The 56,574-nt window shown below is 67.2% G+C and carries 49 protein-coding genes (1 of these 49 running past the window's edge); 27 read left to right on the forward strand and 22 right to left on the reverse strand.

The window, feature by feature from the left end; all coding sequences use genetic code 11:
* The 6 genes in view from V6M45_RS10110 to V6M45_RS10135 are tightly spaced (at most 2 nt apart) and all read right to left on the reverse strand, a layout consistent with a single transcriptional unit that may run on beyond the window.
* A protein-coding gene (locus tag V6M45_RS10110; protein ID WP_332656052.1) for an AMP-binding protein crosses the window boundary here: on the reverse strand, positions 1–345 show its 5' end (the start). Its footprint begins 1,260 nt before the window's first position; the window shows 345 of its 1,605 coding nt (coding positions 1–345); its start codon is at positions 343–345; its stop codon lies beyond the left edge, outside the window.
* On the reverse strand, positions 345–1,508 hold the full coding sequence (locus V6M45_RS10115; protein ID WP_332656055.1) for an acyl-CoA dehydrogenase family protein: 1,164 nt from the start codon (positions 1,506–1,508) through the stop codon (positions 345–347). Before V6M45_RS10115 ends, V6M45_RS10110 begins: the two co-directional genes overlap by 1 nt.
* Positions 1,509–1,510: 2 nt before the next feature.
* Positions 1,511–2,323 carry an enoyl-CoA hydratase family protein gene (locus V6M45_RS10120; protein WP_332656057.1) on the reverse strand — a complete coding sequence of 271 codons (813 nt, stop codon included), beginning with the start codon at positions 2,321–2,323 and terminating at the stop codon, positions 1,511–1,513.
* On the reverse strand, positions 2,320–2,817 hold the full coding sequence (locus tag V6M45_RS10125) for a MarR family winged helix-turn-helix transcriptional regulator (protein WP_332656060.1): 498 nt from the start codon (positions 2,815–2,817) through the stop codon (positions 2,320–2,322). Before V6M45_RS10125 ends, V6M45_RS10120 begins: the two co-directional genes overlap by 4 nt.
* On the reverse strand, positions 2,814–3,575 hold the full coding sequence (locus tag V6M45_RS10130; protein WP_332656062.1) for an SDR family NAD(P)-dependent oxidoreductase: 762 nt from the start codon (positions 3,573–3,575) through the stop codon (positions 2,814–2,816). Before V6M45_RS10130 ends, V6M45_RS10125 begins: the two co-directional genes overlap by 4 nt.
* Positions 3,572–5,872, reverse strand: coding sequence for a bifunctional salicylyl-CoA 5-hydroxylase/oxidoreductase (locus tag V6M45_RS10135; protein WP_332656064.1), 2,301 nt, complete (start codon positions 5,870–5,872; stop codon positions 3,572–3,574). Before V6M45_RS10135 ends, V6M45_RS10130 begins: the two co-directional genes overlap by 4 nt.
* 81 nt (positions 5,873–5,953) lie before the next feature.
* On the opposite strand from V6M45_RS10135, the gene V6M45_RS10140 reads away from it, so the two are divergent.
* The 5 genes from V6M45_RS10140 to V6M45_RS10160 all read left to right on the forward strand — a co-directional run bounded on the left by V6M45_RS10140 (position 5,954) and on the right by V6M45_RS10160 (position 10,517).
* Positions 5,954–6,295, forward strand: coding sequence for an ArsR/SmtB family transcription factor (locus V6M45_RS10140; protein ID WP_332656066.1), 342 nt, complete (start codon positions 5,954–5,956; stop codon positions 6,293–6,295).
* 11 nt (positions 6,296–6,306) lie between these two features.
* Positions 6,307–6,762 carry an ArsI/CadI family heavy metal resistance metalloenzyme gene (locus V6M45_RS10145; RefSeq protein ID WP_332656068.1) on the forward strand — a complete coding sequence of 152 codons (456 nt, stop codon included), beginning with the start codon at positions 6,307–6,309 and terminating at the stop codon, positions 6,760–6,762.
* 3 nt (positions 6,763–6,765) lie between these two features.
* A complete protein-coding gene (gene arsB, locus V6M45_RS10150) occupies positions 6,766–7,827 on the forward strand; it encodes an ACR3 family arsenite efflux transporter (protein ID WP_332656069.1) in 1,062 nt (353 codons plus the stop codon).
* 92 nt (positions 7,828–7,919) lie between these two features.
* On the forward strand, positions 7,920–10,157 hold the full coding sequence (gene katG / locus V6M45_RS10155; protein ID WP_332656071.1) for a catalase/peroxidase HPI: 2,238 nt from the start codon (positions 7,920–7,922) through the stop codon (positions 10,155–10,157).
* Between the two features lie 72 nt (positions 10,158–10,229).
* Positions 10,230–10,517, forward strand: coding sequence for a hypothetical protein (locus V6M45_RS10160; protein WP_332656073.1), 288 nt, complete (start codon positions 10,230–10,232; stop codon positions 10,515–10,517).
* Here the strand turns inward: V6M45_RS10160 and V6M45_RS10165 are convergent.
* Together V6M45_RS10165 and V6M45_RS10170 are read right to left on the reverse strand one after the other, a co-directional pair.
* Positions 10,514–10,756 carry a YgaP family membrane protein gene (locus V6M45_RS10165; protein ID WP_332656075.1) on the reverse strand — a complete coding sequence of 81 codons (243 nt, stop codon included), beginning with the start codon at positions 10,754–10,756 and terminating at the stop codon, positions 10,514–10,516. The genes V6M45_RS10160 and V6M45_RS10165 overlap by 4 nt on opposite strands.
* The gene (locus tag V6M45_RS10170) at positions 10,753–12,066 is read right to left on the reverse strand and encodes an NAD(P)/FAD-dependent oxidoreductase (RefSeq protein ID WP_332656077.1); all 1,314 of its coding nucleotides are present in this window, start codon (positions 12,064–12,066) and stop codon (positions 10,753–10,755) included. The genes V6M45_RS10165 and V6M45_RS10170 overlap by 4 nt, the downstream gene beginning before the upstream one ends.
* A 170-nt stretch (positions 12,067–12,236) precedes the next feature.
* Between V6M45_RS10170 and V6M45_RS10175 the strand changes: the two genes are divergently transcribed.
* From V6M45_RS10175 to V6M45_RS10215, 9 genes are all read left to right on the forward strand, one after another.
* Positions 12,237–13,289: an efflux RND transporter periplasmic adaptor subunit gene (locus tag V6M45_RS10175; RefSeq protein WP_332656079.1), complete on the forward strand. Its 1,053-nt coding sequence runs from the start codon at positions 12,237–12,239 to the stop codon at positions 13,287–13,289.
* Positions 13,286–16,516, forward strand: a complete 3,231-nt coding sequence (locus V6M45_RS10180) for an efflux RND transporter permease subunit (RefSeq protein ID WP_332656081.1) — start codon at positions 13,286–13,288, stop codon at positions 16,514–16,516. The genes V6M45_RS10175 and V6M45_RS10180 overlap by 4 nt, the downstream gene beginning before the upstream one ends.
* A complete protein-coding gene (locus tag V6M45_RS10185; RefSeq protein ID WP_332656083.1) occupies positions 16,513–16,857 on the forward strand; it encodes an ArsR/SmtB family transcription factor in 345 nt (114 codons plus the stop codon). The genes V6M45_RS10180 and V6M45_RS10185 overlap by 4 nt, the downstream gene beginning before the upstream one ends.
* Positions 16,854–17,237 (forward strand): DUF302 domain-containing protein, encoded by a 384-nt coding sequence (locus V6M45_RS10190; protein WP_332656084.1) that lies wholly within the window; start codon positions 16,854–16,856, stop codon positions 17,235–17,237. The genes V6M45_RS10185 and V6M45_RS10190 overlap by 4 nt, the downstream gene beginning before the upstream one ends.
* A gap of 617 nt (positions 17,238–17,854) precedes the next feature.
* Entirely contained in the window at positions 17,855–18,406 is a 552-nt protein-coding gene (locus V6M45_RS10195) for a helix-turn-helix transcriptional regulator (RefSeq protein ID WP_332656086.1), read from the forward strand.
* Between the two features lie 194 nt (positions 18,407–18,600).
* Positions 18,601–19,155, forward strand: a complete 555-nt coding sequence (locus tag V6M45_RS10200) for a hypothetical protein (RefSeq protein ID WP_332656087.1) — start codon at positions 18,601–18,603, stop codon at positions 19,153–19,155.
* An 84-nt stretch (positions 19,156–19,239) separates the two neighbouring features.
* Positions 19,240–19,974: a fimbrial biogenesis chaperone gene (locus tag V6M45_RS10205; protein WP_332656088.1), complete on the forward strand. Its 735-nt coding sequence runs from the start codon at positions 19,240–19,242 to the stop codon at positions 19,972–19,974.
* 163 nt (positions 19,975–20,137) lie between these two features.
* A complete protein-coding gene (locus tag V6M45_RS10210; RefSeq protein WP_332656089.1) occupies positions 20,138–22,645 on the forward strand; it encodes a hypothetical protein in 2,508 nt (835 codons plus the stop codon).
* Positions 22,629–23,525 carry a hypothetical protein gene (locus tag V6M45_RS10215; RefSeq protein ID WP_332656090.1) on the forward strand — a complete coding sequence of 299 codons (897 nt, stop codon included), beginning with the start codon at positions 22,629–22,631 and terminating at the stop codon, positions 23,523–23,525. Before V6M45_RS10210 ends, V6M45_RS10215 begins: the two co-directional genes overlap by 17 nt.
* A 191-nt stretch (positions 23,526–23,716) precedes the next feature.
* Here the strand turns inward: V6M45_RS10215 and V6M45_RS10220 are convergent, their stop codons facing one another.
* Genes V6M45_RS10220 through V6M45_RS10235 form a run of 4 tightly spaced genes read right to left on the reverse strand, consistent with a single transcriptional unit; the run spans position 23,717 to position 25,520 of the window.
* On the reverse strand, positions 23,717–24,181 hold the full coding sequence (locus V6M45_RS10220) for a hypothetical protein (protein ID WP_332656092.1): 465 nt from the start codon (positions 24,179–24,181) through the stop codon (positions 23,717–23,719).
* An 8-nt stretch (positions 24,182–24,189) separates the two neighbouring features.
* Positions 24,190–24,759: a response regulator gene (locus V6M45_RS10225; protein ID WP_332656093.1), complete on the reverse strand. Its 570-nt coding sequence runs from the start codon at positions 24,757–24,759 to the stop codon at positions 24,190–24,192.
* A gap of 37 nt (positions 24,760–24,796) precedes the next feature.
* Entirely contained in the window at positions 24,797–25,132 is a 336-nt protein-coding gene (locus V6M45_RS10230) for a hypothetical protein (RefSeq protein ID WP_332656094.1), read from the reverse strand.
* Position 25,133: 1 nt separating this feature from the next.
* Entirely contained in the window at positions 25,134–25,520 is a 387-nt protein-coding gene (locus V6M45_RS10235) for a response regulator (RefSeq protein WP_332656095.1), read from the reverse strand.
* A gap of 307 nt (positions 25,521–25,827) precedes the next feature.
* On the opposite strand from V6M45_RS10235, the gene V6M45_RS10240 reads away from it, so the two are divergent.
* The 3 genes from V6M45_RS10240 to V6M45_RS10250 all read left to right on the forward strand — a co-directional run bounded on the left by V6M45_RS10240 (position 25,828) and on the right by V6M45_RS10250 (position 31,323).
* Positions 25,828–28,815 (forward strand): chemotaxis protein CheW, encoded by a 2,988-nt coding sequence (locus V6M45_RS10240; RefSeq protein ID WP_332656097.1) that lies wholly within the window; start codon positions 25,828–25,830, stop codon positions 28,813–28,815.
* Positions 28,812–29,294 (forward strand): chemotaxis protein CheW, encoded by a 483-nt coding sequence (locus V6M45_RS10245; RefSeq protein ID WP_332656098.1) that lies wholly within the window; start codon positions 28,812–28,814, stop codon positions 29,292–29,294. Before V6M45_RS10240 ends, V6M45_RS10245 begins: the two co-directional genes overlap by 4 nt.
* A 61-nt stretch (positions 29,295–29,355) precedes the next feature.
* Positions 29,356–31,323, forward strand: a complete 1,968-nt coding sequence (locus tag V6M45_RS10250) for a methyl-accepting chemotaxis protein (protein ID WP_332656100.1) — start codon at positions 29,356–29,358, stop codon at positions 31,321–31,323.
* Between the two features lie 79 nt (positions 31,324–31,402).
* Here the strand turns inward: V6M45_RS10250 and V6M45_RS10255 are convergent, their stop codons facing one another.
* A complete protein-coding gene (locus tag V6M45_RS10255) occupies positions 31,403–32,236 on the reverse strand; it encodes a CheR family methyltransferase (RefSeq protein ID WP_332656101.1) in 834 nt (277 codons plus the stop codon).
* Complete coding sequence (locus V6M45_RS10260) at positions 32,233–33,276, reverse strand: protein-glutamate methylesterase/protein-glutamine glutaminase (protein ID WP_332656103.1); 1,044 nt, start codon at positions 33,274–33,276, stop codon at positions 32,233–32,235. Before V6M45_RS10260 ends, V6M45_RS10255 begins: the two co-directional genes overlap by 4 nt.
* A 358-nt stretch (positions 33,277–33,634) precedes the next feature.
* Between V6M45_RS10260 and V6M45_RS10265 the strand changes: the two genes are divergently transcribed.
* Both V6M45_RS10265 and V6M45_RS10270 read left to right on the forward strand, forming a co-directional pair.
* On the forward strand, positions 33,635–34,480 hold the full coding sequence (locus V6M45_RS10265) for a BLUF domain-containing protein (RefSeq protein ID WP_332656105.1): 846 nt from the start codon (positions 33,635–33,637) through the stop codon (positions 34,478–34,480).
* A gap of 246 nt (positions 34,481–34,726) precedes the next feature.
* The gene (locus V6M45_RS10270) at positions 34,727–36,712 is read left to right on the forward strand and encodes an ATP-binding protein (protein WP_332656107.1); all 1,986 of its coding nucleotides are present in this window, start codon (positions 34,727–34,729) and stop codon (positions 36,710–36,712) included.
* 84 nt (positions 36,713–36,796) lie between these two features.
* On the opposite strand, the gene V6M45_RS10275 is transcribed toward V6M45_RS10270, so the two are convergent.
* The gene (locus V6M45_RS10275; RefSeq protein ID WP_332656133.1) at positions 36,797–37,666 is read right to left on the reverse strand and encodes an MBL fold metallo-hydrolase; all 870 of its coding nucleotides are present in this window, start codon (positions 37,664–37,666) and stop codon (positions 36,797–36,799) included.
* A gap of 63 nt (positions 37,667–37,729) precedes the next feature.
* Complete coding sequence (locus V6M45_RS10280; RefSeq protein WP_332656108.1) at positions 37,730–38,041, reverse strand: MarR family winged helix-turn-helix transcriptional regulator; 312 nt, start codon at positions 38,039–38,041, stop codon at positions 37,730–37,732.
* 309 nt (positions 38,042–38,350) lie between these two features.
* On the opposite strand from V6M45_RS10280, the gene V6M45_RS10285 reads away from it, so the two are divergent.
* From V6M45_RS10285 to V6M45_RS10300, 4 genes are all read left to right on the forward strand, one after another.
* A complete protein-coding gene (locus V6M45_RS10285; protein WP_332656109.1) occupies positions 38,351–39,136 on the forward strand; it encodes a LytR/AlgR family response regulator transcription factor in 786 nt (261 codons plus the stop codon).
* Between the two features lie 377 nt (positions 39,137–39,513).
* Complete coding sequence (locus tag V6M45_RS10290) at positions 39,514–42,858, forward strand: TonB-dependent receptor domain-containing protein (protein WP_332656110.1); 3,345 nt, start codon at positions 39,514–39,516, stop codon at positions 42,856–42,858.
* 81 nt (positions 42,859–42,939) lie between these two features.
* Positions 42,940–43,224 (forward strand): hypothetical protein, encoded by a 285-nt coding sequence (locus tag V6M45_RS10295; RefSeq protein WP_332656111.1) that lies wholly within the window; start codon positions 42,940–42,942, stop codon positions 43,222–43,224.
* A gap of 3 nt (positions 43,225–43,227) precedes the next feature.
* Complete coding sequence (locus V6M45_RS10300) at positions 43,228–44,370, forward strand: sensor histidine kinase (RefSeq protein ID WP_332656113.1); 1,143 nt, start codon at positions 43,228–43,230, stop codon at positions 44,368–44,370.
* Positions 44,371–44,394: 24 nt separating this feature from the next.
* On the opposite strand, the gene V6M45_RS10305 is transcribed toward V6M45_RS10300, so the two are convergent.
* From V6M45_RS10305 to V6M45_RS10315, 3 genes are all read right to left on the reverse strand, one after another.
* Positions 44,395–44,994, reverse strand: coding sequence for a winged helix-turn-helix domain-containing protein (locus V6M45_RS10305; RefSeq protein WP_332656114.1), 600 nt, complete (start codon positions 44,992–44,994; stop codon positions 44,395–44,397).
* A 389-nt stretch (positions 44,995–45,383) separates the two neighbouring features.
* Entirely contained in the window at positions 45,384–45,686 is a 303-nt protein-coding gene (locus tag V6M45_RS10310; protein WP_332656116.1) for a nickel-binding protein, read from the reverse strand.
* 154 nt (positions 45,687–45,840) lie between these two features.
* A complete protein-coding gene (locus tag V6M45_RS10315) occupies positions 45,841–48,312 on the reverse strand; it encodes a TonB-dependent receptor plug domain-containing protein (protein ID WP_332656117.1) in 2,472 nt (823 codons plus the stop codon).
* Between the two features lie 382 nt (positions 48,313–48,694).
* On the opposite strand from V6M45_RS10315, the gene V6M45_RS10320 reads away from it, so the two are divergent.
* Positions 48,695–49,795 (forward strand): alginate export family protein, encoded by a 1,101-nt coding sequence (locus V6M45_RS10320; RefSeq protein ID WP_332656118.1) that lies wholly within the window; start codon positions 48,695–48,697, stop codon positions 49,793–49,795.
* A gap of 47 nt (positions 49,796–49,842) precedes the next feature.
* Here V6M45_RS10320 and V6M45_RS10325 read toward each other — a convergent pair whose 3' ends face one another.
* Positions 49,843–50,589: an outer membrane beta-barrel protein gene (locus V6M45_RS10325; RefSeq protein WP_332656120.1), complete on the reverse strand. Its 747-nt coding sequence runs from the start codon at positions 50,587–50,589 to the stop codon at positions 49,843–49,845.
* 153 nt (positions 50,590–50,742) lie between these two features.
* On the opposite strand from V6M45_RS10325, the gene V6M45_RS10330 reads away from it, so the two are divergent.
* From V6M45_RS10330 to V6M45_RS10340, 3 genes are all read left to right on the forward strand, one after another.
* On the forward strand, positions 50,743–51,270 hold the full coding sequence (locus V6M45_RS10330) for an RNA polymerase sigma factor (protein ID WP_332656122.1): 528 nt from the start codon (positions 50,743–50,745) through the stop codon (positions 51,268–51,270).
* Positions 51,263–52,123, forward strand: a complete 861-nt coding sequence (locus V6M45_RS10335; protein ID WP_332656124.1) for a hypothetical protein — start codon at positions 51,263–51,265, stop codon at positions 52,121–52,123. The genes V6M45_RS10330 and V6M45_RS10335 overlap by 8 nt, the downstream gene beginning before the upstream one ends.
* Before the next feature lie 219 nt (positions 52,124–52,342).
* Positions 52,343–55,438 (forward strand): TonB-dependent receptor plug domain-containing protein, encoded by a 3,096-nt coding sequence (locus V6M45_RS10340; RefSeq protein ID WP_332656126.1) that lies wholly within the window; start codon positions 52,343–52,345, stop codon positions 55,436–55,438.
* A 210-nt stretch (positions 55,439–55,648) separates the two neighbouring features.
* Here V6M45_RS10340 and V6M45_RS10345 read toward each other — a convergent pair whose 3' ends face one another.
* Together V6M45_RS10345 and V6M45_RS10350 are read right to left on the reverse strand one after the other, a co-directional pair.
* Positions 55,649–56,197 (reverse strand): NADPH-dependent FMN reductase, encoded by a 549-nt coding sequence (locus V6M45_RS10345; protein WP_332656134.1) that lies wholly within the window; start codon positions 56,195–56,197, stop codon positions 55,649–55,651.
* A 52-nt stretch (positions 56,198–56,249) separates the two neighbouring features.
* The coding region (locus tag V6M45_RS10350) for a dicarboxylate/amino acid:cation symporter (RefSeq protein ID WP_332656128.1) at positions 56,250–56,574 on the reverse strand (325 nt) is incomplete at its 5' end.

Below are 56,574 nucleotides of genomic sequence, written 5' to 3' on the forward strand. Positions count from 1 at the left end.
GCCGCCGGCCTTGAGGATGGCGAACCACGCCAGCACGGTCCACGAACTGTTCGGGCCGTGCAGCAGGACCCGGTTTCCCGGGACGAGGCCCATGTCGTCGACCAGCACCCGGGCCATGCGGCTGGAGATGGCGTCGACCCGGCTCCATGAGAACTCATGGTCGTGGTCGATCAGGGCGCGGCCGTCGGGGCCGGCGGCGGCCAGGGCGCGGCGTAGCAGCTCGGCGGCGGCGTTGAGGCGCTCGGGGTAGGCCAGCTCGGGCCGGTCGAAGATGAAGTGCGGCTGCTGCTCCGGCGGCGGCAGGTGGTCGAGGACGAAGCGGTCGATGTGCGCGCTGGTCCCCATCAGACGCCTCCCGCGAAGCCGGCCAGCGCCTGACGGGCGATGACGATCTTCTGCACCTCGGAGGCGCCCTCGTAGATACGCAGGGCGCGGATCTCGCGGTAGAGCCGCTCGACGGGATTGCCGGAGACGACGCCGAGGCCGCCGAAAATCTGCACGGCCGCGTCGATCACCGCCTGGGCCTCGTCGGTCGCGTAGAGCTTGGCCATGGCGGCCTCGCGGGTGACGCGCGGCGCGCCCTGATCCTTGAGCCAGGCGGCGCGGTAGATCAGCAGGGCCGAGGCGTCGATCTTCAGCGCCATGTCGGCCAGCGAGGCCTGCACCAGCTGCAGGTCGCTCATCGGGGCGCCGAACAGGTTGCGCGAGGTGGCGCGGGTGGCGGCCTCGTCGAAGGCCCGGCGGGAGAAGCCGAGGGCGGCGGCGGCGACGGTGGAGCGGAACACGTCCAGCGTGGCCATGGCGATGCGGAAGCCTTCGCCGGGCCGGCCGAGAATGCGGTCGCCGTCGATACGACACCCGGTGAAACGGATCGTGGCCAGCGGGTGCGGGGCCATCAGGGGGATGCGCTCGACGATCTCGAAGCCGGGCGTATCGGCGTCGACGACGAAGGCCCCGAGGCCTTTCGCTCCGCCCTCGCCGGTGCGGGCGAAGACGACATAGCGGTCGGCGAGGCCGCCGTTGGAGATGAAGGTCTTGGTCCCGTCGAGAACCCAGTGATCGCCGTCGCGCCGGGCGGTGGTCGACAGGGCGGCGACGTCGGAGCCGGCGTCCGGTTCGGACAGGGCGAAGGCGGCGATGGTCTGGGCCGAGGCGACGCCGGGGAGCCAGCGGGCCTTCTGGGCGTCCGTGCCGAACAGGCTGATCGGGCCGGAGCCGAGCCCTTGCATGGCGAAGACGAAGTCGGCGAGGCCGGAACGGCGGGCCAGAGCCTCGCGCGTCAGGCACAGGGTGCGGACGTCGAGCTTGCCGTTCGCGTCAGGGATGGCGTTGTTGAGCCAGCCGCCGTCGGCCAGCGCCTGCAGGATGGCGCGGCAGTCGCCGTCCAGGTCATGGTCGCCGTGCAGGTTCACCGCCTCCGTCCGGTCGGCCCACGCCTCCAGATCGGCGGCGAAGGCGCGGTGGCGGTTTTCGAAGAAGGGCCAGTCGAGGAAGGTGCGGTCGGCCATGTTCAGTTCCCCTCGAACACCGGCTCGCGTTTCGCCGCGAAGGCCTCGTAGGCGCGGCGGAAATCCTTCGTCTGCATACAGATGGCCTGGGCCTGGGCCTCGGACTCGATGGCGGCGTCCAGGCTCATGTCCCATTCGACGTTGAGCTGGTTCTTGGTGATCCCGTGGGCGAAGGTCGGGCCCCGGGCCAGCGACAGCGCCAACTCACGGGCGGCGTCCATCAGGGCGTCGGGCTCGACGACGCGGTTGTGGAAGCCCCAGCGCTCGCCCTCGTCGGCGGTCATGACGCGGCCGGTGAACAGCAGCTCGGACGCCCGGCCCTGACCGATCTGGCGGGGCAGGATGGCGCAGGCGCCCATGTCGCAGCCGGCGAGGCCGACGCGGGTGAACAGGAAGGCGGTCTTCGTGCGCGGCGTGGCGAGGCGCAGGTCCGAGGCCATGGCCATGATGGCGCCGGCCCCGACGCAGACCCCGTCCAGCGCCGCGATGACCGGCTGGGGGCAGCCGCGCATGGCCTTGACCAGATCGCCGGTCATCCGGGTGAAGGCCAGCAACTCCGGCATGGCCATCTCGGTCAGCGGACCGATGATCTCGTGCACGTCCCCGCCCGAGGAGAAGTTGCCGCCGGCGCCGGTGACGATGACGACCTTGCAGTCGTCGGCGTGGACGAGGGCGCGGAACAGGTCGCGCATCTCGGCGTAGGAGTCGAACGTCAGCGGGTTCTTCCGTTCCGGCCGGTTGAGGGTCAGCACGGACACGCCTTCGTCATCGACCGACCAGAGGAAATGTTCGGCCTTGTAGTCGCGCGCCTTCATCGGTTCGGCTCCTCGTGGATGGCGGCCCGGAGCGACCGTTTGGTCTGCTCCAGCAAGCGGGTCAGGTCGTCCGCCTCGGCCTCGGTCAGATCGGCCAGCAGGCTCTCGATCCAGCGTTCGTGCGCCCGGGCCATGGTGGCGAAGCGGGCGCGGCCGTCGGCGGTCAGACGCACACGCTGCACCCGACGGTCGGCCCCGGGCAGGTGCTCGATCAATCCATCGGCCTTGAGCCTCTGGGCCAGGCCGGTGACGTTGCCGTTGGAGACCATCAGCATGCGCGAGACCTCGCCCATGGTGAGGCCGGCCTCGCCGGCGCGATCCAGCGCCGACAGCATGTCGAAGCGGGGCAGGGTGGAGCTGAACTCGTCACGCAGGCGCTGGGAGATGGTCTGCTCGATGGTGGTGGTGCAGGTCAGCAGCCGCAGCCACAGGCGCAGGGCACGCTTGCCGTCAGGGGCGCCGCCCAGCCTGTCGGGGAGGGCGGCGGGGCTCACAGTTCGCCTCCGGCCACGGGCACGGCGGCGCCGTTGATCCCGGAGGCGCCGTCGCCGCACAGCCAGACGATGGTCTGGGCCACCTCATCGGGGGTGATCAGCCGGCCCTGCGGGTTGGAGGCGGCGAGGGCGGCGCGGGCCTCCTCTTCGCTGCGGCCCGTCTTCGCGATGATGGACTCGATGGAGCGGGCGACCAGTTCGGTTTCGGTGAAGCCGGGGCAGACGGCGTTGACGGTGACGCCCTTCGAGGCGACCTCGAGCGCCAGGGCGCGGGTCAGGCCGACGAGGCCGTGTTTGGCCGCGACATAGGCCGAGACATAGGCGTAGCCCTTCAGCCCGGCGGTCGAGGCGACGTTGACGATGCGGCCCCAGCGGCGCGTCAGCATGCCGGGCAGGACCAGACGGGCGGCCTCGGCGGGCGCTTCCAGATTGAGGGCCAGCATGGCGCGGAAGGCGTCGGCGTCGGTCTTGAGGAAGGGGGCGGAGGTTGCGGCCCCGGCGTTGTTGACCAGGATGTCGATGGGGCCGAAGCGGTCGCGGCCGACCTCGATGGCGGCCGCCAGCATGTCGGGATCGGTGACGTCGGCGGGGGCGGCGAAGGCGAGGTCGCCGATGCGGTCGGCGGTCTCGTTCAGACGGGCGACGTGGCGGCCGATGAGGGTGACCTGACAGCCGGCCTCGGCCAGCCGTTCGGCCGTGGCGCGGCCGATGCCCGAGCCGGCGCCGGTGACCACGGCGTGATGTCCGGTCAGGCTCATACCGGTCCCGCCTGCTGCTGTTTCTCGAGGTTGCGGGCCAGCTGGGCGAAGCCGGCGCGGTACTGGACCGGCGGCTGAATCCCGCGCCAGCCCAGTTCGGCGGCGGCGCGCAGGCTCCAGTTCGGGTCGGCCAGATGCGGCCGCGCGAGGGCGCACAGGTCGGCGCGGCCGGCGGCGAGAATGCTGTTCACGTGGTCGGTCTCATAGATGTTGCCGACCGCCATGGTGGCCACGCCCGCCTCGTTGCGGATGCGGTCGCTGAAAGGGGTCTGGAACATGCGGCCGTAGATCGGCCTGGCCTGCTCCGAGGTCTGGCCGGCCGAGACGTCGATCAGGTCGCAGCCGGCGTCGGCGAAGGCGCGGGCTATGGCGACGGAGTCCTCGGGCGTCAGGCCGTCGTCGACCCAGTCGGTGGCGGACAGCCGGACCGACATCGGCTTCTGGTCTGGCCAGACGGCGCGCATGGCGGCGAAGACCTCCAGCGGAAAACGCAGCCGGTTCTCGACGGAGCCGCCGTAGTCGTCGGTGCGGTGGTTGGAGATCGGCGTCAGGAAGGACGACAGCAGATAGCCGTGGGCGCAGTGCAGCTCGGCCATGTCGAAGCCGGCTTCGTCGGCCCAGCGGGCGGCGCGGACGAAGTCGTCGCGGACGCGGTCCATGTCGGCGCGGGTCATCTCGCGTGGGGTCTGGTCGTCGGCGGACCACGGGATGGGGGAGGGGGCGATAAGCTCCCAGCCATCTTGAATCAATGGTTGATCCGCGCGCTCGCCCCACGGACGTTCGACCGAGCCCTTGCGGCCGGCGTGGGCCAGCTGGATGGCGATGCGCGAGCCCTGGCCGTGGACGAAGTCGACGATCCGCTTCCAGGCGTCGCGGTGCTCGGGCCGGTACATCCCGGCGCAGCCGGGGGTGATCCGCGCGTCGGCCGAGACGTCGGTCATCTCGGTGAACACCAGTCCCGCCCCGCCCAGCGCGCGGGCGCCGAGATGGACGAGGTGGAAGTCGTTCACCGTGCCGTCCTCGGCCGAATACATGCACATGGGCGAGACGACGACGCGGTTGGGCAGGGTCAGGCCGCGCAGGCGCAGGGGCGCGAACATCGGCGGGGGCGGTTCCGGCGAGGGCGGCGCGCCGGCCCGGTCGGCGAACCAGCGCTCGACGCCGGTCAGGAAGTCGCGGTCTCGCAGGCGCAGGTTCTCGTGGCTGACGCGCTGGCTGCGGGTCATCAGGCTGTAGGCGAACTGCAGCGGCTCCAGCCCGACGTAGCGGTCGACCGTCTCGAACCATTCGGTCGAGTTGCGGGCGGCGCTCTGCAGCTTCAGCACCTCGACCCGGCGCTCGGCCTCATAGGCGGCGAGGGCGGCGTCGAGGTCGCCGCCGTCGGTGAGGGCTTCCGCGAGGCGGATGGCGTCCTCGAAGGCCAGCTTGGTGCCGGAGCCGATGGAGAAGTGGGCCGTGTGGGCGGCGTCGCCGAGCAGCACCACCTTGCCGTCGCGCCAGTTCGAGCAGGCGACGCGCGGGAAGTTCAGCCAGGCCGAGCCGCGCAGGTGGCGGGCGTTGCTCATCAGCGCATGACCGCCCAGCCAGTCGGCGAACAGGGCCTCGGCGGCGCGGCAGGTCTGGTCCTGATCCATCCCGTCGAAGCCGAGACCCCGCCAGGTCGCCTCGGTGCATTCGACGATGAAGGTCGAGGCGCCCGGTTCGAACTGGTAGGCATGGGCCCAGATCCAGCCGTGCGGGGTCTCGACGAAGGCGAAGGTGAAGGCGTCGAACGACTGTTTCGTGCCCAGCCAGATGTATTTGTTGGTGCGGATATCGATATCGACGCCGAAGACCGCGGGGGTCTCGTTGCGCACCCGGCTGTTCAGGCCGTCGGCGGCGACGAAGATGTCGGCCTCCAGCGCGCGGATGTCGTCGACCTCGCTCTGGAAGCGCAGGTCCACCCCCAGCGATAGGGCCCTCTCGTGGAGGAGAGTCAGCAGCCGCTGGCGGCCGATGCCCGCGAAGCCGTGGCCGCCGGAGCGGATGGTCTGGCCGTGAATATGGACGTCGATATCGTCCCAATGAACGAAGGCGGCCTCGATGGTCGCGGCCGTCTCGGGGTCGTTGGCCTTGAGGTTGGCCAGGGTCTGGTCCGAGAAGACCACGCCCCAGCCGAAGGTGTCGTCCGGCCGGTTGCGTTCGTGCACCACGACCTTCAGCGACGGGTCGCGCAGTTTCAGCGAAATGGCGAGGTAGAGTCCGCCGGGGCCGGCCCCGACGACGGCGATGCTTCGGACGGGCGATCGCGCTGACATATTTTAAGTGTGAAATGATTTCGGTCGGGAGTCCAGACGAACCCGCCTTGACGGCGGCAGTAATTCGATTATCTTGGAAATATGGAAACGACCTCAGCCGCCGCCCTGCTCGCCGCCCTCGCCCATCCGGCGCGGTTGGCCGTGTTCCGGATGCTGGTCCAGGCGGGCCCGGAGGGGCTGGCCGCCGGCGAGATCGCCCGGCGCACCGACACCCTGCCCAACACCCTGTCGGCCAACCTGTCCGTGCTCAGCCACGCGGGTCTGGTGCAGACGCGCCGGGAGGGCCGCTCCGTCATCTACTCCGCCCACTATCCGGCCATGACCGACCTGCTGACCTTCCTGATGGAAGACTGCTGCCAGGGCCGTCCGGAGGTGTGCGAACCCGTCGCCCGGGCCGCCGCCCGCGCATCCTGCTGCGATTGAAAGGACCCCCGATGAAGCGCCTCCATGTCCATGTGTCCGTCGACGATCTGGATCGATCGATCGGCTTCTACGCCGCCCTGTTCGGCGCGGCGCCTTCGGTGGTGAAGGACGACTACGCCAAGTGGATGCTGGAGGACCCGCGGGTCAATTTCGCCATCTCGGGCCGGGCCCGCGCGGCCGGCGTCGATCACCTCGGCATCCAGGTGGACAGCGGCGAGGAACTGGCCGAGCTCGCGGGTCGGCTGAAGGCCGCGGGCGAGACGACGCGCGATCAGGAAGCGGCGACCTGCTGCTACGCCCGCTCGGACAAGGCCTGGGTCAACGACCCCTCCGGCCTGCGCTGGGAGACCTTCCACACCTTCGGCGAGGCGGTGACCTACGGCGAGGACGAGCCGGAGACGGCCGTCGCGCCCGCCGCCGCCTGTTGCCCCGCGAAGTCTGCGGCGCCCAAGGTTGCGTGCTGCTGATCTGTGAACCGGTTTGAGCGCTACCTGACCCTCTGGGTCCTGCTGTGCATCGTGGCCGGCGTGGCTCTCGGCCATTTCTTCGCGCCCTTCTTCCAGATGGTCGGCCGGGCCGAGGTGGCGCACGTCAATCTGCCCGTCGCCGTCCTGATCTGGCTGATGATCATTCCGATGCTGGCGAAGATCGACTTCGCCGCCCTCGGCCAGGTCCGTCGCCACTGGCGCGGCGTCGGCGTCACCCTCGGCGTCAACTGGCTGGTCAAGCCGTTCTCCATGGCCCTGCTGGGCTGGGTCTTCATCGGCTGGCTGTTCCGGCCATATCTGCCCGCGGGTCAGGTCGAGAGCTATATCGCCGGCCTGATCCTGCTCGCCGCCGCGCCCTGTACGGCGATGGTGTTCGTGTGGAGCAACCTCACGGACGGCGAGCCGCATTTCACACTCAGCCAGGTGGCGGTGAACGACGCCATCATGCTGGTGGCCTTCGCGCCGGTCGTGGCGCTGCTGCTCGGGCTGTCGTCGATCGTCGTGCCGTGGTCGACGCTGCTGGCGTCGGTGGGGCTGTATATCGTGGCGCCGGTGCTGATCGCCCAGTTGGTCCGGCGTCTGCTGCTGCGCCGGGGGGCGGAGACGCTTGAGCGGGCCCTGCGGGTCATGGCGCCGGCATCCATGACGGCCCTGCTGGCCACGCTGGTTCTGCTGTTCGGTTTCCAGGGCGAACAGATCCTGGCCCAGCCCCTGGTCATCGCCCTGCTGGCCGTGCCGATCCTGATCCAGGTCTATTTCAACGCCGGCCTGGCCTATTGGCTGAACCGCGTGACGGGCGAGGCGCACTGCGTCGCCGCCCCCTCGGCGCTTATCGGGGCCAGCAATTTCTTCGAGCTGGCCGTGGCGGCGGCCATCAGCCTGTTCGGCTTCCAGTCGGGCGCCGCCCTGGCGACGGTGGTGGGAGTGCTGATCGAGGTGCCGGTGATGCTGACCGTGGTGGCCATCGTGAACCGGTCGCGTGGGTGGTATGATCGGGGTTCCGCGGTGCGGCGGCTGAACAATCAGCGGGCCCCTACGCCATAGATTTTCCTGTTCCTGCCCGCAAAGTTTATCGATTGGTCTTGCTGAAAAGCGAGGCATAGGCTGCCGTCCAAAGCGATAGATGGAGGACGGTCATGGACGGAAACTCAGGCGGCGGCCCGCTTCACTGCCCGGCGAAGGAGGGCAGGGCTCTCCGATCCCTGCTCGGGCGAACCAACCGCGACTGGTGGCCGAACCAGCTGTCGCTGGACATCCTGCGCCAGCATGGGGCCAGCGGCGACCCGCTGGGGTCGGACTTCGACTATGCGAAGGCCTTCCAGTCGCTGGACTACGAGGCGGTCAAGCGGGACCTGCACGCCCTGATGACCGACAGTCAGCCCTGGTGGCCGGCGGACTACGGCCACTACGGCCCCTTCTTCATCCGCATGGCCTGGCATTCGGCCGGCACCTATCGCACCGGCGACGGACGCGGCGGCGCCTCGTCGGGCTCGCAACGCTTCGCCCCGCTGAACAGCTGGCCGGACAACGCCAACCTCGACAAGGCCCGCCGCCTGCTGTGGCCGGTCAAGCAGAAGTACGGCGAGAAGCTGTCCTGGGCCGACCTGATGATCATGGCCGGCAATGTCGCGATCGAGTCGATGGGCGGGCCGGTGTTCGGTTTCGGTGGCGGTCGGGCCGATACCTGGGAGCCCCAGAAGGACATCTACTGGGGCAGCGAAGAGGAGTGGCTGGGGCGCGGCCGCTACGACGACAATGAGGTGCTCGAGAACCCGCTGGCGGCGGTGCAGATGGGCCTGATCTACGTCAACCCGGAAGGCCCCGCCGGCAAGCCCGATCCAATCGGCTCGGGCCGCGACATCCGCGAGACCTTCGCCCGGATGGGCATGAACGACGAGGAGACCGTCGCGCTCACGGCCGGCGGCCATACCTTCGGCAAATGCCACGGCGCCGGTGACGCCTCCAAGATCGGTGCCGACCCGGAAGGCTCGGATATCGCCCAGCAGGGCCTCGGCTGGCATTCGACCCACGAGAGCGGCATCGGCGACCACACCATCACCAGCGGTCTCGAGGGCGCCTGGACGCCCACGCCGACCACCTGGGACATGGAATATTTCGAGATGCTGCTGGATCACGAGTACGAACTGGTCCGCAGCCCGGCGGGCGCGCAGCAGTGGCAGCCGGTCGGCAATCCGGAGGACACCCTGGCCCCGGCCGCGCACACGCCCGGCAAGCGCGTCCCGACCATGATGACCACCGCCGACATGGCGATGAAGATGGACCCGGAGTACCGCAAGATCTCCGAGCGCTTCCGGGCCAACCCCGACCAGTTCGCCGACGCCTTCGCCCGGGCGTGGTTCAAGCTGTGCCACCGCGACATGGGACCCAAGGCCCGCTACCTCGGCCCGGAGGTCCCGAAGGATGACCTGATCTGGCAGGACCCGATCCCGCCGGTCGATCATCCGCTGGTCGACGCCGCCGACATCAAGGCGCTGAAGGCGAAGATCCTCGACTCCGGCCTCAGCGTCGCCGAACTGGTCTCCACCGCCTGGGCCTCGGCTGCGACCTATCGCAACTCCGACCACCGTGGCGGCGCCAACGGCGGCCGCATCCGGCTGGAGCCGCAGCGCAACTGGGAGGTCAACCAGCCCGAACAGCTGGACCGGGTGCTCAAGGTCTATGAGGGCCTCAAGGCGGGCTTCGATGGTTCGGCGGCCGGCGGCCGCAAGGTCTCCATCGCCGACCTGATCGTGCTGGGCGGCTGCGCCGCGGTCGAAAAGGCGGCCCGCGACGCCGGCCACGAGGTCGAGGTTCCCTTCACCCCCGGCCGGATGGACGCCTCGCAGGAGCAGACCGACGTCGAGGGCTTCGAGGTGCTCGAGCCCAAGGCGGACGGCTTCCGCAACTATCTGCAGGTGCGCTTCAGCGTGCCCACCGAGGAACTGTTGATCGACCGGGCCCAGCTGCTGGGCCTGACCGCTCCGCAGATGACGGTTCTGGTCGGGGGGCTGCGGGTGCTGGGCGCCAACCACGGCGGTTCGACACACGGGGTGTTCACCGACCGTCCGGGCCGGCTGACCAACGACTTCTTCCGCAACCTGCTCGACATGGGCACGGCGTGGAAACAGGTCGACGACAGCGCCGACGAGGTCTTCATCGGCACCTGTCGCAAGACCGACGAGCAGAAGTGGACCGCGACCCGCACCGACCTGGTGTTCGGCTCCAACTCTGAGCTGCGGGCCCTGTCGGAGGTCTACGCCGCCGACGACGCCGGCGGGAAGTTCGTCCGCGACTTCGTATCGGCCTGGACCCGCGTGATGAACGCCGACCGTTTCGACCTGCCCCGCGCCGCCCGGCTCGGCGCGGCGGCGTGACCTGAGCCCGGTCCGCCCCGGCGCCGAGGCGTCGGGGCGGGGCGCGCCGGTTCCAGCGAAGGGAGGCAGGCGATGCATCTTCGGGAGGTGAACGGCCTCGACGCGCGGCGAGCCTACTGGATTCCCGCGGTTGTCGCGCCGGAACGGGACTGGCCGGGCGCGCCCGGCAGCCGGAGAGGCTCACGCTATGTCGTCAATCCAGAGACGCTCCGCGCCAGCCGCGACGAGTTCGACGCGTTCGACAGCCGGTTGAGCTGCCTGCACTGGATCATGAATCACCGGGCGGCGCTCAATCAGACGCTGCCGGGCGCGGCGATCCGGGCGGTCCGGCTGGACCGCTGGCTGCTGGGTCTGGACTAGAGCCGGGGAGGGACGGCGCCGGCCTGGACGGGCGGGTTGGCCGGTGCGCCGGCGGGGCGCAGACCCAGTCGGCGCATCACCATGGCCGCCGGGCAGAAGCCGGTGATCGAGGACTGCATCAGGTTGAAGCCGACGAAGACCGTCAGCCAGACCCAGGCCGGGTTGACCCAACGGGTCAGGGCCAGACTGAGCAGCACCATGAATCCGGCGAACAATGTGACGGCGCGCTCGAGGGTCATGCCTTCGGCTCCTGGCTGGACGTGGGGGTGGGGGAGCGGCGCACCTTGTGGGCGCCGATCAGGTCGAGAGCCAGCTTCTCATAGAGCGGCTCGGCCTGGCCCTTGCGGACCTTGTGAAGGAAGTAGCCCTCGAAGGCGACCTTGGCGGTGTGCACCCAGCGGCCGCTGGCGGACCAGTTGATGTTGCGCGGCGGAATCTGAGGCTGGGCCATGAAGGCGACGCCGCCATCGCCGAAGTCGGCGAGGCAGATGGCGTTCCAGCTGGCTTCGAAGTTCGGCGGCTGGCCGTCGAGGATCTGCTTCAGATTGGCCGCGATGGCCGAGACCATGCTCTCGATCATGAAGCCCGTCTTCGGCACGCCCACAGGCACCGGGGTCGGGCCGGTCGGCGGAATGGCGATGCAGACGCCGAGGGCGAAGATGTCCGGCCATGTCGGATTGCGCTGGTGCTTGTCCACGAGAATGAAGCCGCGCGGATTGGTCAGTCCCTCGATCCCGCGCACGGCCTCGACCCCGCGGAAGGCCGGCAGCATCATGGAATAGGCGAAGGGCAGGTCGTGGTTGGCCTTGACGGCCCCGTCCTCGCCGACCTCCTCGACATGCATCATGCCGGCGTCGACGCTCTTCACCTTCGCATTGGTGATCCATTTGATGTGGCGCTGGCGCATCTCGCTTTCCAGCAGCCCCTTGGTGTCGCCGACCCCGTCGAGGCCGAGGTGGCCGATATAGGGCTCGGAGGTGACGAAGGTCATCGGCACCCTGTCGCGCAGCTTGCGGCGACGCAGCTCGGTGTCGAGGATCATGGCGAACTCATAGGCAGGGCCGAAGCAGGACGCGCCCTGAACCGCGCCGACCACGATCGGGCCGGGGTTCTTCACGAAGGCGTCGAAGGCCTCGGCCGCGTGCACCGCGTGGTCCACATGGCAGACCGAGACCGTATGGCCGTCGGGTCCGAGACCTGGGATCTCGTCGAAGGCCAGTTCGGGGCCGGTGGCGATGACCAGATAGTCGTAATGCATTGCCCGGCCATCAGCCAGGTCGATGCCCTTTTCGGCAGGCCGGATGCGGCTCGCGCCGACATTGATGAACTCCACGCCCTTGCGCTTCATCACTTCCGGCAGGCTGACCTCGATGGCCTCGCGCTTGCGCCAGTGCACCGCCACCCAGGGGTTGGAGGGGGTGAAGTGAAAGGTGTCGCCCTTCGACACCACGACGATCCGGGCGCGGTCGCCGAGAGTATCGCGGATTTCATAGGCGGCGATGGCGCCGCCCAGGCCTGCGCCGAGGATGACGATGGTGGGCCGGTCCATGGGCGGTCTCCTTCCCGAGAGGGTCTTCGATGCCTGACCCTGCGCCGTCCCGGACGCGCGGGCCTTGATCCGTATCAAGGCTCCTGATCGGCGCCGGGGGGACAGTTCTCAGGCTTGCAATCATATTAGCAGCATCTAATATTAGCGCAAGCTTACATAAGGACGATCCCATGACGACGCGCACGGCCCTGTTCGCCGCCCTCGCCGCAACCGCCCTTCTGGCCGGCGGCCTGTCGGCCTGCGGCGGGGAGCCCGAGGTGGTGGCGACCGCCCCCGCGCGAGGCGAGCGTCTGGCCGTGACCGAAGCCCTGATCGACGCGGTCAAGCCGGCTTCGGCCGTAGTCACTTCGCGCGATCTCGGCGACGCGCGCGCCCGCATTCCGGGCACGCTGACCCAGTTGAACGTGCGGGAAGGCGACATGGTGCGTGAGGGCCAGGTCATTGGCGTGGTCGTTGACAACCGGGTCGGCCTCGAGACGGCGGCGTACGGCGCCCAGGTCGCAGCCGCCGAGGCCGAGGCCGCGCGGGCCCGCGCCGACCTGTCGCGAATCCAGACCCTGTTCGACAAGGGTATCTACGCCCAGGCCCGGCTCGATCAGGCCCTTGCCGCCTCGCAGGCCGCCAACGCCCAGGTCAGGGCGGCGCGCGCCGTGCGCTCGGCCAGCGCCGAGACCGGGGCCCAGGGCCGGATACTGGCCCCGACCTCGGGCCGGGTGCTCACCGCCGACGTGCCTGCCGGCTCGGTGGTCAGCGCCGGTCAGTCGGTCGCCACCATCACCGCCGGACCGCTGGTGCTGAGGCTGGAACTGCCCGAGGCCCAGGGCCGCAACCTGCGGGTCGGCCAGACGGTCACCGTGTCCGGCGAAGACCTGCCCGGCGTGACCGGCGGCGTGATCGCCCAGGTCTATCCGGCCTCCACCGCGGGACGGACCACCGCCGACATCGCCGTCGACGGCCTCGCCAGCGACCGGGTCGGCCAGCGCGTTATCGTCCAGGTGCCCGTCGGTCAGCGGCGCGCGCTGGTGCTGCCGCGCCGGTTCATCGCCACCCGCTACGGCATTGATTTCGTGCGCACCGTCGACCGCGCCGGCCGCGTCAGCGAGGCCCCGGTCCAGCTGGGCGGCCCTGTGACGGGAGACCGGGTCGAGGTGCTGTCGGGCCTGACCGTCGGTGATGTCGTCCTCGCCTCCACCAGCGCCGCCGCGCCGGAGCCCGCCCGATGAACCTCGGTCTTTCCGGCCGGCTGACACGGGCCACGCTCAACTCGCCGCTGACTCCCCTGATGCTGCTGGCGGCCATCGCCGTCGGCCTCATGGCCGTGCTGTCGATCCCCCGCGAGGAGGAACCCCAGATCAGCGTGCCGATGGTCGACATCATGGTCGCGGCGCCGGGCCTCGGCGCCGCCGACGCCACCGAACTGGCGGCCAAGCCGCTGGAAGCCATCGTGCGCAGCATCGACGGCGTCGAGCATGTCTACACCCAGGTGCAGGACGACCAGGTGATGGTCACCGCCCGCTTCGTGGTCGGTTCTGATCCTGATGACGCGGCGGTCCGTGTCCATGAAAAGGTGCGCGCCAACTACGCCTCCATTCCCACCGGCGTGTCGGAGCCGCAGATCGTCACTCGGGGCATCAACGACGTGCCCGCTGTGGTCCTGACCCTGACGCCGCGCGCCGACGCGGCCGGGCGCTGGAGCGATCAGGCCCTCTACGATGTCGCCGCCCGGCTGCGCACCGAGATCGGCAAGGTCGAGGACGTCGGCCTGACCTTCATCGTCGGCGGCCGACCATCGGAGATCCGGGTGGAGCCGGACCCGGCCCGCATGGCCGCGCGCGGCGTGGCCCTGTCCTCGATCCTTGAGACCGTGGCCCAAGCCAACCGCAGCTTTCCCGCCGGTTCCGTCCGCGAACAGGGCTGGTCCCTGACCCTGCGCTCCGGCGAACGTCTGGCCACGCCTGACGACGCGGCGCTGCTGACGGTCAGTTCGATGGCCGGCGAGCCCGTCTATCTGCGCGACGTCGCCGATGTCGTCCAGGCGCCGCGCGAGGACCAGGCCCGGGCCGCTCACTACGCCCGCGCCGGCGACGGCTGGAGCCGGACTCCGGCCGTCAGCCTGGCCGTGGCCAAGCGCCAAGGGGCCAATGCGGTGGTGGTCTCCCATGCCGTGATGCAGCGGGTCGAGGCGCTGAAAGGCACATTGATCCCCGACGGCCTCGAGATCGTGGTCACCCGCGACTATGGCGAGACCGCCAATGAGAAGGCCAATGAGCTGCTGATGCACCTCGGCCTCGCGACCGTCTCCATTGTCATCCTGATCGGCTTCGCCATCGGCTGGCGCGAGGCGGGCGTCACGGCGGTGGTGATCCCGACGACCATCCTGCTGACCCTCTTCGCCTCCAACCTGATGGGCTACACCATCAACCGCGTCAGCCTGTTCGCCCTGATCTTCTCGATCGGCATCCTCGTCGACGACGCCATCGTGATGATCGAGAACATCGCCCGCCACTGGGCCATGGACGACGGCCGCAGCCGCGCCCAGGCGACCGTCGAGGCCGTGGCAGAGGTCGGAAACCCGACCGTGGTCGCCACCCTGACCGTGGTCGCCGCCCTGCTGCCCATGCTGTTCGTCTCGGGCCTGATGGGGCCGTATATGGCGCCGATCCCGGTCAACGCCTCTGCGGCCATGGTCTTCTCCTTCTTCGTCGCCGTGGTCATCGCGCCGTGGCTGATGATCCGCCTGGCGCGGAAGACCCTAGCCGGGGGGCACGGTCATGAGCACGGCGAGGGCATGCTGGGTCGCCTCTACCGCAAGGTGGCCACGCCGGTCATCCGCTCGCGCCGCAGCGCCTGGACCTTCCTGATCGTCGTCGGCCTCGCCACCCTGCTGGCCATGTCGATGTTCGGCTTCCGGGCCGTGCCGGTGAAGCTGCTGCCGTTCGACAACAAGTCGGAGCTGCAGGTCGTTCTGGACATGCCTGAGGGAACCAGCCTCGAGGCGACGGAGCGGACCCTGGCGGGCGCCGCGGCGGTGGCCCAGACCCTGTCCGAAGTGGAGTCTCTGGAGAGCTATGCCGGGACCGCGACGCCGTTCAATTTCAACGGTCTGGTGCGTCACTATTTCCTGCGCGCCGGCGCCGAACAGGGCGATCTCGCGGTCAAGCTGGCCCACAAGGCGCACCGCAAGCGCAGCAGCCACGCCGTCGCGCTCGATCTGCGCCGCCGCCTGGCCGATCTGCCGTTGCCGGCGGGCGCGTCGCTCAAGGTGGTCGAGGCCCCGCCGGGGCCGCCGGTGCTGGCCACCCTGCTGGCCGAAGTCTACGGCCCGGACGCCGACACGCGCCGCGCCGTCGCCGCTGAACTGGAAACCCTGTTCCGCGCCCAGTCGTCTGTGGTTGATGTCGACAACAGCTACGGCGTCCGCCGACCGGTGCTGCGCCTGATCCCCGATCGCGAGAAGATCGAACGCTTCGGCCTGTCCGAACGCGAGGTGCACGACTCCATCGCCGCCGTCATGGGCGGGCAGGTGCTCGGCTACGCCGTCCGCGACGACGAGCGGACCCCGGTCGAAATCGCCGTCCGGCTGCCGCAGTCGGCCCGGGCCTGGACCGAACAAATGGCCGTAATGCCCGTGGCGGTGACGACGATCGACGGCGGTCGCCGCCTGGTCGAGCTGGGCGAGGTCGTCGAGGCGCGTCGCGAGCTGGCCGGCTGGCCAATCTACCGCCGCGACGGCCGCGCCGCCGAAATGGTCACTGCCGAGCTGGCGGGCCAGTTCGAGGCCCCGATCTACGGCATTCTGGCCATAGACGCGGCCATCAAGAACCATGACTGGAAGGGTTTGCAGCGCCCTGAAGTCCGGCTCAACGGCCAGCCGACTGATGAGACGGTCCCCACCGTGCTCTGGGACGGCGAGTGGGAGATCACATGGGTGACCTTCCGCGACATGGGCGCCGCCTTCGGCGTGGCCCTGCTCGGGATCTATGTTCTGGTCGTCGCCCAGTTCAAGGATTTCCGCATCCCGCTGGTGATCCTCACCCCCATCCCCCTGACCCTGATCGGCATCGTCCTCGGCCATATGCTGTTCGGCGCGCCCTTCACCGCAACCTCGATGATCGGCTTCATCGCCCTGGCGGGGATCATCGTGCGAAACTCGATCCTGCTGGTCGACTTCATCCGCCACGCCCGAACGCCCGGACGGCCCCTGCGCGAGGTCCTGCTGGAGGCCGGCGCCATCCGCTTCAAGCCGATCCTGCTGACCGCCCTGGCGGCCATGATCGGGGCGGCGGTGATCCTGTTCGACCCGATCTTCCAGGGGCTGGCCATCTCCCTGCTGTTCGGCCTGATCTCCTCGACGATTCTGACGGTGCTGGTGATCCCGGCCATCTATATCGCGTTGAAGGACGACGGCCGCCCCCTGGCCGCGCCCGGAGCCATGCAAGAGACGCCATGACCGATGTCCTGCCCACGCCGAACGCGGCCGCCCTCGCGGAACTGGAGGCCAGCGCCGCCCCTGCCGCCCGGCTCATGCGGCTGTTCGCCAATGAGCAACGGCTGATGCTGATGTGCCGGCTCAGCGAGGGCGAGTGCGCCGTCGGCGATCTGGCCGGCTATGTCGGGCTGTCGCAGTCGGCCTGTTCGCAACATCTCGCCCGGCTGCGCGACGCGGGCGTCATCGCTCCGCGCCGGGACGCCCAGACCATCTACTACGGCATCGCCGATCCGGCCGCCGCCCGGGTCATCGCCCTGCTGTGCGACATCTATCGCGACAGACCGGAGGCATCGAACTCATGACCTATTTCACAGCACGCACCGTCGAGGGCGACTTCGAAGCGGTCGTTGAACGCACGCGCGGCGCGCTGCAGAAGCACGGCTTCGGGGTCCTCACCGAGATCGATGTCCAGGCCACGCTGAAGACCAAGATCGGCCAGGACTTCCGTCCCTACCGCATCCTCGGCGCCTGCAATCCGGTCATGGCCCACGAGGCCCTGAAGATGGAGCCGCACGTCGGCGTCATGCTGCCCTGCAATGTCGTCGTCCAGCAGACAGAAGGCGGCGTCGAGGTCTTCGCCGTCGATCCGGCGGCGTCGATGAGCGCCATCGACAATCCCGAACTGCTCCGCCACGCGCAAAAGGTCGGCGAGCATCTGGGCGCCGCTGTCGCGGACGTCTGACGTTCAGCTTCGGCTGGTCAGGTCGATGAGCGGGTCGGGCTCCATCCGCGAAGCGGACGGATGACGCCGCGAGCCGACGCGCGGCTCCGGCCGCGGGGCTGACGTCGAGTGAAGATCACGGCGAACAGGCGACACATCGCCGCAAGTCTTTGCGCTAGATCAAGGCTCCGACTGCTCAACGGTGAAACATCGCCTGTGTCCCTTGGGTAAGGAGGGCAGGCTGACCACGGCAAATCGCCGGTGGTCTCGATGTTGGACACTAAGGCGTGGTTCGGCAGTTGCCGCTCCATTAACTTGGCGTCGTTCGACGCGGGGGCGGCTGTGCATGTCGTGAGCCCCGACAACCCGTCCAGCGCTGCCCCACATCTCTGAACAAAAGGATGGATTACCAGAAATGGTAAACAAAACTGGGGTTGCATTAACTGACTTTTACTACTTCTTAGATAAGGGGTCAGAATCCCTCTATGAGTCGATTAGAGGTCGGGGCTGTCATGGTAAGCGCGGATCACTCTTCCTTGAGAAGTGCGGCTTCGGTCGCCGCCGCAGGGCGTTCCCGATGGCCCAGGGGCCCGGAAATCCTGCCTCTCGCGCCCCGGCCCGCCACCCGGGGTCCCCAAATGAACAACGATGAAGCCTGCGATTGGTGGTTTACCCAAGACCCGTTGCCGCGGTTTGTCGTGAGCGATGACGGGCGCCTTCTGTCCGCCAATCCGGCGGGCGATGCGGCGTTGCTGGACGGGCGCCTGACGGCGAACGGCGCCGGAGTGCTGAAATTCGGTTCCGCCGGATGCGACGCCTCCTTCCTGGCGGCGGTTCGCGCCGTGGCCGGGAAGGGGACGCATTGTCGCGCGGTGCTTCGCCAACGGCATGGCGGCTGGTTCGCGGCGGGACTACACGGCTCGCCGACCGAACCTCTCGCCGTTGTGGCTCTGCGCGAGGAACTGGCCCCTGATCCCGAGGCGATGGCCGCCATCGGCGCCGCGTTTCGTCTGACGGCTTCAGAGCTGGACGTTCTCGAATGCCTTTTGATCGGCCAATGTCCCAAGACCGCAGCGACCGATCTGAACATTTCGGAACACACGGTGCGAGCGCATCTCAGAAGCATCTATGCCAAGATGAATGCGCGCGGAATCTCGAGTGTTATCCGGCTTTCGTGCACTTTTCTCTAGTATGAATCTCGGTCAATTTTGACGATTAATGATGGTTGACTATAGCGGGGATGCAACACTTTCGACCAACTGTTAGCGAATCAGTACCGGGCATTCGCCTGGTGCGGAATTAGATTTCAGTTTTACTGGTCGGTCCGCCTTCAACTCTGGAGGTTGCTATGCGTCATCTTATCTCTAGTGCGGCTGCTGCCGCCATGCTCCTGGTCGCCCCGGCTGCGGTCCAGGCGCAGGACACCACCCTGGTCGTCACCACCAACGTCGAGAACTACTGCTCCATCGGGCTGGCCAATGTGGCCGGCAGCAACGTCGCCGTGGCCAACGGCGTCCGCCAGAAAGTCACCACCCTGCGGATGTCCTGCAACTCGCCGTCCGGCGCTGCGCTGACCTCGGTGGCCGCCAATGGCGACCTGAAGTCGGCCGCGGGCGTCCTGATCAACTACGATTGGGAACTGGTCGTCCCGGCGATCGCCAGCCTCGGCTTCGCTCCGGAAGACACCTTCCCGACGAACTGGACCCGCATCACCAACTCGGGCGGTTACAGCGAGGCCTTGGCCGACGGCGTCTTCGCCGACCTGTTCCTGAACCTCTGCTACGGCGTCCCGGGTGGTCCCGGAGCGGGCGGCACGCAGGGCGATCCGACCAATCCTGGCTCCAGCGGCTGCGCCAATTCGCCGTCGGGTCCGGGCGCCTCGGAAGCTCCCGCGGGCACCTACTCGGAGACCTTCACCTTCGACCTGAATCCGGCCTGATCCGCCGGCGCCTCGGGGCCGCCTCTCGCGGCGGCCCCAACCCGGCCTGGCCGGGAACGTGAGTATCCTTTGGGGGAAATCACCATGCGTCTTCACCGTTTCATCGGCCTTGTGGCCGCCAGTGTCCTGTTCTGGACCGGCGTCCCGCCGGCCATGGCCATCGACGTCACGCCGATGGTCATGCACATCACGCCTTCCGGAGCCAGTTCGGGCTACCGCCTCAGTATCAAGAACACCGATGATCAACCGGTAACGGTCGAAATCCAGGCCTTCGTGATGGAGGTGGACGAAGACGGCCGGCGGTCATTGAGCGAGGAGGTGGACGACCTCGCCATCTTCCCGCCGCAGTCGGTCATCCCGCCCAACCGTGAGCAGGTCGTCCAGGTGCGGTATGTCGGGGCGCCCGACGCCGGACCGCGGATGTATCTTGTCCGGGTCGGGCAGTTGCCGATCACCTTCTCTTCCGCGGATGGCGAGGCCACCGGCGCGGCCGTTCAGGTCGCTTTCAACGTCAATACTCATGTGCTGATGGCCCCGGCGGGGTCGCGGCCGGCGTTGCGTGTCGTCTCGACCCGGACAGCCGAGAATGGCGACATCCTCGTCACGGCCGAGAACCAGGGCGTGGGCTTCGCGTCCCTGAGGCAGGCCCGCTACGTGCTGACCGCCGCCGACGGCAGGGTCGTCGAGGTCGCCCCTGAGGACGTCGTGGTCGGGCAGGTGAGCACCCTGCCAGGCGGAGCCCGGCGTAACATTCGCATCCCGGCCGCCCTGGCGCCGGGCATCGGCGCAAACGTCACGGCGTCGATTGAACTGAGCTAGGCGGGCTGCCGTGTCTGGGCCCCCAACCGGGCGCCGCCCCCGCCCGGGCGCCGCCAGCCGCCGCCGCGTTGGCGCAATCATGTGCCTCGGCGGCGGTCTGGCGGTCGTCTCATCGGGTAGCGCGCTTGGCTATTCCGATGAACCCCTGTCGACCGACGAACCCATGCGGACCGCGGGAGGGCGCTACGCCCATGTCGTCCCCATTGGCCGGTTCGCCCCTTCGAACGTGGAAGAGGCGATCGGGACCCCGGCGGCGGTCTTCGCGCCAGATGAACCCACGCCGGTCGCCGCGGCCCCGCGCATCACCCAGGAACAGGCGCCCGTCACCCGGCCGACGCCTGTGCTGGTCCCGATTCAAGGGCCCCTGCTGCTCGACGGTCGCTATCTCGGCGACATCAGCGGCGCGGTCGACGGCCAGGGCGACGGTCTCGTCGCCGCGGATCGTCTCCTCGATTTGCTGGAGCCCCTGGTCAGTCCCGATCTGGCCGAGAGCCTTCGGGGGCAAATCCTGGGCCGGGAACAGGTCGCCATGGCGGACCTCCGTTCGGAGGGGTTCAACCTGACCTTCGATCCCTTGTCGCTCAGCTTCAACGCCACACTCGCCCCTCGCGCCCGTGCGCGCCGAGAAGTCAGTTTCGGCGACGCCCAGGTGATTGATCCGGCGAGCTTCGATCAGCCCGCCAATTTCGCCGCGGGCGCCAATCTGAGTGTGGCCCAGCGCTATTCGCACGACGGCGACGGCTTCTCCCCGATCCAGGCCGGGGTCGATGTATTTGCGACATGGGGCGGGTTCGGCGGTGTGACGCTCACCGCCGGCGCCGACTATGATGGTTCGTCCCCGCAGGACAAATGGCGCCGCCGCGAGGTTCGCCTGACCAAGGACATCTTCTCGTCGGCCGTGCGGCTCACCGCCGGGGAGTTTTCTCCGCCGATCGAGAGCTTTCAGGGATCCCGCCGATTCCTCGGCGTTTCCGCGGCCCGCGCCTACTCCACGATCCGGCCCTTCCAGAACATCCGCCCCGCCGGTCGGCGCGAATTCATCCTGGATCGCCCCTCGTTCGTGGAGGTGGAGATAAACGGGGTGGTCGTCGAACGCCTGCAACTGGACGCCGGCCCCTACTCGCTGGCGGACTTCCCCTTCGCCCAGGGGCCGAACATCGTCCGGCTCCTCGTCGAGGACGACACCGGCCGGCGCGAAATCGCCGTCTTCGATCTGTTCGGCGGCGCCGGTCTGCTCGACCCGGGTGTCATGGACTTCGGCGTGTCGGCAGGCGTGCTGGAGGAGGGCGGGGATCTGGAATACGGATCCACGCCGGCCTTCTCCGGATTCATGCGCACCGGACTCAGCGAAGTGCTGACGGTTGGCGCCAATGCGCAGCTGACCGACGAGCGGGTCCAGGCGGGCGCGCTCGCGACATGGGGCGCTCCCTTCGGCCTCCTGCAATTCTCGACGGCGGCCAGCCACGGCGGTCCCGAGAGCCGGACCGGCGTCATCGCGGCGGTCGATTACCTGCGCGAAGCGGTCCTGTTTGACGACATCGACGCCCGGTTTATCGTGTCCCTGCAGGCCACCAGCCGGTATTTTCAGTCGGCCTTCAGCGAGGGCGCAGTCAACCGCGAGCGGTGGCGCGCGGCGGCGCAGGCGGTGCTTCGGCGCGGCGACTATTCGCTCAATTTCGGCAGCGCCTTCGCCAAGGGGCGGGACGCTCACCCGGACCAGACGGACCTGACGCTGGCTCTGGGCCGGAGCTTCGAACGTTTCGCCCTGAATCTCACCCTGGGTCATCGCTCGTTCGGCGACGACAAACCCTCCGAGAACCGCATCGGGCTGTCGCTCACGGCCCGTTTTGGCGGTCGATGGACGGGGGCCGCGCGCTACGAAAGCCAGGACCGGAGCCGCGAGGTCAGCCTCTCGCGGTCACCGACGGGCCGGCTCAACGACATCAGCGGCACGCTTAGGCTGGCCGAGGATCGAAACCAGCAGGCGCTCGCCGCCGACGTTCGATACATCAACAACCGCTTCGACGCGCAACTGGTCTCCAACCGTCTTGTCACGAACCGGCCGGGCGGTCGGACCACCCAGGAATCCCTGTGGCGGGTGTCGACCTTCCTCGGCTACGCCGACGGGACGCTGGCCCTGGGCCGTCAGTCCCGCGAGGGCTTCGTTATCGCCAGCCGTCACCCCACGCTGAGAGAGTCGAGTCTGGCGCTGACGGATGGCGGAGGGGATGCGGTGGCGCGCGCCGGCTGGTTCGGCCCAGCCCTGGCGCCCATCAACCGGGCCTACGGGCTGAACCGGTTCGTGGTCGTCGTGGACCCGCTGCCGTCCGGCTATGATCTTGGCGCCGGCGTGGTGTCGACCTTCCCGGGCTATGGATCCGGGTACCGTGTTGTGATCGGCAGCGACGCCTCCCGCACGGTCATCGGCGTCCTGTCCGGCCCCGATGGACCGATGGCCCTGATCAGCGGTTCTATCGAAGCGGTCGACGGCGACGCCGATGCGGCTCCCCGCCTGTTCTTCACCAACCGGGCGGGCCGGTTTGTCGGCGACGGCCTTGCCCCTGGCCGCTACCGGATGATCGTCCGTGGGGCGCCGGTCGCGGAATTCGTCATCCGTCAGGACCAGGAAGGAGTCGTCAATGTCGGCGAAATTCGTGCACAGATCCCATAGCGGGCGTGGCCTGGCCGGGGCGGCGGCCGGCCTGTTCCTTGTTCTGGCCGCCCCCGCGGTCGCCTGCGATCTCATGGTCGAGCCGCCCCAGGCGGTGCGGATAGAATACAATCCCTTCGCTGTGGGCGCGTCGACAGGTCCGCTGGACATCGAGTTCCAGAACCGGTCCGACAGCGCCTGCGAACTGCGCCTGCGGCTGGTTGACGACATCGGCGATCCCAGGCCGGCCATTGATCTGGGCGGCGTGGTGGTGGAGTTCCGGCCACGGGAGGCGTCGGGGCTTTTCCGGCGCGATCTGGAGCCGGGCGTCTTCCTTCTGAGCGTCGCCGGAAACGAGACGGTGCGGGCTGAGATCGATGCCGCGGTTGTGCACAACGCCGTGGTCGAGGCGGGCGACCACCTGGCAGACCTACGCCTCGCCATCGAGGGGCCGGGCGGCGAGCCGGCCGTTCCGGCCGTGCCATTGCGCGTGATCCTGCGGTCCGCACCTCGCGCACAGGTCAACATCGCCGGTTCGGCCGGCGCCTTCGGGTCCGGATCGTCGGTGGAGGTCGTGGATTTCGGTCTCGCCGCCACGGGCGTGACCCGCCGGGTCTTCGTGCAGGTCCGCGCCAATGCGGAGTCCACGCTCACCGTGAAGTCGCAACACCATGGCGTGATGCGGCACCTGGAAATGGGGGAGGCGGGGACCGTGGTCGCCTACGGGCTCGAACTTGACGGCCAGCCCGTCGACCTGTCGGAGACCTGGACGCGGCTGGTCGATCCCCCAAGGACGCTCGAGGGCGTCTCGCTGCCGATGGACTTCACCCTTGGACCCGTCGCCGGCCAGATGTCGGGCCGATATGAGGACCTGCTCACCATAGACATCTCGCCAAACTAGCCGCCGAGCCGCGGGCTCCGACCGAATGGAGGACGACATGTGGAGATTCATCCGGCGGATGGTTCGGCGGTTGAGATGCCGGCGTCACCGATGGAAGCCGCTGCGCCAGCGCCCGGGTCAGGAGTTTTGCAACCTCTGCGGCGCCCGTCGCAGGATGGCCGGGGCGACTGGGTCGGTCGGCGGCGCCAAGCTCAATCCGTGAACCCGAGAGAGGACCGCAGGACCAGCAGTTCCTCGACAACGGTATCGCTGGGCGCCCCCAGCTCGCTGGACTGTTCCAGGACGAGGGTCAGGGCGCGCAGGTGAACGCGCAAGGCTTCCGTATGCCAAATTCCCCGGCTCGTCAGGCCGTCGAGCATCACGCAAATGCCGCGGGCGACGGCGCCGACCGCAGCCATTCCGGCGGCTTCCGCCACCTCAGCGACATTCATCGCCGGTTCTGCGATGGCCTGGCACCCGGCGAACAGCGCCTCCTCAGGCTGTTCAGCCCAGTTGGCGAGAACGGCGACCCTGCCGGCCACGAAGGCCTCGATGCGGCCAGCGAGAAGGGCGACGCGTGCATCGGCGTCCGAGACCAGGCTGTCGACCGTGGGGCCGTCCCTCGATAGGGCCTGGGAAATGCGGTGTCTGACGGCATATACCCGCGCTTCGTTCATGGCCTCTCCTAACCGAATAGCGCGGTGACATCGTCCTGGGACATGGCCCGCTCCGGGTCCCCGATCAGGGCGAGCGCATCGCCCCGGCGTTCGGGGATGTCGGGCGGAAGCGGGACCGTCCGGACCCGGCGATCCGGTCCGCAATAGCCATCGGACTCAACGAAATCGCGGGTGTCGCGCGCGATCCATTCGATCCGGTTCAGCAGGACCGCGGGGGCCACGGGCTTCCGCACGATCATGTTGGCCCCGGCGTCGCGCGCCTGAACGACCATATGCTCGGGCGTGTAGCTGTGCAGGATGACGATCGGAACCGTATGGTTGGGCAGCGACGGCTCGGACCGGATGTGCCGGGCCAGATGCAGACCGTCCTCGCCCGGCATGGCGTAGTCGATGAGGATCAGGTCGAATTTCTCGTGGGCGATGACGAAGCGGGCTTCGTCCGGAGACTGGCAGGCTTTCAGCTTCTCCAGCCGGAAGCCCGCGAGGATCTGCGAGAGCAATTCCAGCGACTGGGGATTGTCGTCGATGACCAGGGCCCTGGTTCGCCGCAGGTCCAGCCGGATGCCTGTTACCGCCATGTCCGCGTCCCGCTTCCTCTGTCGCACCCGACCGGCGTCAGGGTTCCAGAAAAAGGCGGTCGGCCGCCGCCTGGTCGAGGCCATACCCCTCGGGGGCAGGGCCGTTCAGCAGCGGGTCCTGCGGTCGGGATGTCGATGGGGCGTCATTGAACAGGGCGCAGAGCTGCTGCAGTCGCTGGCCCGTGAGGTCCTGAAACGCGCAGCTTTCAAGGATCCGCAGAAGATGCCGCTCAAGTCTTTCGGCGGCGGCCGCGTCGACTTTGCTGATCGCGGGCATTTCCTGAAGTCCGGCGCCGGCTGCGGTCAGGATGACATCCACCGCGGCTTCGACTTCCTGCCGGATCAGGCCCAGGATCGCGAGGGGCTCGCTCATGTCAGAGCTCTCCCAATACGGTGGTGAGCTTCTGCTTCAGCACCGCCAGGGTGAAGGGCTTGATGATGTAGTTGTTCACCCCGGCCTGGCGCGCGGCCACGACGTTCTCGGTCTTGGCCTCCGCCGTGATCATGACGAACGGCGTCGCCTTGGTGCGCGGGTCCGCCCTGACCGCTTTCAGCAGTTCATAGCCGGTCATCGGCGCCATGTTCCAGTCCGACAGGATCAGACCATAGTCGTTCTCCCTGATCTTCTGCAGGGCGCTCGTCCCGTCGATCGCATCATCAATGTTCTTGAAGCCCAACTGTTCAAGCAAACCACGCACGATCCGAACCATCGTCTTGTAGTCGTCAACGACGAGTACGTTCATGGACTTGTCGACGGCCATCTCTGGGCTCTCATTCTGCTGGCGGGACGGTCTTTCGCGGCGAAAGGTGCTGGGCGATGGATAACAGGAGGTTACCGGTGTTCGTCTGGTGCAATGTATCGGTGTCAGAAACGATGTTTTAAAATGCACCGTGGGTGCAAAAGGTCGTCTATTGGGCGGCATTATGTGGAGCAATAAAGCATTCGCTGTTCCGTGATAAATAACGGAGAGGGCTGTGCGAGCCAACGTTGCTTAGTAAATCCGCGCATTAAAGTCGTATTAACCAACAGCACCCTCTCTCTACACGGGGATGAATTGGGGGTGGCGCTTGGACGACTTGGTTGCCGACTTTATCGCCGAAACCCGTGAGGGTCTGGAGGCGCTGGATAGCGAACTGGTGCGGTTCGAGCAGCAGCCGGGCGACCCGGCCACGCTTGGCGGCATCTTCAGGCTGATCCACACCATCAAGGGCACCTGCGGTTTCCTGGGTCTGGTCCGGCTGCAGACGGTCGCCCACGCGGCGGAGAACGTGCTCGGCGCCTTCCGGGACGGGGTGTTGCCCGTCACGCCGGTCGCTGTGTCCGCCGTCCTCGAGACGGTGGATCTGATCCGGTCCCTGACCGACGCGCTCTGCGCCACGGCGTCGGAACCGGAAGGGGATGATTCGGCCCTGATCGCGCGGCTGGAGGGGCTGCTGGAGGCGCCCGTGGCGGTCGCCGACGATGCCCCGGCGGCGGCCGTCGCTCCCCAGGATGAGGAAGACACGCGCCGGCTGATCTGCCGTCTGGGCGGAGACGCCACCCTGGATGCGGCGGCGGAAGCCGCGGTCGGTCGGCTGGCGTCCGACGGCCTCGTCGGGGCGTTGTTCGCGAACGCAGACCCCGACCGGCTCCAGGCCGCGATGCGCGACAGTCTCGGTTCTCTGGCCCGAAAGGTGGAGCGGGGGCGCGGCTTCGCGGCCGCCCTGGCCGGATTCGTCGACAGCCCGCCCACGACCGCGGAGGCCGAGCGGGTGTTCGCCTTGGTCGGGGAGGCCCTGGGCGCGCTGGAAATCCCCAACACCGTCATTGACGAGCTGGCGATGCTGGTCGACTGCGAACCCGCCGGGGCGGCGGTATCCGCTCCGGAGGCTTGCGCCGCCCCCGCGGCGGATGCGGTCGTCGAGACCGTCCCGGAGTCGCTCGCGGCCGTGACAGTCCCCGGCGAAGCGCCGGCGCCCAGGTCCGAGGCCGAGGCCTCCTCCGGCCCGGCCCAGACTATCCGGGTGAGCGTCGACGCCCTCGAGCATCTGATGACGGTCGTCAGCGAGCTCGTGCTGATCCGCAACCAGCTGATCCAGACCCTTCGCCTGGAGCCCGAGAGCCCGTTCGCGGCGCCGCTGAACCGGCTGAACCAGGTCACCAGCGAGCTGCAGGAAGGGGTGATGACCACGCGTATGCAGCCGATCAGCGGGGCCTGGGCAAAGCTGCCGCGACTGGTGCGCGATCTGGCGCAGGACCTGGGCAAGTCGATCGACCTGGTCATGGTCGGCCAGGACACCGAACTGGATCGCCAGGTCCTGGAACTGATCAAGGACCCGCTGACCCACATGATCCGCAACGCCGCGGATCACGGGCTGGAGACGCCCGCCGAACGGGCGGCCGCCGGCAAGCCGGAGACCGGGCGGATCACCCTGCAGGCCCGCCACGAGGGCGGCGCGATCGTCATCGAGATCTCCGACGACGGGCGGGGGCTTCCGGCCGGGAAGCTCCGCGCAAAGGCGGTGGCGGCCGGCGTGCTGACGCCCCTCCAGGCCGAGCAGATGTCCGACCTTGAGGCGCGGCAGCTGATCTTCCTGCCCGGGCTGTCGACCGCGGCGGAGGTGACGTCCGTGTCCGGGCGCGGGGTGGGGATGGACGTCGTCAGGACCAATATCGAGAAGATCGGCGGGGCCATCGAGCTGGCCTCGGTCGAGGGCCGCGGGGCCTGTTTCACCATCCGCATCCCCCTGACCCTGACGATCGTTTCGGCCCTGATCGTGGAATGCTGCGGCGAGCGGTTCGCCATGCCGCAGTCCAGTCTGGTGGAGCTGGTCAGCGCCAGCGATGGCTCCGGGCGGACCATCGAATACATCGACGGGGTGGCGGTGCTGAGACTGCGCGACCGTCTTCTGCCGCTGGTGTCGCTGCAGACGCTGCTGGGCCTTGAGCCCGCGGGGGAGCCGCCGGCCGAGGCCTGCATCATCGTGGCCCGGGTCGGGGCCTTCACCTTCGGCGTGATCGTGGATCGGGTCTTCGACACCGAGGAAATCGTCGTCAAGCCGGTCGCCAGCGTCCTGCGCCACCTGAAGCTCTATTCGGGCGCCACCATCCTGGGCGACGGGTCGGTCATACTGATCCTCGATCTCAAGGGGATTTCGGTCGAGACCGGCGCGGGCCAGGGCGCGGCCGGGGTGCTGGACGCCGAAGACGCCGGGGAGGCGGGCGACCGCCAGGCGGTGTCCGCCCTGCTGGTGTTCCGCGCCGCCAATGACACGCTCAAGGCCGCGCCGCTGGCGAACGTCTCGCGCATCGAGGAGGTCGCCGCCGACCAGATCGAATGGATCGATGGCCGCAGCGTCATCCAGTACCGCGGACGGCTGATGCCGATCATCGGCCCCGACGCGGCGGCGGCGAACGCCTGGGAGGGGCCGGACCAGCGTCCGCTGCTGGTCTTCACCCGCGACGATCGGTCCGTGGGCCTGCTGGTCAACGAGATCGTCGACATCGTCGAGAGCGTGGTCGAGACCGACATGACCGCCGCCGGCGCGGGGGCCCTGGGCGGGCTGATCATCGGCGGGGTGGCGACGGAGCTGATCGACGTCGCCTACTACTGGACCCGGGCCTTCCCCGACGAGGCCCCCGCCGCCGCCGGCGGGGGCGCCGACCGCCGGGCCGAGGCGCCGGCGGCAGAGCCGAAGGATCAGACGACCGGCGCGGAGGGCGCCGCCCGGCGACGCCTGCTGCTGGTCGACCAGAGCCCGTTCTCGCAACTCCTGCTCCGGCCCCTGCTGGCCCAGGCGGGATATGAGGTGGTCGTGGCGGAAGACCCGGTGGTGGCGCTCGGCCTCTACGACGCCGGCGAACAGTTCCAGCTGATCATGGCCGACACCTCCAGCCCGGAGAACGCGCGGCAACTGGCGGCGACGCTCCATCGTGCGGCCGGCTGGCACAGGACGCCGCTTCTCAGCCTCGCCGTACACAACACCATGACAGCCGAGGGAGCGGGCGGAATGTCCCATTCGACACTGCTGGACGCCGTATCCGGCGCCCTTGGCGAACTCAGGGGAGCCGCATGAGCATCCGTGTCGAGAACTCGCTGGTGGCGACCGACTCCTCCGATGGCCTGGTGTCGATCCGGGTCGGCGCCCAGACCTTCGGCGTGCCGGTCCTGTCGGTGCAGGACGTCATCTCCGAGACCCCGATCAACCGGGTGCCGCTCGCCCCGCCAGAGGTGGCGGGATCGCTCAACCTGCGCGGCCGGATCGTCACGGCGGTCGACATGCGCCGCCGCCTCGGCATGGAGCCGCGGGCGCCGGACGACCGCTCGATGAGCGTGATCGTCGAACACGGCGGCGAACTCTATGCGCTGGTGGTCGATGACGTCGGCGACGTGCTGTGGCTGGAGCCCGCCGAGCATGAGCCGGGCCCCGTGACCCTGTCGCCCGAATGGCGGGCCGTTTGCACCGGCCTCTACCGCCTTGAGGACGAGTTGCTGCTGGTCCTGAACATCGCCCAGGTCCTGACGCTCTCCGGACCCTCAACCCTGGCCGCCTGACACGAAGACTTCCGCCAAACCCCGCCGACAGCCGCTTGGCGAGCCTCAGAAGGAAACCACCATGTCCACCGCCGCCGCCCTCAAAGCGTCTGACGACACCCTGGCGTACGACGACCTGCTGGAAGACTACCGCGGGCAGGTCGACGCCATCCGCAAATCCCAGGCGGTGATCGAGTTCGCCCTCGACGGCACGGTCCTCGACGCCAACGACAATTTCCTCAACGCCCTCGGCTATTCGCTCGCCGAGGTGCGCGGCAAGCACCACAGCCTGTTTGTCGATCCGGCCGAGCAGGCGGGCCCCGAGTACCGCGCCTTCTGGGAGCGGCTGGGGTGCGGCGAGTACGACGCCGGCCAGTACCGGCGCATCGGCAAGGGCGGACGCGAGGTGTGGATCCAGGCCAGCTACAACCCGATCATGGACGGTTCGGGCAAGCCCACCAAGGTGGTCAAATACGCGACCGACATCACCCGCATCGTTCAGGAGCGACAGGCAGGGCTGCGCGTCCAGCGGGCCGCGGAAACCCTGACCAGCTCGCTCATGATGGTCGACCGGGATCTGGTCATCACCTACGTCAACGACAGCACCAGGAAGCTGCTTAAAGGCATTGCGCCGGAAATCCGGCTGCTGTGGGCGGATTTCGATCCGGACCGGATCGTCGGGACCTGCATCGACCGCTTCCACAAGGATCCGTCGCACCAGCGCCGGCTGCTCGCCGATCCGTCGCGCATGCCCTACGAGACCGACATCCGCATCGGCGGCCTGGTCATCCACCTGTGCGTCAACGCAACCTACGATGACCAGGGGAACCATGTCGGCAATTCGCTGGAGTGGGCCAATGTGACCGAGGTCCGCGCGGCCGAGGCCCTCAACACCGACCTGGCCAATCAGATGGCGGCGATCAGCAAGGCCCAGGCGGTGATCGAGTTCACCATGGACGGCCGGGTCGTTACCGCGAACGCCAACTTCCTCAAGACCCTCGGCTATTCGCTCGAGGAGATTCAGGGCCAGCACCACAGCATGTTCCTGGCGCCGGCCGAGCGGAACACGCCCGAGTACCGCGCCTTCTGGGAGAAGCTGAATCGCGGCGAGCACGACAGCAACCAGTACAAGCGGATCACCAAGGACGGGTCCGAGGTGTGGATCCAGGCCAGCTACAACCCGATCTGCGACGCCGCCGGCAAGCCGATGAAGGTGATGAAATACGCCTCGGACATCACCGCTCAACGCAAGATCGCCGAGCGGGTCAAGGAGATCTCCAACATCGTCTCGTCCGCCTCCACGGAGATGCGCGCGACGGCCGAAGCCATGGCCCAGACGGCGGCGGAGGCGACCACCCAGGCGGCCGCGGTCGCCAGCGCGGCCCAGGTGGCCTCCAGCAACGTCCAGACGGTCTCGGCGGCCGGGGAGGAGCTCTCGGCGTCGATCTCCGAAATCGCCCGCCAGGTCGCGGAGTCCACCAACATCACCCAGCGGGCCGTGTCCGAGACTGACACCACCAAGGCGGCCATTCAGACCCTGGCCGAGGCGGCGCAGAAGATCGGCAACGTCGTCACCCTGATCAACAACATCGCCGGCCAGACCAAACTGCTGGCCCTGAACGCCACGATCGAGGCGGCACGGGCCGGAGACGCGGGCAAGGGCTTCGCGGTGGTGGCGTCGGAGGTGAAGAGCCTGAGCGACCAGACCGCAAAGGCCACGCATGAAATCTCGTCGGAGGTCTCGGCCATGCAGGCGGCGACCAGCACCTCGGTCTCGGCCATCCAGGGCATCGCGGACACCATCGGCAAGGTCGCCGAGATCGCCGCCGCCATCGCCAGCGCGGTAGAGGAGCAATCCGCCGCCACCGGGGAAATCTCGGCCAATGTGACGGAGGCGGCGGCCAGCACCCAGGAGGTGTCCAGCAACATCCAGGGGCTGAACGAGGGGGTGTCCCAGACCAGCGCCGCCTCGGCGCAACTGCTCACCGCCTCGGGCGAACTGGCGGTCCAAGCCGAGGCCCTCAGCCGCGAGATGGACGGACTGCTCTAGAGCCGTCCGCAGCCCCATTCCTGCGCCGGCCCGCCGACTCGTCGGCGGGCCGTTTGCGTTAGGGGGAGGCAGGATTCTCTCAGGCGGAGCGGGCCAGGTTTCCGTCGGCGGGGCGGTACAGGCCGCGCAGCCCGGGGACCGGTTCCACCGCGCTCGAAACGCCCAGCACGGTCTCGGCGCTGCCGAGCAGCAGAGAGCCGTCCGCCGCCATCGCCCGCCTGAGCTGGTCGAGGATCTGGCGCTTGGTCTCGATGTCGAAATAGATCAGCACATTGCGGCAGAAGATCACATCGAAGACGCCCAGCCCGGCCGAACCCTGCAGAAGATTGTGCGGCTTGAACCTGACCATCTGCTGAAGCTTGGGAGACACCCGCCAGCCGTCCGGCTCCTGTTTGAACCAGCGCGCCTGACGCTCCGGCGAAAGGCCCCGATTGACCTCGAAGTCATTGTAGAGGCCGGCGCTCGCCTTGCGCAGGATGGGCTCGGACATGTCCGTGGCGAGGATATCCAGTTTCCAGCCCGCCAGCCGATGGCCCATCTCCATCAGGATCATGGCCACCGAATAGGGCTCTTGTCCGCTGGAGCAGGCGGCGCACCATATCCGTAACGATCGCTGGGCCTGGCGGGCGGCGATCAGCGGCGGCAGGATGGAGTCCGCCAGCTGTTCGAAGGGTGCGGCGTCACGGAAAAAATAGGACTCGTGGGTCGCCATGACATCGACGGCCTGCTGCAGCAGGGCCTCCGACGCTCCGATCCGGAGTGCGGCGAGCAACTCCGTCACGGAACCCAGCCCCTGGGCGCGGGCGACCGGGGCGAGGCGACTGGAGACGAGGTAGGCCTTCTCCGGGGTCAGGACGAGGCCGGACCTTTGCCGGACCAGCCGGCAGAAATGGTCGTAGTCGGGTCCGGTCATGACGCCGCTCCGCTGATGCGTCGGACCCAGGGGCCGATCTGGTCGAGGGGCAGGATCCCTCCGGCGAGCCCCGTGGCCGCGGCCGCTCCGGGCATGCCCCAGACCACGCTGGAGGCCTCGTCCTGGACGATGAAATGGCCGCCCGCACGCGCCAGCGCCTCGCAGCCCTGCGCCCCGTCCGAACCCATCCCCGTCAGAATGACGCCCAGCGCCCCGGAGCCGAAGACCCGCGCCGCCGTGCGGAACAGCGGGTCGACGGCGGGACGGCAGAAATTCTCGGGCGGGTCCTGATTCAGGCGCAGCGTCGGCATCGCCCCTTCGCGCGCCACGGTCATGTGCCAGCCGCCCGGGGCGATATAGCAATGGCCCGGCTTGATCCGGTCGCCGTCCTTCGCCTCCGCGCACGGCCGCTCGCCGGCCCGCGTCAGCTGCTCGGCCAGCAGGGCGGTGAAGGTGGGGGGCATGTGCTGGGTCAGCAGGATCGGCTGCTCCACCGCCCCGCGCAGCGCCGCGAACAGCTTCAGCAGGGCGGGCGGACCGCCGGTCGAGGCGCCGATGAGGATGACGCCCGGGCGGGTCCGCGGCGGACGCGCCACGATTGGCGGAGCGGCCATGGCCGGCGTGGGGGCGGTCGGCGTCCGGGCGGCCGCCGCCGGCCGCTTCGCCGCCAGAGCCCTGATCTTGGCTGTCAGCTCGTGGCGGAACTCCTCGGCGGCGCCGAGCCCGGTCTCGGGCTTGGCGACATAGTCGCTGGCCCCGAGATGCAGCGCCTTCATGCTGATCTCGGCGTTCCGCCGGGTCAGGGTCGACGCCATGACCACACGCACGGCCGGATGGCGGGCGACGATCTCGCCCAGCGCAGTCAGGCCGTCCATCACCGGCATCTCGATGTCGAGGACCACGACGTCGACCTCGCGCCGGGCCAGTTCCGCCAGCGCCAGCGCGCCGTTGGCGGCGGTCGCGACCACCCCGATACCGGTCTCGGCGTTCAACTGGCGGGAGATCAGTCCCCGGACGACCGCAGAATCGTCTACGACCATGACCCGGATATCCGTGGGCCGAACCGCCAGTTCGAGTTGAGTCATGGGTCCCCCGATCAAACCGACGGGACGGTCAGGGACAGCTGCACGGCCTTCGCGCTGCTGGATTCTCCTGTCACGAGCATCCTCAATGACGCCCCGCCGTCATGGTTTAGATGAGGCCATTGATAGAGTAATTTTCTGTAAATAGTGTTTGAAGTGTAGCTGTTGCTGAAATTCCGATAGCCCAAGGGATGAGTCAAATAGTGCGCCGTTCTTTATCAAGCATCCTGTTTCGAACAGTCAGTAAGTCGTCAGGGGGCTCAAATTGTACCCAAGGCGTAATTGGCGTCCGGATCCCAGGTTGATGCATTCCAGTTTGGCGGCGCTCACAGGTGAGCAAATCAGGGCGGGTCGTGCGCTCGCCCGTATTGATCAATCAGAGTTGGCGCGGCGCTGCGGCCTGAGCCTGGAGACGATCAAGCGCCTCGAAAGAATCCGCGGCCCCGTGGACGCCAACAGCCGCACGCTTCGCGCGCTGGTCGAGGTCTTTTCGACCATGGGAGTGGCGTTTGACAGCTGCGAGGACGGCGGCACGGGCGTCTGCCTGGCGCCCGGCCAGGCCTTGCGCTCGGCGGCGGGAGCCGGGCGCCCGCCGGGGGCGGCCCGGAGGACGGTTCGGCAGGCCGCCGAGGCCGGGTGCCATCGGCTGATCTACTACAGCACGGCCAACCCCGATAACCCCCGGCCGCTTCATGAGCTGCTCGAGCAGGTCGAGGTTTCAGGGGCTCAGAGAAAGACCACCATGGACGTCACAGGGATTCTGTTCGCGCATGACGGACGGTTCCTCAGCGTCCTCGAGGGGCCGAAAGACAATGTCCGGCAGGTCTACGGCGCGATCTCGTGCGATCGTCGCCATGCGTCCCTGTCTGTAATCAGCGACCAGCCGGCGCCGGCGCGGCATTTCCCGGACTGGGGCGTGTGCTGTGGTCTGTTCCAGTCGGACGCCGAGATGGTCGGGGACGAACCGGCGCTCCGTGAAGGTTTTCATCCCGAAAGCCTGTCCCCGGCGTCGGCGCTCGGACTGCTCAGCGTGATGCGGGATCTGAAGGAGACGTCTCCTCGAAAGGATCTGCACTCGCGGTGCCCCTGTCCGCTGGCGGGCGTCTGCCTCGACCGAATGTGCGCCAGCGGCGCCGCGGCCTCCTGCCAGACGGAGCCGTAGATATCGGCCTGCGACAATCCGCCACATCTCGCTCCTGATTGGGCCCTGGGTGCAAAGCGGCGCCCCTGACGGATGTCAGATGCGCCAACGGGTTGCAGGGTGCGGCGCGCCCCCTCGGGCGCGGCCCGGGTTCGGCTCCGGCGGCTGGTTTGCAGCCCCCCCAAATCGCTTCACGCGTGAGGGCCGGGACCAACCGTGCGGGATATCGATGTGGATGGATCTGACACTGAGGCGACGTTCCATCGTATGATCCAGCCTTCATCGGGAGGCGGCGCAGTGTTGGCCGAGAGGCCGGACGAGCTCCTCTGGCGCCTGAAAAGGGCGCAGGCCCTGGCGCAGATGGGCAGCTGGGAATGGAACATTCTCACCGGCCAGTTGCTCTGGTCCGACGAGATTTTCAGCCTGTTCGGACTGCCGGTCGACGCCTTCGGGGCGAGCTACTCCGCCTTCCTGGATCGGGTTCACCCGGACGACCGGGCGATGGTGGAGGAGGCCGTCAGGCGGGCTGTCGAAGAGGGTGCGGACTATGAGCTGGACCATCGGATCCTTCGGCCCGACGGCGAAGTCCGCTTCGTCCACGAGTCCGGCGAGGTCGAACGTGATCGGGCGGGCGTTCCCCTGCGCATGCGCGGAATCGTTCAGGATGTGACCCGATCGCGGGCGGTCGAGCGATCCGCCACGCGCAATCGCGACATGCTCTCGGGCATGTTCCGGATCTCGCCGGAAGCCATCGTCGTGGCCAATGCGGAGGGGCGGGTCGTCATCTTCAGCGCGGGGGCCGAGGCCGTCTTCGGCTACGCCGCCCACGAAATCGTCGGAGGGCCGATCGAACGCCTGATGCCCGAGCGGTTCCGCGGCGATCACGGCCGGCACGTCGCGCGGTTCGCAGCAGGACCTGACGACAGCCTGCAGATGGCCCAGCGCCGACCCATTCAGGGCCTGCGCAAGGATGGCGTGGAAATTCCGATCGAGGCCTCGCTCGCTCGCATCGTCGCCGGGGGGGAGACCCTCTTCACCACCATCGTGCGCGACCTGACCGAACGCTACGAAGCCGAGGCCTGCCTGGTCGAGGCCCGTGATCGCGCGGAACAGGCCAACCGGGCGAAGTCGGTCTTCCTCGCCAATATGAGCCACGAACTGCGGACGCCGCTAAACGGCATCCTCGGGGTGGCTGAAGCTCTGGCGAACACCGCTGCAGATCCCCGCCAGAAGGAGATGGTGGACATTATCGCGACCTCGGCGCGCGCGCTCGAAGCCCTGCTGACGGACATCCTCGACCTCGCCCGGATCGAAGCGGGGCGACTGGACATCCAGAATGAGGCCTTCGATCTCGGGGCCATGGTCCGGAGCGTCGCGGCGCTCTTCGCCGCGAGTGCAGAGAGCAAGGGCCTGACGTTCCATCTGGACCTGCCGGACTCGTTCGCCCTGACCGTGGCGGGCGATGGCATGCGGCTGCGGCAGATCCTCAACAACCTGCTCAGCAACGCCGTGAAATTCACCGAGACCGGCGGCGTGAGGCTGGCGGTCGAGACGGACTGCAGCGACGGTCAGCGCCGGGTGCGGTTCTCGGTGCACGACACGGGCATCGGCTTTGACGACGGGGTCGGAGCCCGGCTCTTCCAGCCCTTCGAGCAATCGGACGGGTCCATCACGCGCCGCTTCGGCGGCACGGGCCTCGGCCTGTCGATATGCCGGCGCCTGGTCGAGTTGATGGGGGGCTCCATAGAGGCCCGGTCGGTCGCCGGCCAAGGCTCCACTTTCACCTTCGAAGTCAGCCTGGCCCCCGCTCTGACTGAGCCTGACGGTCCTGCCGCAGTTCCCGAATGGACCGGGCAGCCGCTTCGCGTCCTCCTGGCCGAAGATCATCCGGTGAACCGGCGCGTGGTGGAGCTCATCCTCGCGCCCGTGGGTATTGACGTATCCTCGGTGGAGAACGGATCACTCGCGGTCGACGAAGCGGAGGCCGGATCGTTCGACCTCATTCTGATGGACATGCAGATGCCTGTCATGGACGGACTGGAAGCGGTCCGTCGCATTCGGGACAGGGAGGCCGGCGCCGGTCTGCCGCCGGTGCCGATCTGCATGCTCACGGCCAATGCGCTTCCCCATTTCCAGGCCATGGCGCTGGAGGCCGGCGCGGACGGGTTCCTGACCAAGCCCATCAGCGCCGCGGCCCTGATCCAGCAGATCGCCGAGCTTGTCTCCCGGACCAGGGCCGAGGCGGTCATTTGAGCGGCCCGGGCTGACGAAAGGGGAGGGTGGAAGCTGGAAACAGCAGGACCCTGAGAACGGCCAGCGTACGGCGCGGGCCCGGGGCTAGGCTGCGCCCCCTGAGACGGTCTCAAAGGCGGGGACCGGGTCGATCAGGCTGTCATAGATGGCGCTGATGAACCGGTCCGCGTCGCCTTCCAGGGCATAGGAGGCGGTGGGGTGGCGCTGGCGGATCTCGTCCAGGGTCTCGCCGGCGGCGATTCCGGCCGCCACCTGATCCCGAACGTCCGTCAGCATGTCGCGATAGGCCATCAGTTCCGCCTTGGTGGCGACGTCTCCGTGGGCCGGAACGACCTGGGTGTGGGAGTCGGCGATCGAAAGGGCGATCTCGACCGAGGCGATCAGGCCCTGGATGCTCCCCCCGCTGCTGCGGTCGATGAAGGGGAAGAGCCCGTTGAAGAAGACGTCGCCCATGTGGAGCACGTTCGCCGTCTCCAGATAGACGAGGCTGTCGCCGTCGGTGTGGGCCGAGGGCGTATGGCGAAGCTTCACGACCTCGTCGCCAAAATTCAGATCGAGGGTGTCGTCGAACACCACGACGGGCAGGGCGATATCGGGCGAGGCCGGGACCGTACGACCGTATGCGGCCATGAACTGGTCGGTGGCCAGACGCGCCCTTACGCCGCGATGCGCGATGATCACCGCGCCCTCGCGGGCCAGTCGGGCATTTCCGCCGGAGTGATCCAGGTGCCAGTGTGTGTTGATGACGTAACGGATCGGATCAGGAGAGATGGAGCCGGCCGCGGCCAGCATCTCCTCAATATCCATCGGCCGCTCATCGTCGATCAGCAGCACGCCGCGCTCGTCGGGGACCATGACAACGTTTCCGCCGCTTCCGACCAGCAACCACGCCGTGGGCGCCAGTTGCCGAAAATTGTCTGTGGTCTGCGCCGCGGCGGGGGGCGCTCCAAGCATCAAGGCGAGCGAGCCTGCGAGGGCGGCGAATTCGGGTCGGGACAAGTTCACATCAGCTCCGGATCAATGTTGAAAGGCGTTCTCGATGGAAGCGAGCAAGCGGTGGCCGGCGTCGCTCAGGGCCGCGCGCCGGCCCCGGCCATCTCCCGGGTCTCTCAGCAGCACGAGCAGGCCATATCCGGGCTTGGCCGAACCCCGGCGTCCGGCGATCAGCATCGCCACGCTGCGGGATACGGTCGCCTGACTCTCGCCGGTCCGGTCGCCGAGCTCGTTCAGCCGGAGGCCTTCTTCGGCGGCCACCGTCAGGAAAATCAGGAACTGCGTGAAGGTCAGGCCGGGCGCACGGGCCCGCGCGATCGCGATCGCCCTGACCAACCCTCGCGCCGGAGACCGGAGCGAGAGGGGCGGGGCGCCTGGACGGCCTCCCTGGGAAAGCGACAGGTTCAAGAGTGCGACGAGTTCAGCATAGGGAGGCCCCGGAGCGCCCTGTGTTTACCACTTTGCGCCCCCGTGAGCCCCGCACGATCACAGCAGTGCTTGCAGTTTTGTCGCCATAAAACGGGCCTTGGGCGCGAAGGTTGACCGCCGGTCGCGCCCCGCGAGGCCCCAATGGATTTTCCGCACCCCTTTTCAACGATCCCGCTATCTGACCTAATTTGAGGATGTCCCGGGAGGTCAAAGGCAATGCGGGTCATAGTGGCGGACGACGAACCTCTCGCCCTGGGCCAGATGCGGTCGTCGCTTGCGTGCATTCCGACCGTGGAGGTCGTTGGCTGCGCCCGAAACGGGGTGGAGGCCCTCGCCATGATCCGGAGCCTCAAGCCCGATCTTGTCATCCTGGACATCGAGATGCCGGGCAGAAGCGGGCTGTCGGTGATCGAGAACCTGCGGATCGGCGAAGCCATACCCGAGGTCATATTCTCCACTGCCTTCGCCCACTATGCGGTGAAGGCCTTTGAGGTGAATGCGGTCGACTATCTGACCAAGCCGGTCTCGTTCGAGCGGCTGCGTGATGCGGTTCGCAACGCCGAAGAACGCCTGGCCGCCCGTACGGCGAACCAGAGGTTCGCCGAGTTGCAGGCGCTGATCGTCGCCCTGCAGGCCGACGCCGGAAGTGACGGCCAGGTATACGAACAGGAGCTGTGGATCCGGCGCAAGGAAGGCCTGGAACGGCTGCCGGTCAAGGCGATCGAACTGATCGAGGCCCAGGGCGACTATGTGAATCTCCATGTGGGCGACGAGATGCATCTCATCCGCGGTACGGTCAGCTCGCTTGAGCACCGGCTCAATCCGGCCCTCTTTGTGAGAAGCCACCGCTCCTTCCTGGTCAACATCACGCGCGTGCGAGGCATCCGTCGCAAGACGGGCGGGCGCATGGAGTTGACGCTCGACACTGGCCGACTGGTGGCCGTGGGCCCGAGCTACGCCGAGAGCACGCTGAAAGCGGTCAACGCCAAACGCTGGCGCTAGCGACCAGACTGCAAACAAGCACGACGAACCGCCGACCCATTCGGTCGAATGGCCGCCGGCTGCGACCGCCCGGGCCCTCGAACCTGCATGGTCGTGACCGGAAAATGGTTCGGCGCGTCCGGCGTTCACGAGGTCAATCAAGGCAGTCAAATCTGCGTTCCGGTCCATTCCTTATTGTATTTAGATAACTTGATACAATATCAGCACGCAGGTGTCGTAGTCGGTAAATCGGCGTTACAATTGAGTTGTTCCTCCTTGTCGGACTGTAGTCTTAATCGTGCAGCGCGTTGTCTGGCTGAGGTCAGGCGCGTCGTTCGTCACAACCAGATTAGTCGTCGGGCGCTTCGGCGGTCGGCGGTGGTTCCAGGAGGGGTTTAATGAATATCCATCACTCAGTGCGGCAGCGGCTTTTGGTCGGGACCATTGTCGGCGGATCGCTGCTCGCGATGGCCGGATCGGCCTTCGCCCAGGAGGTCGCCCGTCCGGCGGGCAACCTCCAGGATCAGGACGAACAGGCGACCGACATCGGTGAAGTCGTCGTCACCGGTTCGCGAATCCGCCGGGACCCGACCAATTCGCCGACCCCGCTGATCCAGCTCACGGGCGAACAGTTGCTGACCACCGGCCAGTCCACGGTGATCGATTATCTGGCGACCGTTCCGGCCCTTCAGAACTCACTGGTGCCGTCCGACACGACAGGCGCGAACCTTGGGATCGGCGGCCTTGCCCTGCCGAACCTGCGCTCGCTCGGCGCGGGCCGCACCCTGACCCTCGTCGACGGTCGCCGTCACGTCGGATCCAACGGCGGTCAACTCGCGGTCGACGTCGACGCCGTGCCCCGGCTGCTGATCCAGAACGTCGAGATCGTCACCGGCGGCGCCTCATCCGTCTACGGCGCAGACGCCGTCTCGGGCGTACTGAACTTCATCCTGAAGAAGGACTTCGAAGGCCTCGAGATCGACGCCAACTACGGCATGGTCAACGAAGGCGGACAGGCCAACAAACGCCTTTCGGTCCTCGCTGGCGCCAATCTGCTGGATGATCGTCTCAACATCTATGTGCACGGAGAGCTCGAGGATACCGACGAAGTCAAGGTCCTGGACATCGACTGGCTCACAGAGGCGTATTCGCTGGTCGGCCTCGACGCCGATCCTGCCACGATCCCGTCCGACGGCGTGACGGACAACGGCCTGTTCAGCAACTTGCGAACCTTGAGCCGCCCCCGGTGGGGCCAGACGACTCTCGCCAATTTCCAGCGCCCAAGCGCACTGCTCGATCCGGACGTACCCTTGGCGGTGTGTAACCCGGCAGGCAATTTCCGCTCGGCCAATTGCTTCGGTGTTGACCCCGCAAAAACCTTTGTCTTCGAGGGCCCAACCGCGCGTCTGGCCAACTTCGGTCGGCGCGTCGGCGAAACCGGCGTGAACCGGCCTCTCAACATCGGCGGCGACGGCGACAACATATCCTCGTTCGGACAGTTCACGCGCGTTCCCAGCTCAACATCAAGGCGGTTCCAAGCCGGGGCAAACTTCGAGGTCACGTCCGACATCCACGCGACTTTCGAGGCGAAATACGTCAACGAGGACACCTTCCACATCGGGCAGCCCGTCTTCTACGACTTCTTCATTTCCAACACTCCTCTGGCTACGGCTCTGCCTCGGGCGGACGGCTTCAACCAGTTTGACTTGCGGTTGGAAGACAACGCCTTCATCCCGGCCAATCTTCGTGCGGCCATTCAGGCCAACACTCTGACGCCGTTCTCAGCGCCGACCAACAACGCGCCGGGTGTGGCGCAGGCGCCGGTCGCGGCCGCCTTCGCACGCCATGGCCTGTTCGGTCCTGACCGGACGCAGGACAATACCCGAGAATTGTCGCGGTTCGTATTGGGCTTGGCGGGGGAACACGACCGGTTCGGCTTCGTCGACAATATCAGCTGGGACCTGTCCTATACCTATGGGGAGATCGAGGCCCGCAACACCGAGCGAGGCACCGACAACCTGCGTGTCGCGCTGGGGGCCGACGCCGTGGTGGATACGGCCGGCGTTCTCGGGACGCCGGGGGCCATCGTTTGCCGCTCACGGATCCTGAACGCTCAGGGGGCTCCGCTGACGGACTTCTTCCTGGGCGGCGGAGATCTGCGCAACACACAGGTCGGCCGCGATGCTATCGCTCAGTGCGTGCCGTTGAACGTCTTCGGAAACGGCAATCAGAGTGAGGCCGCGCTCGCCTACATCGACGCCGCGATCACGACCGTCGAGCACAACGAGCAGGAGCAGGCGGTCGCTTCCGTTTCCGGTCAGCTTTGGGATGTCTTCGGCGCGGGACCGATCGGGGTGGCGCTCGGCGCAGAGTACCGTCGTGAATACACGGATGCCATCGGCCGCGACGCCGATACGGCGGGACGGTCACTGTTCCTGAACACCGGGCCGGACTTCCTCGGATCCGAGTATGAAAGCGAAGAGGTTTTCGCTGAGCTGTCCTTACCGTTGTTCAGCAATACCTGGTTGGGCGAATACGGCGAGCTCAGCGGCTCGTACCGGACAGCTGACTACACCACTGTCGGAAAGGTGGACGTCTTCGGTGTGAATCTGGTCTATCGCCCGATTGCCGATATCACGTTCAAGACCAGCTTCAACTCGTCGGTGCGCGTGCCTGACCTGAGCGAGAATTTCTCGCCCTTCGTCCAGACCTTCGCGAACGGATTCGTCGATCCCTGCGCGACGACCAGCATCAATTCGCCGACGCTTTCGGCCGCCATCCGGGCCAACCGCATCGCCAACTGCACGGCCCTCGCGCAGCAGAAGGGCCTGACGTTCGACTTTGCCGGCGCGACGCTGACGAACATCGACGATTTCAATCCTCTGTACCCCGCCAACAGCGTCAGCGGGTCCATCGGGGGCAATCCGGATCTGAAGCCGGAAGAGTCGGACAGCTTCACCTTCTCGACCGTGCTGGAGCCCCGGTTCTTCCCTAATCTGAGCCTCGTTCTGGACTATTACGAGATTCAGATTTCGGACGTCATCGCGACAATCACTGGCCAGACGCTCGCCAACAACTGCGTCAGCAGCGTGGGTCTGGACCCCGTGGCGTGCGGCTTTGTCTTCCGCAACAACCCGGCCATCCCGTTTGGTCTCGGCGCGCCGCAGGGCGATCCGATCGGCGGTTTCAAGGAAGGCACCGTCAACTTCGCCAAGTTGGAAACCCGCGGTCTTGACTTCACGGCCCGCTACCGTCTCGACACCGAGGAAATGTTTGGTCGGAACTGGGGCCAGGTCGACTATTCGATCAGCGGTCTGTGGCTTCTGGACCAGAAGCAGTTCCTGAACTCCGGCAACCCCGACGACTTCGTTGAGCTGGCGTCCACGGTCTCCGGAACGCAGGCGTTCCCGCGCGTGCGATTCACCTCGTCGCTCACCTGGACGCCGAACGAAATCTGGAGCTTCAACTGGACGGCGGACTTCCAGACGGCTTCGGATATCATCCAGCGTCGGACGTTCATTCTGAACAACGACAGCCGCTCGCCCGACCTGCTGGATACCGGGAACTTCACCCGTCACGACTTCACGGTCCGCTACAAGGTCGACGAAACCCTGTCGCTGCGCGCCGGCGTGGTGAACGCTTTCGACGCGGAACAGGCCCGGGTCCTGGGCTCGACCCTGATCTCCAACTATGACGCCTATGGGCCCCGCTTCTTCATCGGCCTGAACTACCGCCCCTACTAGGGCTTACGATCCGGTCCAGACTGAGGGCGGCTCCGCGAGGAGCCGCCCTTTTTTTGACAGGCGCCTCTCCGACGGATTTCGATGAAGTATCGCGCAACCATTTCTCTCGAGTTTGACGCCTTCGATCATCCGGAGCTCAGTCAGCGCACGGATGAGCTGACCGAGTGGCTCAAGGAATTCGAACAACGCTTCGGCCCGGCTACGTTGGTCGTGAAGGAACGGCGGCCCCGAAGCCTGCCGCGCGCTGCCGCGCCGGCGCAGATCTGGGCAGGCGGTGAGGAGCGGACTTCTATTGCGGAATGCGAAACCGCCCATATTGTCGGCGCCGCGGAGCGGCCCGTTTATCGGCGCGGACAGATGAGCTGAAGCATGTTCGACCGCCATCCCTCCGCCGCGCGAATAGCCAGGGATCCTGCGCTCGACAGGCAGGCCGTCCTGTTCGCCGCGGGGGTATGGGCAGCCGAGCTGATTCAGTGGTTCGTTCGCTCCCTCTCCAACGACAGTCTCGGCGGGCCGAAGGAAATCCTTGAGAAGGTCATCTACAACGGCCTCGCCTTTGCGCTGACCTCCGGGATATGGGCCATACTGCGGTTGCGCGGGCCGTTCACGGCCTGGGGATTCGTCCGTGCGGCGGCGCCTCTCATTGTCGCGGCGTCAGCGCTCAACACGATCCTGAGCTGGGCGATCTTCTATTTCTACACGCCCGTCCGGGAGCCGCTGTTCCCGCTCACGCTCGACTGGATCCGGGCTGCGCCCCAGCCGCTCTCCTACCTGTGGGTCTTCCTGACCTGGGTTTGCCTGGTGGCCACCCTGGTCGGCGCCGAGCAGGTGTATGCGCGCGAGCGCGCCTTGGCGGAAAGCGAGAGTCAGGTGCAGGAGGCGCGGCTGCGGGCGCTGCGGTACCAGATTCACCCGCATCTGGTTTTCAACAGCCTGAACGCCATTCTGGCGCTGCTGGATGCCGGTGAGCCCGGCAGGGCGCGGCGCACCCTCGAACTTCTGTCCCGGTTCCTTCGAGACTCGCTCGCGGCGTCCTCGGAGAGTCTTGTGGTGCTCGACAGCGAGCTGGAAAGTCAGCGGCTGTACCTGGATATCGAGGCCGTCAGGTTCGCGGATCGGCTAGAGGTCAGCATGGCTGTCGCGCCAGAGGCCCGGGTCGCCCTGGTGCCTCCGCTTATCCTCCAGCCGCTCGTTGAGAACTCGATCAAGCACGGGCTGTCACGGTCCCTCGAGGGCGCGATGATCGATATCGGTGCGCTCAGGGTGGGCGATCGCCTTCATCTCTGGGTCGAAGACGACGCCCTCGTCACCGGCCCGCCTCGTTCTGGTGGACTGGGAATTGGCCTCGACAACATCCGCTCCCGACTCCAGGCCCAGTACGGGGAAGACGCTGTCCTGACCGCCGGGCCGACGGGGAGGGGCTGGCGATCGGAGATCGTGATGCCCTTCGAGGTCGAGGTTACGGGGGCGGCGGTTGACCCTGCCCGGGCTGACGCAGACCAACCCGCGTAACTTGGAGCCCCCGGCAGGGCTCCGTCAGGCCCTTGAGCTGACCCGCTTCAGCGGAGCGTCGAAGGCGTAGCCCATGCCCCAGATGTTGCGGATCGGAAGGTGTTCCGAGCTGACCTTCCGGAATTTGCGCCGCAGGCGGCTGATTGAGACCCTGAGATTATTGGCTTCGGCCGAATGCTTTTCGACGGAGAGGACTTCCGTCGGCTCCTCGACCAGGGCGTCGATCAACTCGACATCGCCCTTGGACAGTTCGCACACCGTGCCGGCCGGCGATCGGAGCAGGCGGCTGACGTCATTCAGGACCCAGGACCTGGGAGCGTCGTCCGGCAAAGGCGGCGAACCGGGCTCGCCCCTCCGCTGGGCGCCCCGACGGACCAGGGATTTTGCTCTCGCCAGGATTTCCCGCGGATCGCTGTCCCGCCCAAGGAAATCATCCGCGCCGAGCTCAAGGGCGACGATCCGATCGACGACATCGTCGGTCTCCGACAGGACGATCAGATACGGTGAAGGCAGGGCGCTGATGCGCAGGATCAGCGATGAGACGTTGGAATCCATCACCCGGGCCGTCACCAGAAGCACATCGGATTGGTGCAGCGCGGCGTCGGGCAGGGCGTCAGCGGACAACGGCCAGCTATGGACGATCGCCCCTCTGTCCTCGAGCGCCAGGCGGAGGGCGGTCGCTTCCGGTCGGTCATGGCCGACGGACACCAGGCCTAGAACGATCGTTTGCTCATCTAAGGCGGTAGGGCGGGCTGCGCTGACAGGCTTCGGGTTCAAGGTGCAACATCCGGGTTGGGCGGAAAGGAGCCGGTGAAAGAGTTGCGTCAGGGTAATCCTGATGAGGGAATTCGGTCGCGATTGACGCCAGCGTCATTGACTGAAGGCGTCATCCGTCGCGCCTCCTCGCGGGTTCGGCGCACCCGTCCTTCCGGAGACGGCCATCGACCGGGGCGCGGGGCCCGACACGGTCGGCCGGTCAGGCGTTCCCCTGACCGGTCGGTCGCGCGCCCCCGTCAGCTGGCGGGGTCCGCTTTCGCCGGGTCCGCGCGAACCACGACAGTGTCGATGACGGGCAAGACGCCCTCTGCCGGCATGCCGACCCGAAGGGCGTGCTCCCTGATCGATTCAGGGTCCCGGGCCTGGTAGATGCAGATCGTACCGAGGCGACCGTCCTCTTCCGCGACGACGTAGCTGCGAATCCAGCGCACGCGATCGGGCATCTCGTCGTTGCCGATCCTGGCGGATCGCTCGGCGGTCGCCTTGAGTTCCTCGGCATTGGCCCAGGCGCTCGGCCGGCGGATGACATACAGGTTCATGCTTCGACTCCAGAGGGTTGTGATGGCCGGCTGGAGGAACCGGCATGGTCCCCCCGATTAGCCCGTCAGGCGTCGCGCGGCGGCCGTTCGCGCGGGGTGGGCGGCGAAACGACGGCGCAGGTCCGGGGGGAATGGACCTGCGCCGCCGCCACTATCACCAGCTCAGGCTGACGCGCCCGTACAGAAAGCGGCCGTTGAACCCGAATGGCGAATAGTTGGAGAACGCCAGGGCGCCGTTGGAATTGACGGTCGCGGGCGTGAAGTCCGGGTATTCGTCGAAGAGGTTGTTCACTCCGACGGCCAGATCGACGTTTTGCGTGATCTGATATCGCCCCTCGAGATCCACCAGCGTCTTGTCGCCGGTGTGCACGTCGAAGGCTGGATCGGTGTTGCTGAATGGGTGAAGGACATCAGAGAAGCGCTGAAGCCTCAGCGTGCCGGCGAAGTCTCCCTGCGTCAGGTCGGTGCTGAAGACCAGCTTGTCGTGCGGCGTGCCTTCTTCCAGCGTCAACACATTGATCCGGTTGAACAGGGCGGGCGGATTGGGAATGGGCACCCCGGTCGGAATCGTGGGGACCCGGGTCACATCGGTGCTGTTGAAGTTGGCGGCGAGAGTGAAATCGAGCCGGCCCGCATCGCTATAGGCCAGGCGGTAGCGCCCCACGATGTCGACGCCCTTCGTCGTGGTGTCGACGCCGTTGACGAAGAAGCGGGCGCCGCCGACCGAACCGCCCGAGCCGGGCGGGTTCAGCAGGTTGAAGATCGCCACGGCGGTCGGATTGCCCGTGGGGCTGCCCAGCAGATTCTCCGACAGGACGATGCGGTCGGTGATGTCGATCTGATAGGCGTCAACGGTCAGTTCGAACGGCCCGCGATGGAAGACGGCGCCGAAGGAATAGTTGGTCGATTCCTCCGCATCGAGGGGGCGGGCGCCGAGGGCCTGGGCAACCGGATCCGTGGCCGGGAAGGTGGTGACCTCGACCGGCGTGCTGACGCCGCCGATGACGATGAAGTTGATCGACGTGGCCGTGAAGAACGACTGTTGGAGACCGGGCGCCCGGAAGCCTGTCGAGACGGCTCCCCGGAACGCCAGATTGTCGGTGACATCATAACGCGCGGCGATCTTGCCAGTCGTCGCGCTTCCGAAGTCGGAGAAATTCTCGAACCGGACCGCTCCGCTGATATTGAGTTGCTCTGTCAGACGGGCGTCGAGGTCCAGATAGAGGCCGACCGAGTCGCGGCTCTCGTCGACCTCATTCGACGGCCTGAAGCCGATGAAGCCCTGGGCGCCCGCCCCGGCCCCCGGACGGCCCGGGACGAATTGGAAGGACGCCAGCTCGCCGGCGAAGATCTCGAAATGCTCCCGTCGGGCTTCGACCCCGAAGGCGACGTTGAGGGGTTCAAACAGGCCGACCTCGTAGCGGCGTACGAAGTCGAGTCCGAGAACGAACTGATCATATTCCAGGCCGCCGGCGTCGAAGCTCGTCGGCGAATTGGGAACCAGCGAACCGTTGATCGAATCCTCTACGCGATAGTCGATCTCGTTGCGGCCGTAGACCAGGTTCAAATCCATATCGAACCCGGCGATCTCACCACGCACGCCGGCCCCGGCTGAGAGATCGTCCGCGGTCGGGGCGATGATCGGCAGGAAACCGTCCGGGTAGACGGCGGGGTCGTTGTTGGGATTGTTGAAGGTGCGGGGCGTCGCGGCGCTTTCAGCGAGCCGGTGCTGAAAGCCCGAAAATCCATACAGCTCGAAGCCGTTGTCCATCGGCAGGCCGGCATTCAGGTAGAGGGTCGCATCCCGGGTGTCCGGATCGCCATAGCGGCTGGTGATGCGCGCGGGGCGGGGGGCGAGGCGGGGGTCCAGATCCCCCCGGCTGGTCGGATTACGGTCGCGGTACTCCGCCGACACCGTCAGGAAGCCGTCCTCGCCCAGCGGCAGGCCCTGCCAGCCGGCCACGGTGATCGTGCGGCCATCCTTTTCAGTCCGGCCTTCGGGAATGCGGGCGGTCGCGAAATTCGTATTGTACTCGCCGACTGTGGTGATCATTCCGCCGCCCTCGCGGGCCTCGCGCAGGCGCAGGTTGATGACGCCGGCGATGGCGTCGGATCCGTACTGGGCGGAGGCGCCCTCACGCAGAACTTCGACCCGTTCGATGGCGACCGAGGGGATGGCGTTCAGATCGACGGCGGCCGAGCCGCGGCCGATGGAGCCGTTGACGTTCACTAACGCTGACGCGTGCCGCCGGGCGCCGTTCACCAGCACCAGCGTCTGGTCAGGCGACAGTCCCCGCAGCGTGGCCGGCCGGATCGAGTCGGTGCCGTCCGTGATCGACGGGCGGGAAAAGCTCATCGAGGGAACGAGATTGGAAAGCGCCTGGGCCAGCTCGGTGGTGCCCTGCCGTTCCAGCGCCTCGGCCGGGATGACATCGACGGGTGCGATGGTGGTCAGCCGGGTCCGGTCCGCGACGCGCGTGCCCGTGACGATCACCTCGTCGAGTACGGACGCATCCGCTCCGCCGCCCTGCGGCATCTGTTGCGCCGAAGCGGCCAGCGGGAAGGCAAGCAGGGCGCCGGCGGAGGCGCACGCCAGGAAGGCGCTGCGCGTGGGAGAACCAGTCATAGTCCAGGCCTGTAGTGTGTTTGGGAGTTGCCAAGACGGCTAGATTCAGACCGGTTAGTCAACAGTATAAGACTATAACTGCGGAAATCATCCAGAGCATTGGGTCAGCATTGTGAAGTATTACATTCCACGATCGACCGGCAATGCATAGTGTTCGAAATATTACCGAATTGTTGCGCGGCAAAGCCTCTGTTTCGACCAGATGCTGAGGTCTCGACGATCCGGATTTTTGGGGTGCAGGCGTTCGATTTGCGCGCGCGTGCGCTGGGACACTTTGGAGAGTGCGATGGGTTGGCGTGCGATGTTGTTGATCTCGGGCGCGTCGAGCCTGGGGCTTGGCGTTCCGGCGATGGCTCAGAGTCCTGGCAAACCCCTTCTGGACATGCGGACCCGATACGAATTCGCCGACCAGGAGCGAAGTCCGGAGCAGGCCAATGCGCTCACGTTCAGGGTTCGGGCTGGATATGAGACCGGAGCATGGCGCAATTTCCGCGCCCTGGGGGAGGTCGAGGCGGTGGCCGCCCTCGCCGGGGACTTCAACGATACGATCAACGGCCAGACCGCCTATCCGGTGGTCGCCGATCCCGACGCGCTTGAAATCAACCGCCTGCAGGTGGCCTACACCGGCCTCGCCGGCTCCACGATCACCGTGGGGCGCCAGCGGATCATCCTGGACAATGCGCGCTTCGTCGGAAACGTCGGATTTCGGCAGAACGAGCAGACGTTCGACGCCATTCGGGTCGAGACCGATGCGGCCGGCCCGCTCCATATCGACTATGCCTATGTGACCCGGGTTCAGCGGATTTTCGGGCCGGACAGCGTCCAGGACGACTTCACCGGGGATACTCACCTGCTGAACGTCAGTTCGGCCACGCCCGTCGGCAAGCTGACGGGATACGGCTATTGGCTGGACCTGCAGGAGGCGCGGAGCCTCTCGTCGGCCACCGTCGGCTTGCGGCTGGCGGGCGCCGTGCCGGCGACAGCGGGCTGGGGCGCCGACTACGCTGTGGAGCATGCCCGCCAGAAGGAGCACGGCGACGCTGTCCGCCCCTATGACGCCCAGTACAGCCAGGCCGAAATCACCGTGAAGCATGGCGCTGTCAGCCTATCGGCCGGAGGCGAGATGCTGACCGGCGACGGGGTCAGCGCCTTCCAGGCCCCGTTGGGCACCCTTCATGCGTTCCAGGGCGCCGCGGATCAGTTTCTGGTGACGCCCGCCGACGGCCTGAGGGATCTGTACCTGAGGGGCGGATATCAGACGGGCCCGGTGGGCGGATTCCGATCCACGCGAGTGGGATTCGAGGTTCATGACTTCACCGACGATACGGGGCGAAAGGACTTCGGAAACGAAATCGACATCGCCCTGCGAGGAGTGCTCTCGGCGCGCTGGGCGATCGACCTGAAGGCGGCCTGGTTCGAGGGGCGGCCGGGCGGTCCGGATGACCTGACGCGGGTCTGGGCCGCCGTCGAATTCAAGCTCTAGGCGGGGAGGGCCTGATGACCCTCCCCGCGCCGCGACGGTTTGCGCCGTCAGAACGAGTACTTCAGGCCAACGGTCCAGGAGGTCGAGGCGTAGTCGGCGTCCTGCACGGAATCGAGCGTCCCGATCGTGGTCGGCGTGCCGTTGATGATCGTGTTCTCGACGAAGCGCTGGGTCTGCATATCGCCGACTTCCAGCGTACGGACGTCCGCGGTCAGCGACCATTTGGAGGTCAGCACCAGCTCCGCGCCGGCGATGAACTGGTGCGCCGAGGTGGTTTCCGAGTTCGTGATGCCGATCAGGATGTTTCCCGGCGAAGACCCGATCGCGGCGGGGTTGGCGACCAGGTAGCCGATGTCGTGGTTGACGTTGGCGAGCCCGTAGCCCGCGCCCGCGTGAAACCGGACGCGGTCGAAGTAGACCGGCGTATCATAGATCAGCTGGATCTGGCCGGTGGTGACGGCGACGCTCCGGTCCGGGCGGATGGTGCGGGCGACGCCGTTGAGGTCGACGCCTTCCAGGTCCGACTTGCGGGAGCTGAGTTCGAGTTCGGCGCGGAAACGGCCAAAGCCGTACTCCGGCGTGGCGACGCCCAGGGCGCCGCCCGTGATCGAACCTTCGTCGAGGGTGATCACATTGAGGCGGGCCTGACCGGCGGCGTTGACGCCGTCGAGCACCTCCTTGTCGGGCGAGTCGCCTCCGGCGAAGGCCGTGACGTAGAAGCCGTTCTGGGCCGACGCCTGACCTGCGGCGGCCGACATCGCCAAGGCTGTGGCGAGAAGGACGATCTTGTTCATGAGAGTGTTTCCCGAAGCGCCGCCCCGATCGGCTGGCGACTGAAAACACCCGTCCCGAGGAATCCATCTGACCTTCCGTCGAGCCCTCCGCGATTTTTTTCCGGACCAAGCTTGGCTGTTGCTGACGCCATCCGGTGGAGCTAGAGCGGACCGGTGCACTCCCCCCTTTCCACGCCCGTTCGAGACGGTTTGCCGGCGCTTCTGCCCCGGCTGTGGCGCTTTGCGGTCGTCCTGAGCGGCGATCGTGAGACGGCCAACGACCTGGTTCAGGCGACCTGCACGCGGGCCATCGAAAAGGAAGAGCAGTTCATTGCCGGGACCCGTCTCGACCTCTGGACGTTCTCGATCCTCTCGTCGGTCTGGAAGAACCAGCTACGCTCCATGGCCGTGCGGAAAGGCGTCGGCCAGGTTAGCGCAGAAGAGGCCCTGACGGGCGACCTGTCGATCGAACTCGAAACGACTATAACGACGCGTCAGGTGTTGACCGCTGTAGGACGGCTGCCCGAAACGCATCGAAGCGCCGTCCTGCTGGTTTATGTGGAAGGTTGCTCCTACAGGCAGGCTGCGGAAACTCTTGAGATTCCGGTTGGCACCCTGATGAGCCGGCTTGCAGCGGCGAAGGCAGGACTGGCCCGGACCTTGACGGTGCCCGGCGGAAGAGGGGAGGCGCACGATGATTGACCGCACGCCTCCCTGGTCGGACCTCGAACTGATCGCCTATCTGGCCGGCGAATCTTCCGAGGAGCAGCGGACCGCGATCGACGCCGCGCTCGAGACCGACGACGCCCTGGGCGAACGGCTGATGGCGCTCGACACCTTCCCCGGCGGGGTGGCGGACTCATTCGGGTCGCTGCTTGACGCCGCACCGGTGGCCGAACTCAACGAGCGGCTCTTGGCATCCGCGGCGCGGGTGGATGCGCGACGGCGCGCGCCGCAGATGGATCGCCGATGGGCGGCGGGCGGCATGGCCGCTGCGCTGGCTGCTGCCTTCGGGGCGGGGCTGTGGAGCGGGCGCGGCGTCCTTGCACCGTCGTCACCCGCGATCGAACCCGTCGTGACGCCGCCCGCGCCGCCGAGCGGTCCGACGCCCTGGTTCGAGTCGGTGGCCGCCTATGTCGGCCTGTTCTCGGCAGAGACCTTTGAACGGAATCCTCTCAGCGAAGCCGACCGCGCCAGCAGCCTGGCCCTCGTGGGCGACCGGACGGCCCTCGATCTTTCGGGTCTCGCCCGCGTCGGTGGACTTCGCCTCCAGCGGGCTGAGCTGCTGCAACTGGGCGGCAAGCCGCTGGGGCAGGTCGCCTATCTCGACTCCAGGAACCGTCCGGTCGCGATCTGCATCCTGCTGCGTCCCACGCCGCCCGGAGGCTTCCCCCCGTCTCCCGATCATCCCGAGTTCAAGGCGGTTCGAGCCGGAAACCTGCAGATCGTCCATTGGGACGTTCAGCCCTACGGCTTCCTGGTTATCGGCCCGCAGAGCCAGGATGAGCTGAATGGCCTGGCGAAACAGGTCGCGGGATCCATTCAGCGGACCTGACGGCGGGAACGCCGCGATGTTCGGTTCTGTCGGCGACCCGTAACGAAAGCTTCCCCGGCCCTCCCGGGGCGCATGGTGTAGCCTGTCCCTTGGCGACGAAGTCCGCGCCCTCCGCGCTGAACGAACGGCGTCATGGGATGAAGGCGGGTTTCGGCACGGTGAGGGTTGGCCGCGCGCGGGAAGATGGTCCTTTCCATCTCAGTCACGCCGGGGCTCTCCTTGAAAACCACATCAATCCGCAAACTCCTCCTGTCGACGACCATGATCGGCGGCGCGACTGCAGTCCTGGCGATGGCTGCGCCGGCCCTCGCGCAGGAAGCCAATCCGACCGAGATCGAGGAAGTCATCGTCACCGGCTCGCGCATCCCGCAGCCCAATCTGGTGACCACCAGTCCGGTCACCCAGGTCACCGGCGAGGACATCGACACCGCCGGCGTGACCCGCATCGAGGATCTGGTCTCGCAGCTGCCGCAGGCCTTCGCCGCGCAGAATTCCACGGTGTCCAACGGCGCCTCGGGCACAGCCACGGTGTCGCTGCGCAACCTCGGTTCGACGCGCACCCTCGTGCTGATCGACGGTCGTCGCATGGGCCATGGCTCGCCGAACGACGCCGCCGCCGACCTCAATCAGATCCCGGAACAGCTGGTCGAGCGTGTCGAGGTCCTGACCGGCGGCGCCTCGGCGGTCTACGGTTCCGACGCGATCGCCGGTGTCGTCAACTTCATCATGCGGAAGAATTTCGAGGGTGTTCAGCTGGACGCCCAGTACGGCTTCTACCAGCACAACAACGACTATGACGGCGTCGGCAACATCCGCGCCGAGATTGCGCGTCGCGGCCTGACCAACCCCACCGAGTTCCGGCTACCCGACGACAACGTCATCGATGGAGAGAGCCGCTCGCTCAACCTGACCCTCGGCGCCTCGACAGGAGACGGCCGCGGAAACATGATGGCCTACGCCGGTTATCGCAACAACAACGCGATCGTGCAGGCCGACCGCGACTTTTCGGCCTGCGCTATCGGGGCTCCGGACGACGATACGGGCCCGACGACCTTTTCCTGTGGCGGTTCGGGCACATCGTTCCCGGGCCGATTCACCGATTTCGGCCTCAATACCAATTCCAGCGATGGCCTGGACGGGGTGGCGGGGACGGCGGACGACGTGCCGGACACCAACCCGTTGCCCTCGTACAACCTGACGCTCGCGCCGGGCGGTGGATTCACCGACTACAATAGCGCCCTGAACGACTACAATTTCGGTCCGCTCAACTTCTTCCAGCGACCGGACGAGCGCTACACCTTCGGCGCTTTCGGCCGGTACCAGGTCAACGACAAGGCGGAAGTCTTCGGCCAGCTGATGTTCTCGGACTACCAGTCGGTCGCCCAGGTCGCCCCCTCGGGCAATTTCTTCAGCACGGCGAGCATCAACTGCGACAATCCGCTGCTGTCCGCCGCCCAGGCCGCGGCCATTGGCTGCGGCGCCCCGGCTCTGGCGGCCTCGATCACCATCGATCCGTCGACGGGCCGGCCCTTCCTGGCGGATCCCAATCGCGTGCCGCTCTTCATCGGCCGCCGAAATGTTGAAGGCGGCGGACGTCAGGACAGCCTGAACCACACCTCCTTCCGCGGAGTCGTCGGCGTTCGTGGCGAGATCGCCTCCGGCTGGAACTACGATGTGGCCGCACAGTTCTCGCGGGTTCGTCTGGCGCGGACCTTCCTGAACGATTTCTCGGTCACGCGTCTCGGCCGGGCCCTTGACGTCATCGACGTCGGCGGCGTCGCGACCTGCCGGTCGGTCGTCACCGGGGTCGACGCGAACTGCGTGCCCTACGACGTCTTCTCATCGGGCGGCATAAATCAGAAAGCGCTCGACTACCTGCAGACCCCGCTGATCCAGACGGGCGAAACGTCCCAGCAGATCATCACCGCCGCCGTCACGGGCGACACGGGCTGGTCGATGCCGACGGCGTCCGAAACCCTTAAACTCGCTTTCGGCGCCGAATATCGTCGCGACTACCTGAGTTCGGTCACGGACAATGCCTTCGCCACCGGCGACGGGGCGGGTCAGGGCGGACCCAACATCGGCTTCACCGGCGACACCAACGTGGCTGAAGTCTTCGGCGAGTTTCAGCTGCCGCTCGCCAATGACCAGTCATGGGCCTACTCGGCCTCGATCGACGGCGCCTACCGCCGTTCGGAGTACGAGAATTTCGGCACTGACACCTACAAGCTCGGCGCCGACTACGCGCCCGTTGAAGACATCCGCTTCCGCGCCAGCTATTCGCGCGCCGTGCGGGCCCCGAACGTGATCGATCTGTTCACGGCCCAGGGCTTCAACCTGTTCGACATGGACGCCGATCCCTGCGGCGATGTGAGCGGGACCTCGGTCCAGCAGGCCACGCTGGCGCAGTGCCTGGCCACCGGCGTTCCCGAGAGCCAGTATCGTTCGGCCAGCCTCAACAGCCCGGCCGGTCAGTACAACTTCCTGCAGGGCGGCAACGCCAACCTGACGCCGGAAGAAGCCGACACCTATACGTTTGGTGCGGTGTGGTCGCCTGCGTTTGCGCCGCGCTTCAACATCTCGGTCGACTGGTTCGACATCAGGATCGATCAGGCGATCCAGACCCTGGGCGCGTTGAACACCATCAGCCTCTGCTACCAGGGCAACGATGCTGCGGCCTGCTCGCGGATCAAGCGCGATCCCTCCGGATTGCTCTGGATCGGCAACGGCAACGTCGAGGATCTGAACATCAACATTGGCGGATTCCAGACCTCTGGCGTCGACGTCAATGCGAACTACGGCGTGGATCTGGAAGACTGGGGCCTGCCGACCTACGGTTCGCTGCAGTTCTCCGCTGTCGGCACCTGGCTGAACGAACTGGTCACCGACACCGGCGCCGGTACGACCGATTCGGTCTATGATTGCACCGGCTTCTTCGCCAACCAGTGCGGAAGTCCGAACCCCGAATGGCGTCACCGCGCCCGCATGACCTGGGTCACCCCCTGGGATCTGAGCCTGACGGGCGCCTGGCGCTACTACGGCGAGGCCGAACTCGCTGTGCTCGCCCCGGACGGTTCGCTGAACAACGCCGGCGACCGTATCGACCGCTTCTTCGACGCCGAGAACTATGTCGATCTGGCCGCGACATGGGAGGTGATGGATACCGTCACCTTGCGGGCCGGCGTCAACAACGTGTTCGACAATGACCCGCAACTGTCCACCAGCGTGGGCGGGAACGGCAACGGCAACACCTTCCCGCAGCTCTACGATTCGCTCGGCCGGTTCTTCTTCTTCGGGGCCACGGCCAACTTCTGATCCCGATCCAGGGAATGCTTCCCCGCCGGCCGTGCGCCGGCGGGGAAGTTCGTTTGGGCCCTCACCGTCGCAGGCGGCTGATCTCCCGAGGGACCCGGCCGGGCGCGACCTCCGGCTATCGCGCGGGATCGCATCCCGGCCGGATGATCTTCAAACATTGAATGCGGGAGCGAAGGCCTCACCCGGGTCTCGCGCGTCTCCGGGCCGCCCTCAGTCCGATGCTTCGGCCGGACTGCGGACCGCCTGGCGCAGCACGTCCAGCGCTTCACCGATCCGGTCGCCGAATGCCGGGTCGGACGCGATCTCGTCTGCCGTGAAAGTCCTGCCCGCAAGGGGAACGGTGATGCACGCCCCTTCGATAACGTCGGCGGACATCGTCTCCAGTGTCAGCTTCAGGGCCGCTTGGGCGTGAACGGCGCGGGTGGATGTGTTGAACATGGCGACCGGCGTGCCGGCGAAGTCCGGACTTCCGACCAGCCAGTCGAGGGCGTTCTTGAACGAGCCCGGGATCCCTCGCGCGTACTCCGGGCATGAAAGGATCAGGGCGTCCGCGTCGGTGCAGAGCCGGCGCAACCGCGCGACCGGCGCTGGGAGGGGGGCGTCTCCACCTTCGACGTCAGGATTGAAATGGGGCAGGGCCCCCAGGTCCTCGTAAAGGCGGATCACAAGCGGGGGCGCCGCGAGCATCCGGGCCGCGCGCAGGAGCGAGGTGTTCGACGATGAGGCGCGCAGGCTTCCGGAGATTGCGAGGAACTGCATCCGCAAATCACCGGGTCCGAAGGAACAATGCGTCAGCCTCGAATGCTCTGGATCAGGCCCGCGGCGCAATCGGCTCCGGCCCCGCCGCCTCGGCGGGGATGTCTTTTTCTCCCCTCGACACGATCGTCGCCGCGACGAGGTCGCCGGTGACGTTGAGCGTGGTGCGGCACATGTCGAGGAAGCGGTCGACGCCGAGGATCAGGCCGATGCCCTCGGCCGGCACCCCGACCATGGTCAGGATCAGGGCGATGACCGGCAGCGATCCGGCCGGCACCCCCGCCGTGCCGATGCCGCCGAGGATGCACACCAGCATCACCACCAGCTGTTGCTGCAGGTTCAGGTCGACGCCGAAGAACTGGGCCAGGAACAGCACGGTC

The organism is Brevundimonas sp. (genome assembly GCF_036676055.1).
Taxonomy (GTDB): domain Bacteria; phylum Pseudomonadota; class Alphaproteobacteria; order Caulobacterales; family Caulobacteraceae; genus Brevundimonas.

What these genes read in the sequence shown, in the direction of transcription:
- V6M45_RS10115 (WP_332656055.1), bottom strand. Translation starts at nt 1,508, where the DNA reads ATGGCCGACCGCACCTTCCTCGACTGGCCCTTCTTCGAAAACCGCCAC.
- V6M45_RS10120 (WP_332656057.1), bottom strand. Translation starts at nt 2,323, where the DNA reads ATGAAGGCGCGCGACTACAAGGCCGAACATTTCCTCTGGTCGGTCGAT.
- V6M45_RS10130 (WP_332656062.1), bottom strand. Translation starts at nt 3,575, where the DNA reads ATGAGCCTGACCGGACATCACGCCGTGGTCACCGGCGCCGGCTCGGGC.
- V6M45_RS10135 (WP_332656064.1), bottom strand. Translation starts at nt 5,872, where the DNA reads ATGTCAGCGCGATCGCCCGTCCGAAGCATCGCCGTCGTCGGGGCCGGC.
- V6M45_RS10140 (WP_332656066.1), top strand. Translation starts at nt 5,954, where the DNA reads ATGGAAACGACCTCAGCCGCCGCCCTGCTCGCCGCCCTCGCCCATCCG.
- V6M45_RS10145 (WP_332656068.1), top strand. Translation starts at nt 6,307, where the DNA reads ATGAAGCGCCTCCATGTCCATGTGTCCGTCGACGATCTGGATCGATCG.
- katG (WP_332656071.1), top strand. Translation starts at nt 7,920, where the DNA reads ATGGACGGAAACTCAGGCGGCGGCCCGCTTCACTGCCCGGCGAAGGAG.
- V6M45_RS10160 (WP_332656073.1), top strand. Translation starts at nt 10,230, where the DNA reads ATGCATCTTCGGGAGGTGAACGGCCTCGACGCGCGGCGAGCCTACTGG.
- V6M45_RS10165 (WP_332656075.1), bottom strand. Translation starts at nt 10,756, where the DNA reads ATGACCCTCGAGCGCGCCGTCACATTGTTCGCCGGATTCATGGTGCTG.
- V6M45_RS10170 (WP_332656077.1), bottom strand. Translation starts at nt 12,066, where the DNA reads ATGGACCGGCCCACCATCGTCATCCTCGGCGCAGGCCTGGGCGGCGCC.
- V6M45_RS10175 (WP_332656079.1), top strand. Translation starts at nt 12,237, where the DNA reads ATGACGACGCGCACGGCCCTGTTCGCCGCCCTCGCCGCAACCGCCCTT.
- V6M45_RS10180 (WP_332656081.1), top strand. Translation starts at nt 13,286, where the DNA reads ATGAACCTCGGTCTTTCCGGCCGGCTGACACGGGCCACGCTCAACTCG.
- V6M45_RS10185 (WP_332656083.1), top strand. Translation starts at nt 16,513, where the DNA reads ATGACCGATGTCCTGCCCACGCCGAACGCGGCCGCCCTCGCGGAACTG.
- V6M45_RS10190 (WP_332656084.1), top strand. Translation starts at nt 16,854, where the DNA reads ATGACCTATTTCACAGCACGCACCGTCGAGGGCGACTTCGAAGCGGTC.
- V6M45_RS10195 (WP_332656086.1), top strand. Translation starts at nt 17,855, where the DNA reads ATGAACAACGATGAAGCCTGCGATTGGTGGTTTACCCAAGACCCGTTG.
- V6M45_RS10200 (WP_332656087.1), top strand. Translation starts at nt 18,601, where the DNA reads ATGCTCCTGGTCGCCCCGGCTGCGGTCCAGGCGCAGGACACCACCCTG.
- V6M45_RS10205 (WP_332656088.1), top strand. Translation starts at nt 19,240, where the DNA reads ATGCGTCTTCACCGTTTCATCGGCCTTGTGGCCGCCAGTGTCCTGTTC.
- V6M45_RS10210 (WP_332656089.1), top strand. Translation starts at nt 20,138, where the DNA reads ATGCGGACCGCGGGAGGGCGCTACGCCCATGTCGTCCCCATTGGCCGG.
- V6M45_RS10220 (WP_332656092.1), bottom strand. Translation starts at nt 24,181, where the DNA reads ATGAACGAAGCGCGGGTATATGCCGTCAGACACCGCATTTCCCAGGCC.
- V6M45_RS10225 (WP_332656093.1), bottom strand. Translation starts at nt 24,759, where the DNA reads ATGGCGGTAACAGGCATCCGGCTGGACCTGCGGCGAACCAGGGCCCTG.
- V6M45_RS10230 (WP_332656094.1), bottom strand. Translation starts at nt 25,132, where the DNA reads ATGAGCGAGCCCCTCGCGATCCTGGGCCTGATCCGGCAGGAAGTCGAA.
- V6M45_RS10235 (WP_332656095.1), bottom strand. Translation starts at nt 25,520, where the DNA reads ATGGCCGTCGACAAGTCCATGAACGTACTCGTCGTTGACGACTACAAG.
- V6M45_RS10245 (WP_332656098.1), top strand. Translation starts at nt 28,812, where the DNA reads ATGAGCATCCGTGTCGAGAACTCGCTGGTGGCGACCGACTCCTCCGAT.
- V6M45_RS10250 (WP_332656100.1), top strand. Translation starts at nt 29,356, where the DNA reads ATGTCCACCGCCGCCGCCCTCAAAGCGTCTGACGACACCCTGGCGTAC.
- V6M45_RS10255 (WP_332656101.1), bottom strand. Translation starts at nt 32,236, where the DNA reads ATGACCGGACCCGACTACGACCATTTCTGCCGGCTGGTCCGGCAAAGG.
- V6M45_RS10260 (WP_332656103.1), bottom strand. Translation starts at nt 33,276, where the DNA reads ATGGTCGTAGACGATTCTGCGGTCGTCCGGGGACTGATCTCCCGCCAG.
- V6M45_RS10270 (WP_332656107.1), top strand. Translation starts at nt 34,727, where the DNA reads ATGATCCAGCCTTCATCGGGAGGCGGCGCAGTGTTGGCCGAGAGGCCG.
- V6M45_RS10275 (WP_332656133.1), bottom strand. Translation starts at nt 37,666, where the DNA reads ATGCTTGGAGCGCCCCCCGCCGCGGCGCAGACCACAGACAATTTTCGG.
- V6M45_RS10285 (WP_332656109.1), top strand. Translation starts at nt 38,351, where the DNA reads ATGCGGGTCATAGTGGCGGACGACGAACCTCTCGCCCTGGGCCAGATG.
- V6M45_RS10290 (WP_332656110.1), top strand. Translation starts at nt 39,514, where the DNA reads ATGAATATCCATCACTCAGTGCGGCAGCGGCTTTTGGTCGGGACCATT.
- V6M45_RS10295 (WP_332656111.1), top strand. Translation starts at nt 42,940, where the DNA reads ATGAAGTATCGCGCAACCATTTCTCTCGAGTTTGACGCCTTCGATCAT.
- V6M45_RS10300 (WP_332656113.1), top strand. Translation starts at nt 43,228, where the DNA reads ATGTTCGACCGCCATCCCTCCGCCGCGCGAATAGCCAGGGATCCTGCG.
- V6M45_RS10310 (WP_332656116.1), bottom strand. Translation starts at nt 45,686, where the DNA reads ATGAACCTGTATGTCATCCGCCGGCCGAGCGCCTGGGCCAATGCCGAG.
- V6M45_RS10315 (WP_332656117.1), bottom strand. Translation starts at nt 48,312, where the DNA reads ATGACTGGTTCTCCCACGCGCAGCGCCTTCCTGGCGTGCGCCTCCGCC.
- V6M45_RS10320 (WP_332656118.1), top strand. Translation starts at nt 48,695, where the DNA reads ATGCGGACCCGATACGAATTCGCCGACCAGGAGCGAAGTCCGGAGCAG.
- V6M45_RS10325 (WP_332656120.1), bottom strand. Translation starts at nt 50,589, where the DNA reads ATGAACAAGATCGTCCTTCTCGCCACAGCCTTGGCGATGTCGGCCGCC.
- V6M45_RS10335 (WP_332656124.1), top strand. Translation starts at nt 51,263, where the DNA reads ATGATTGACCGCACGCCTCCCTGGTCGGACCTCGAACTGATCGCCTAT.
- V6M45_RS10345 (WP_332656134.1), bottom strand. Translation starts at nt 56,197, where the DNA reads ATGCAGTTCCTCGCAATCTCCGGAAGCCTGCGCGCCTCATCGTCGAAC.